General features: G+C 62.8%; 47 protein-coding genes (2 of these 47 cut by a window edge). 32 read left to right on the forward strand and 15 right to left on the reverse strand.

The features are described from left to right. The 11 genes from AC5O5R_RS06845 to AC5O5R_RS06895 all read left to right on the forward strand — a co-directional run. Positions 1-300, forward strand: partial view of an EpsG family protein gene (locus tag AC5O5R_RS06845; RefSeq protein WP_494515109.1) — the 3' end only. The gene continues 753 nt to the left of window position 1, outside the view; 300 of the gene's 1,053 nt are visible here — the last part of the coding sequence; its start codon lies off the left edge, out of view; it ends in the stop codon at positions 298-300. A gap of 35 nt (positions 301-335) precedes the next feature. Then, positions 336-1,271 carry an NAD-dependent epimerase/dehydratase family protein gene (locus AC5O5R_RS06850; RefSeq protein WP_494515110.1) on the forward strand — a complete coding sequence of 312 codons (936 nt, stop codon included), beginning with the start codon at positions 336-338 and terminating at the stop codon, positions 1,269-1,271. A 53-nt stretch (positions 1,272-1,324) separates the two neighbouring features. After that, positions 1,325-2,485 (forward strand): glycosyltransferase family 4 protein, encoded by a 1,161-nt coding sequence (locus AC5O5R_RS06855; protein ID WP_494515111.1) that lies wholly within the window; start codon positions 1,325-1,327, stop codon positions 2,483-2,485. Continuing rightward, a complete protein-coding gene (locus AC5O5R_RS06860; protein ID WP_494515112.1) occupies positions 2,482-3,468 on the forward strand; it encodes a UDP-glucose 4-epimerase family protein in 987 nt (328 codons plus the stop codon). The genes AC5O5R_RS06855 and AC5O5R_RS06860 overlap by 4 nt, the downstream gene beginning before the upstream one ends. Continuing rightward, positions 3,465-4,478, forward strand: coding sequence for an MraY family glycosyltransferase (locus tag AC5O5R_RS06865; protein WP_494515113.1), 1,014 nt, complete (start codon positions 3,465-3,467; stop codon positions 4,476-4,478). Before AC5O5R_RS06860 ends, AC5O5R_RS06865 begins: the two co-directional genes overlap by 4 nt. 6 nt (positions 4,479-4,484) lie before the next feature. Beyond that, the gene (locus tag AC5O5R_RS06870) at positions 4,485-6,497 is read left to right on the forward strand and encodes a polysaccharide biosynthesis protein (RefSeq protein WP_494515114.1); all 2,013 of its coding nucleotides are present in this window, start codon (positions 4,485-4,487) and stop codon (positions 6,495-6,497) included. A gap of 189 nt (positions 6,498-6,686) precedes the next feature. Beyond that, on the forward strand, positions 6,687-7,757 hold the full coding sequence (gene rfbB / locus AC5O5R_RS06875; RefSeq protein ID WP_172285911.1) for a dTDP-glucose 4,6-dehydratase: 1,071 nt from the start codon (positions 6,687-6,689) through the stop codon (positions 7,755-7,757). Further along, positions 7,754-8,659 (forward strand): dTDP-4-dehydrorhamnose reductase, encoded by a 906-nt coding sequence (rfbD, locus tag AC5O5R_RS06880; protein ID WP_494515115.1) that lies wholly within the window; start codon positions 7,754-7,756, stop codon positions 8,657-8,659. The genes rfbB and rfbD overlap by 4 nt, the downstream gene beginning before the upstream one ends. Further along, the gene (rfbA, locus tag AC5O5R_RS06885) at positions 8,656-9,537 is read left to right on the forward strand and encodes a glucose-1-phosphate thymidylyltransferase RfbA (RefSeq protein ID WP_494515116.1); all 882 of its coding nucleotides are present in this window, start codon (positions 8,656-8,658) and stop codon (positions 9,535-9,537) included. The genes rfbD and rfbA overlap by 4 nt, the downstream gene beginning before the upstream one ends. A 448-nt stretch (positions 9,538-9,985) precedes the next feature. Then, complete coding sequence (locus tag AC5O5R_RS06890) at positions 9,986-17,494, forward strand: type I polyketide synthase (protein ID WP_494515117.1); 7,509 nt, start codon at positions 9,986-9,988, stop codon at positions 17,492-17,494. Next, positions 17,495-18,847, forward strand: a complete 1,353-nt coding sequence (locus AC5O5R_RS06895; RefSeq protein WP_172226873.1) for an aminotransferase class I/II-fold pyridoxal phosphate-dependent enzyme — start codon at positions 17,495-17,497, stop codon at positions 18,845-18,847. It begins immediately after the preceding gene. A gap of 77 nt (positions 18,848-18,924) precedes the next feature. Here AC5O5R_RS06895 and AC5O5R_RS06900 read toward each other — a convergent pair whose 3' ends face one another. Beyond that, positions 18,925-19,785 (reverse strand): DUF6279 family lipoprotein, encoded by an 861-nt coding sequence (locus AC5O5R_RS06900; protein WP_494515118.1) that lies wholly within the window; start codon positions 19,783-19,785, stop codon positions 18,925-18,927. Positions 19,786-19,961: 176 nt separating this feature from the next. On the opposite strand from AC5O5R_RS06900, the gene AC5O5R_RS06905 reads away from it, so the two are divergent. Beyond that, complete coding sequence (locus AC5O5R_RS06905) at positions 19,962-20,798, forward strand: CvfB family protein (protein WP_172226879.1); 837 nt, start codon at positions 19,962-19,964, stop codon at positions 20,796-20,798. Here AC5O5R_RS06905 and AC5O5R_RS06910 read toward each other — a convergent pair whose 3' ends face one another. After that, positions 20,799-21,179 carry a hypothetical protein gene (locus tag AC5O5R_RS06910; RefSeq protein WP_172226882.1) on the reverse strand — a complete coding sequence of 127 codons (381 nt, stop codon included), beginning with the start codon at positions 21,177-21,179 and terminating at the stop codon, positions 20,799-20,801. A gap of 173 nt (positions 21,180-21,352) precedes the next feature. Continuing rightward, positions 21,353-22,822 carry a right-handed parallel beta-helix repeat-containing protein gene (locus tag AC5O5R_RS06915; RefSeq protein ID WP_494515119.1) on the reverse strand — a complete coding sequence of 490 codons (1,470 nt, stop codon included), beginning with the start codon at positions 22,820-22,822 and terminating at the stop codon, positions 21,353-21,355. A gap of 243 nt (positions 22,823-23,065) precedes the next feature. On the opposite strand from AC5O5R_RS06915, the gene AC5O5R_RS06920 reads away from it, so the two are divergent. From AC5O5R_RS06920 to def, 3 genes are all read left to right on the forward strand, one after another. Further along, entirely contained in the window at positions 23,066-23,245 is a 180-nt protein-coding gene (locus AC5O5R_RS06920) for a CsbD family protein (protein ID WP_172226888.1), read from the forward strand. 156 nt (positions 23,246-23,401) lie between these two features. After that, positions 23,402-24,361, forward strand: coding sequence for a YihY/virulence factor BrkB family protein (locus AC5O5R_RS06925; protein WP_494515120.1), 960 nt, complete (start codon positions 23,402-23,404; stop codon positions 24,359-24,361). Then, positions 24,358-24,894, forward strand: a complete 537-nt coding sequence (gene def / locus AC5O5R_RS06930; RefSeq protein WP_494515121.1) for a peptide deformylase — start codon at positions 24,358-24,360, stop codon at positions 24,892-24,894. The genes AC5O5R_RS06925 and def overlap by 4 nt, the downstream gene beginning before the upstream one ends. Here the strand turns inward: def and AC5O5R_RS06935 are convergent. Continuing rightward, the gene (locus AC5O5R_RS06935) at positions 24,849-25,217 is read right to left on the reverse strand and encodes a GNAT family N-acetyltransferase (RefSeq protein ID WP_494515122.1); all 369 of its coding nucleotides are present in this window, start codon (positions 25,215-25,217) and stop codon (positions 24,849-24,851) included. The genes def and AC5O5R_RS06935 overlap by 46 nt on opposite strands. A 354-nt stretch (positions 25,218-25,571) precedes the next feature. Here AC5O5R_RS06935 and AC5O5R_RS06940 point away from each other — a divergent pair, with 354 nt between their 5' ends. The 5 genes from AC5O5R_RS06940 to AC5O5R_RS06960 all read left to right on the forward strand — a co-directional run bounded on the left by AC5O5R_RS06940 (position 25,572) and on the right by AC5O5R_RS06960 (position 28,641). Further along, positions 25,572-25,829, forward strand: coding sequence for a DUF2790 domain-containing protein (locus AC5O5R_RS06940; RefSeq protein ID WP_172285903.1), 258 nt, complete (start codon positions 25,572-25,574; stop codon positions 25,827-25,829). Between the two features lie 252 nt (positions 25,830-26,081). Beyond that, positions 26,082-26,507, forward strand: coding sequence for a YybH family protein (locus AC5O5R_RS06945; RefSeq protein WP_172233187.1), 426 nt, complete (start codon positions 26,082-26,084; stop codon positions 26,505-26,507). A gap of 44 nt (positions 26,508-26,551) precedes the next feature. Continuing rightward, positions 26,552-26,896 carry a YciI family protein gene (locus AC5O5R_RS06950; RefSeq protein ID WP_172233190.1) on the forward strand — a complete coding sequence of 115 codons (345 nt, stop codon included), beginning with the start codon at positions 26,552-26,554 and terminating at the stop codon, positions 26,894-26,896. 21 nt (positions 26,897-26,917) lie between these two features. Further along, the gene (locus AC5O5R_RS06955) at positions 26,918-27,403 is read left to right on the forward strand and encodes an SRPBCC family protein (protein ID WP_172285901.1); all 486 of its coding nucleotides are present in this window, start codon (positions 26,918-26,920) and stop codon (positions 27,401-27,403) included. Then, on the forward strand, positions 27,403-28,641 hold the full coding sequence (locus AC5O5R_RS06960) for an RNA polymerase sigma factor (protein WP_172285900.1): 1,239 nt from the start codon (positions 27,403-27,405) through the stop codon (positions 28,639-28,641). The genes AC5O5R_RS06955 and AC5O5R_RS06960 overlap by 1 nt, the downstream gene beginning before the upstream one ends. A gap of 126 nt (positions 28,642-28,767) precedes the next feature. Here the strand turns inward: AC5O5R_RS06960 and AC5O5R_RS06965 are convergent, their stop codons facing one another. Both AC5O5R_RS06965 and AC5O5R_RS06970 read right to left on the reverse strand, forming a co-directional pair. Then, entirely contained in the window at positions 28,768-29,238 is a 471-nt protein-coding gene (locus AC5O5R_RS06965; RefSeq protein ID WP_012273633.1) for a MaoC family dehydratase, read from the reverse strand. A 34-nt stretch (positions 29,239-29,272) separates the two neighbouring features. Next, a complete protein-coding gene (locus AC5O5R_RS06970; RefSeq protein WP_172227804.1) occupies positions 29,273-30,217 on the reverse strand; it encodes an alpha/beta hydrolase in 945 nt (314 codons plus the stop codon). A gap of 218 nt (positions 30,218-30,435) precedes the next feature. Here AC5O5R_RS06970 and fadD2 point away from each other — a divergent pair, with 218 nt between their 5' ends. Beyond that, the gene (fadD2, locus tag AC5O5R_RS06975) at positions 30,436-32,124 is read left to right on the forward strand and encodes a long-chain-fatty-acid--CoA ligase FadD2 (protein WP_172227806.1); all 1,689 of its coding nucleotides are present in this window, start codon (positions 30,436-30,438) and stop codon (positions 32,122-32,124) included. A gap of 334 nt (positions 32,125-32,458) precedes the next feature. After that, entirely contained in the window at positions 32,459-34,156 is a 1,698-nt protein-coding gene (gene fadD1 / locus AC5O5R_RS06980) for a long-chain-fatty-acid--CoA ligase FadD1 (protein WP_172227808.1), read from the forward strand. 152 nt (positions 34,157-34,308) lie between these two features. Here fadD1 and AC5O5R_RS06985 read toward each other — a convergent pair whose 3' ends face one another. Next, entirely contained in the window at positions 34,309-35,616 is a 1,308-nt protein-coding gene (locus AC5O5R_RS06985; RefSeq protein WP_172227810.1) for an NAD(P)/FAD-dependent oxidoreductase, read from the reverse strand. Positions 35,617-35,640: 24 nt separating this feature from the next. Next, positions 35,641-37,005 carry a glutamine synthetase family protein gene (locus AC5O5R_RS06990; protein WP_172227812.1) on the reverse strand — a complete coding sequence of 455 codons (1,365 nt, stop codon included), beginning with the start codon at positions 37,003-37,005 and terminating at the stop codon, positions 35,641-35,643. Between the two features lie 458 nt (positions 37,006-37,463). Here AC5O5R_RS06990 and hrpA point away from each other — a divergent pair, with 458 nt between their 5' ends. Both hrpA and AC5O5R_RS07000 read left to right on the forward strand, forming a co-directional pair. Next, a complete protein-coding gene (hrpA, locus tag AC5O5R_RS06995) occupies positions 37,464-41,369 on the forward strand; it encodes an ATP-dependent RNA helicase HrpA (protein ID WP_172287032.1) in 3,906 nt (1,301 codons plus the stop codon). 179 nt (positions 41,370-41,548) lie between these two features. Then, positions 41,549-42,670, forward strand: a complete 1,122-nt coding sequence (locus AC5O5R_RS07000; RefSeq protein WP_172225425.1) for a beta-ketoacyl-ACP synthase III — start codon at positions 41,549-41,551, stop codon at positions 42,668-42,670. 119 nt (positions 42,671-42,789) lie between these two features. Here AC5O5R_RS07000 and AC5O5R_RS07005 read toward each other — a convergent pair whose 3' ends face one another. Next, positions 42,790-44,034 (reverse strand): putative porin, encoded by a 1,245-nt coding sequence (locus AC5O5R_RS07005; protein ID WP_494515123.1) that lies wholly within the window; start codon positions 44,032-44,034, stop codon positions 42,790-42,792. Positions 44,035-44,296: 262 nt separating this feature from the next. On the opposite strand from AC5O5R_RS07005, the gene AC5O5R_RS07010 reads away from it, so the two are divergent. Next, on the forward strand, positions 44,297-45,424 hold the full coding sequence (locus AC5O5R_RS07010) for a GNAT family N-acetyltransferase (RefSeq protein ID WP_172225429.1): 1,128 nt from the start codon (positions 44,297-44,299) through the stop codon (positions 45,422-45,424). A gap of 125 nt (positions 45,425-45,549) precedes the next feature. Here the strand turns inward: AC5O5R_RS07010 and AC5O5R_RS07015 are convergent, their stop codons facing one another. The 4 genes from AC5O5R_RS07015 to AC5O5R_RS07030 form a co-directional block, all read right to left on the reverse strand. Then, positions 45,550-47,382 carry an ABC transporter ATP-binding protein gene (locus AC5O5R_RS07015; RefSeq protein ID WP_494515124.1) on the reverse strand — a complete coding sequence of 611 codons (1,833 nt, stop codon included), beginning with the start codon at positions 47,380-47,382 and terminating at the stop codon, positions 45,550-45,552. A 63-nt stretch (positions 47,383-47,445) separates the two neighbouring features. Then, positions 47,446-48,003 carry a peptidylprolyl isomerase gene (locus AC5O5R_RS07020; protein WP_172225433.1) on the reverse strand — a complete coding sequence of 186 codons (558 nt, stop codon included), beginning with the start codon at positions 48,001-48,003 and terminating at the stop codon, positions 47,446-47,448. Beyond that, positions 47,997-48,809 (reverse strand): alpha/beta fold hydrolase, encoded by an 813-nt coding sequence (locus AC5O5R_RS07025; RefSeq protein ID WP_494515125.1) that lies wholly within the window; start codon positions 48,807-48,809, stop codon positions 47,997-47,999. Before AC5O5R_RS07025 ends, AC5O5R_RS07020 begins: the two co-directional genes overlap by 7 nt. A gap of 13 nt (positions 48,810-48,822) precedes the next feature. Continuing rightward, entirely contained in the window at positions 48,823-49,746 is a 924-nt protein-coding gene (locus AC5O5R_RS07030; protein WP_172225437.1) for a PA3225 family LysR-type transcriptional regulator, read from the reverse strand. Between the two features lie 48 nt (positions 49,747-49,794). On the opposite strand from AC5O5R_RS07030, the gene AC5O5R_RS07035 reads away from it, so the two are divergent. The 4 genes from AC5O5R_RS07035 (at position 49,795) to AC5O5R_RS07050 (ending at position 52,854) form a co-directional block, all read left to right on the forward strand. After that, entirely contained in the window at positions 49,795-50,109 is a 315-nt protein-coding gene (locus AC5O5R_RS07035) for a 3-phosphoglycerate kinase (protein WP_494515126.1), read from the forward strand. A 109-nt stretch (positions 50,110-50,218) separates the two neighbouring features. After that, complete coding sequence (locus AC5O5R_RS07040) at positions 50,219-50,818, forward strand: FMN-dependent NADH-azoreductase (protein WP_172225441.1); 600 nt, start codon at positions 50,219-50,221, stop codon at positions 50,816-50,818. A 223-nt stretch (positions 50,819-51,041) separates the two neighbouring features. After that, complete coding sequence (locus AC5O5R_RS07045) at positions 51,042-51,917, forward strand: carboxylate/amino acid/amine transporter (protein WP_172225443.1); 876 nt, start codon at positions 51,042-51,044, stop codon at positions 51,915-51,917. A gap of 1 nt (position 51,918) precedes the next feature. After that, on the forward strand, positions 51,919-52,854 hold the full coding sequence (locus tag AC5O5R_RS07050) for an AEC family transporter (RefSeq protein WP_172285765.1): 936 nt from the start codon (positions 51,919-51,921) through the stop codon (positions 52,852-52,854). A gap of 171 nt (positions 52,855-53,025) precedes the next feature. Here AC5O5R_RS07050 and AC5O5R_RS07055 read toward each other — a convergent pair whose 3' ends face one another. After that, positions 53,026-54,327, reverse strand: coding sequence for a mechanosensitive ion channel family protein (locus AC5O5R_RS07055; RefSeq protein ID WP_172225446.1), 1,302 nt, complete (start codon positions 54,325-54,327; stop codon positions 53,026-53,028). 103 nt (positions 54,328-54,430) lie between these two features. Between AC5O5R_RS07055 and AC5O5R_RS07060 the strand changes: the two genes are divergently transcribed. Continuing rightward, on the forward strand, positions 54,431-55,792 hold the full coding sequence (locus AC5O5R_RS07060; protein ID WP_172225448.1) for a DEAD/DEAH box helicase: 1,362 nt from the start codon (positions 54,431-54,433) through the stop codon (positions 55,790-55,792). 56 nt (positions 55,793-55,848) lie between these two features. On the opposite strand, the gene AC5O5R_RS07065 is transcribed toward AC5O5R_RS07060, so the two are convergent. Beyond that, positions 55,849-56,121, reverse strand: a complete 273-nt coding sequence (locus tag AC5O5R_RS07065; protein WP_172285764.1) for a hypothetical protein — start codon at positions 56,119-56,121, stop codon at positions 55,849-55,851. Between the two features lie 155 nt (positions 56,122-56,276). On the opposite strand from AC5O5R_RS07065, the gene AC5O5R_RS07070 reads away from it, so the two are divergent. Next, the gene (locus AC5O5R_RS07070) at positions 56,277-57,041 is read left to right on the forward strand and encodes an SDR family NAD(P)-dependent oxidoreductase (RefSeq protein ID WP_494512239.1); all 765 of its coding nucleotides are present in this window, start codon (positions 56,277-56,279) and stop codon (positions 57,039-57,041) included. A gap of 52 nt (positions 57,042-57,093) precedes the next feature. Next, positions 57,094-57,396: the 5' portion of a hypothetical protein gene (locus AC5O5R_RS07075; protein ID WP_494515127.1), read on the forward strand. Its footprint extends 231 nt past the window's final position; only the first 303 of its 534 coding nucleotides appear in the window; it begins with the start codon at positions 57,094-57,096; the stop codon falls past the right edge of the window.

Consider the following 57,396-nt stretch of genomic DNA (forward strand, 5'->3'; position numbering starts at 1 on the left):
CATGACAAGCTGAAAATCGTGCTGCTTACCTCAGTGTTAACAGTCGCATTTGTGGGCTTGGCCAGCATCAGTTATGCAGGGCTCCGCTTTCTTGATTTATTGTCTTTTTCGTTACCGTTGGCTGTTTTGGTAGCCTATAACGATAATGAACGCTCTTTCGACTGGGTCATCAAAGTAGGCTTGTCCGCTGTAGGGCTTCTGGCGATGATCGGTAGCTACAGGAACTACCTTCAGGAGTCAGGGCAAGGACCAAGCCCATTTCTGCCCTATCATCTGCTGGACGTACTCAGTGGCATGTAGGTTGATGCAGTAATTATCGTCAAAGGAGCGGGCGCTTGAAAATTCTTGTGTTGGGTGCGAATGGGTTCATTGGGTCTCGGGTAGTGAGAGTTCTGAGCGAGCAGGCGCACTCGATTCGTACCTTGACCCGCACCGCCGGTGCCAAGGCGGGAGAGCATCAAGAAATCGTTGTTGGCGACCTCACAAGCAACACCCTGGACGTTGACCTTCTCATAGAGGGCTGCCAGGTGATCATCAACTGTGCAGGTGAAATCAAGAATGAACAATTGATGTCCGCCCTGCACGTGGATTCCACGCGGCGGCTGATGGAAGCCATGGGCCGTAGAAAGGATCCCGTGCGTTGGGTTCAATTGAGCAGCGTTGGCGCATACGGACCGGCGCCAGCGCAAAGTCGAATAGTCAATGAGCAAACCCCGCCTAATCCGCAAGGAATGTACGAGGTCACCAAGACTGAGGCTGACGAACTGATCATGACGCACCCTGCGTTCCAAGGTGGCATGGCTGACTGGGTGATTCTCAGGCCGTCCAATGTCTTTGCCGGTGACATGCCAAATCAATCTATTCGGCAGTTGGCCAAGATCATTCGTAAAAAGCTCTTTTTTTACGTAGGCTATGAAGATGCCATTGCGACGTATATACATGCCGATGATGTAGCTTCCGCTCTTGTATGCTGCGCTACCGATTCACGGGCGGCGAAGCAGATTTACAATTTGTCTAATGATTGCCAGCTGCGGGAAGTGGTAGAAGCTCTCGCCGTTTGCCAAGGCGTACCTCCGCCTCGGATCAGGTTTCCTGAGACTCTCGTGAGGGCGGGAGTGTGGCTTGCGGGTAATATCTTGCGTTTACCACTGACGCAGAGTCGTGTCGATGCACTGACCAACCGGACTGCTTACCCGGCAGATAAAATTCGTCGTGATCTGGGTTTTGTTCCTCAGTACAGTGTTCCTTTGTGCATTGGTGAAGTGCTCTAAAAAATAAACTTGTTAAGCAAAATAATATTGAATAGCGTATTGGGAAGTAGGTCATGTCGATCAAGGGTTTACGGGTAGCACGGATTTCGACGGTTCCGTTTTTTGTAGTAACGCAGCTTAGCGCTCAGCTGCGAGCGCTGAATGAGGCCGGAGCAAAAGTCGATGTCGTCGCCAGTAACGACGATATGAGTGAGTTGTTGCGGTCCCAACAGAGTCTCCAGTTTATTCCCGTTGAAATCGCCCGTGAAATCAGCCCATTGAGAGATTTGCGCAGCCTGGTGCGGCTAGTCATTCTTTTTCGTAAGCAGCGCTACGATATCGTTCACTCTACTACCCCTAAAGCGGGTTTGCTGGCGGCGATTGCCGGGCGGATCGCTGGTGTGAAAGTGCGCCTGCACACCTTTACTGGTCAGCCTTGGGTAACAATGACGGGCGTAAAGAGGCATTTGCTCAAGTTCTGCGACAGACTGATTGCAAATTTAAACAGCCATAATTTTGCCGACAGTGCCAGCCAACGCGATTTTCTGATCCGTGAGGGTGTGGTCCCGGAACGGAAGCTCTCTGTAATTGGCGTCGGCTCCCTGGCTGGAGTGGATATCAATCGGTTCGACGCCCAGCGGTTTCCGCCTGCTTTGATTGCCCAGACTCGTACAGAACTCGCAATTCCTGATCAAGCCAAGGTCATTCTATTCGTTGGCAGGGTTACCCCTGACAAAGGCATCCGCGAGCTCATGGAGGCCTTTACCAGCGTCAGGGCTGCACACCCCGATCTCTACCTGCTGATGGTCGGCCCATACGAAGCTGATGGGCGGGAGGTAGTGGAGTCTCATTTAGCTGGGGGTAACGTTTCGCATGTAAAGGTGCTCGGCCTGCAGGCAGAACCCGAAAAATTCATGGCAGTTGCAGATCTGCTGTGTTTGCCAAGCTACCGTGAAGGCTTCGGTACGGTGGTGATTGAAGCAGCAGCAATGGGCGTGCCGACGGTCGGAACCGACGTCTATGGTCTCAGCGATGCCATCGTTGACGGCGAGACGGGGCTGCTGGTTCCCGTACGAGACAGCACCGCGCTGGCAGATGCGATTGGCGGATTGCTATCGGACCCCGACCGGCGGATCACCATGTCATCAAAAGCAAAAGAGCGGGCGAGAAGGGATTTTGATTCCGGGCACTGCTCAGCGCTACTCATCGAACAGTATGAAGGATTTTACAAGTGAGTTACTCAGCGCAGTCAGCCGGTGAACGCGTTTTGGTGACAGGCTCCACGGGGTTCGTAGGCGCCGCGCTGGTGAACGGCCTTGTGAATGCAGGGCGCTTTGATGTAATCGCCCAGTATCGCAGAAAGCCTGGCACATTCGTCGGCCTGACAGGTGGCATGAGCGTGCCATCGATCGATGGCGACACGGATTGGTCGGCGGCACTCGAAGGCGTAAATGTCGTGGTGCACTGCGCGGCGCGTGTACATGTGATGAACGAAACCACGAATGATCCCTTGGCTGCGTTCCGTCAGGTCAATGTAGACGGCACCCTCGCGCTCGCTCGACAGGCAGCGAAGGCGGGTGTACGGCGATTCATCTACTTGAGCTCCATCAAGGTCAATGGTGAGCGAACGAGTACTGTCCCGTTCACGGCGCAGGATAGCTGCTCACCGAGTGATCCATATGGAGTATCCAAGTGGGAGGCTGAACAGGGGCTGTTGAGATTGGCCTCCGAAACCAGCATGGATGTGGTCATCGTGCGACCGCCACTCATCTACGGGCCTGGAGTAAAGGCCAACTTTCTCAGGATGATCAGGTGGATGGATCGTGGTATCCCGCTGCCGTTGGCAAGCGTGAACAACAAACGAAGCCTGGTAGGCTTGGGGAACCTTGTCGCGTTCCTGATCCATTGCATTGATCACCCCAATGCGGCTAACAACGTGTTCTTGGTATCGGATGGCGAGGACCTGTCGACTCCGGCACTGTTGGAGAAAGTCGCTGGTGCGCTTGGCAAGCGACCGCACCTGCTTCCCTTTCCATTGAGCTTGCTGACGGGCCTGGCGGCGATGGCTGGGAAAAAAGCCGAAATTGATCGGCTTTGTGGCTCGCTGACTGTAGACATTGAAAAGAACAGGAAGCTGCTTGGGTGGCAGCCGCTGTTGTCGGTTTCAGAAGAGTTGAAGCGCACCGTTGAAGACTATCGTCAGCAGGAATCCGCATGAGCATTTGGTTGTTATTACCCGTGGCTGCAATCGCATCGTATTTTTTGACTGGCGCCCTGCGGCGGTATGCGCTGTCCGCAAGCATGATCGATGTGCCTAATGCCCGCAGTTCACACACAGTGCCCACTCCCCGCGGTGGTGGCGTTGCCATCGTGGTTTCGTTCCTTCTGGGTCTTCTGGTGCTCGGGTATTTCGGTGCGGTGTCCGGAGCATGGGTAGGTGGTCTTCTGGGCGCTGGCGTTATCGCTGCTCTGGTAGGATTTCTTGACGACCATGGTCACGTACCGGCGCGCTGGCGATTGCTTGGGCACTTCAGCGCTGCAGCCTGGGGGCTGGCCTGGTTGGGTGGTGCCCCCCCTCTTGAGCTGTTCGGAGTGATTTTCAACCTGGGGTGGGTAGGTCATGTGCTGGCTGCTGTTTACCTGGTGTGGTTGCTCAACCTGTACAACTTCATGGACGGTATCGATGGGTTGGCGAGCTGCCAGGCAGTGACGGTATGCACAGGCGGCGCCTTGCTCTGCCTGCTGGGGGGGGATACCTCTCAACTGTGGCTTTGCGGCTTGCTGCTTGCTGCCGTTGCAGGCTTTCTTGTGTGGAATTTCCCCCCCGCCAAAATCTTCATGGGAGATGCTGGCAGTGGCTTTTTGGGGATCATCATCGGGTTGCTTGCTCTTCACGCCACCTGGATCTCACCTACGTTTTTCTGGAGTTGGTTGATACTCTTGGGAGTGTTCATTGTCGATGCCACCTGGACCCTGCTCAGAAGGTTGCTGCGCGGCGAGAAGGTTCACGAAGCTCATCGAAGCCATGCCTATCAGTACGCTTCCAGGCAATACAAAAGCCATCGGGTAGTTACCATCAGCGTGCTGCTGATCAACATCCTCTGGCTGATGCCACTCGCGTTGCTGGTAGGCTCAGGGTTTCTGGACGGGCTTGTGGGCTTGCTGATCGCCTACCTGCCGTTGGCAGGTCTGGCGCTGAAGTTCAAAGCCGGCCAGCGGGAGGCCTGACTTCACATGACACAGAGAGGCAATAACAAGATGCGCAGTTGGCTTCTACAGCTCACGCGGCGCCAGAAACGGCTCCTGCAATTGACCACCGATGTTCTGTTGATCTGGGGAGCGCTCTGGCTCGCCTTCGTGGTTCGGCTCGGCATCGACGATCTGGCCAACCCGATCATCGATCACGCGTGGTTGTTTATTACTGCTCCGGTAGTATCGATCCCGCTGTTTATCCGCTTTGGTCTCTACCGCGCGGTAATGCGTTACTTTGGTAACGATGCATTGATCGCCATCATCAAAGCGGTCACGCTTTCAGCGCTGATTCTCGGGTTCATCATTTATTGGGTTGGCAACCACCAGAGCGTGGTGCCGCGTTCAATAACCTTCAATTACTGGTGGCTTAGCCTGATCCTGGTCGGGGGGATGCGCCTGGCCATGCGCCAATATTTCCTGGGGGATTGGTTCTCTGCTGCAGTTCAGCATGTGCCTTTTACAACCAGAGACGATGGCCTTCTTCGCGTCGCGATCTACGGTGCCGGCGCTGCGGGTAATCAACTGGTTACAGCGCTGAGGATGGACAAAACCATGCGCCCGGTGGCCTTCATTGACGATGACGCGAGCATTACCGACCGCGTGATTGCTGGCTTGCAGGTTTATCACCCTGACCAGTTGGAAAAGCTCATTGATGCGACTGGCGCGCAGGAAATATTACTGGCCATTCCGTCCTCCACGCGCACCCGTCGACGAGAAATTCTCAATTTCCTCGAAGCGTTCCCGCTGCATGTGCGAAGTGTGCCTGCGTTCGCAGACCTAGCCAGCGGCAAGGTCAAGGTAGATGACATCCAGGAAGTCGATATTGCTGACTTGCTGGGGCGTGATGCGGTGCCTGCGCAGAGTGACCTCCTCGAGCACTGTATTATCGATCAAAAAGTGTTGGTCACGGGCGCCGGTGGTTCGATTGGTTCTGAGCTCTGCCGCCAGATTCTGGGCCAATCGCCCAAGACATTGCTGCTATTCGATCACAGTGAATTCAACCTCTACAGCATCCTCTCGGAGCTGGAGCAGCGGGTTGCTCGCGAGTCTTTGTCAGTTAGCCTGATCCCGATTCTCGGTTCGGTACGCAACCAATCGCAGCTTTTCGACATCATGAAAACCTGGCACGTCGACACCGTCTACCACGCCGCTGCCTACAAACACGTGCCGATGGTGGAACACAACATTGCCGAAGGCCTGATGAACAACGTCATCGGCACCCTGCACACCGCCCAGGCGGCCTTGCAGGCCGGGGTTGCCAACTTCGTGCTGATTTCCACCGACAAGGCGGTGCGCCCGACCAATGTGATGGGCAGCACCAAGCGCCTGGCCGAAATGACCCTGCAGGCCCTCAGCCGCGAAGTGGCCCCTGTGCTGTTCGGCGACAGCGGCAACGTATCGCAGGTCAACAAGACCCGCTTCACCATGGTTCGCTTCGGCAATGTGCTGGGCTCTTCGGGCTCGGTCATCCCGCTGTTCCACAAGCAGATCAAGGCCGGTGGCCCGTTGACCGTCACCCACCCGAAGATCACCCGGTACTTCATGACCATTCCCGAGGCCGCGCAGCTGGTGATCCAGGCCGGGTCCATGGGCAAGGGCGGCGATGTGTTCGTGCTGGACATGGGCGAGCCGGTGAAAATTGTCGAGCTGGCCGAGAAGATGATTCACCTGACAGGGTTCAGCGTGCGCTCCGAGCGTAACCCGATGGGCGACATCGCCATCCAGTTCACTGGGCTGCGGCCGGGGGAGAAGCTGTATGAAGAGCTGCTGATCGGCGACAACGTGATCGCCACGCGCCACCCGATGATCATGAGTGCAAACGAAGACTTCCTGGCCTGGGACACGCTCAAGGAGTCGCTGCGGCAATTGATGGCGGCGGCAGCGGCGGATGATTTTGTGCGGGTGCGTCAGTTGCTGCGCGAGAGCGTGAGCGGCTACACCCCAGAAGGCGAGATCGTCGACTGGATCTACCAGCAGCGCCGCCTGGAGCCCTGATTACATCTGCAGCCTGACGCTCCCCCGGTGTAGGTGCGGGTTTACTCGCGAACACCGGGAAAGCCGGTGCCCAACCTGCTGGTTTCCAGCCAAGTATCACAATGACATCGCCTTCGCTCTCCAAGCATCCACCGACAGGCTAGAATCCTGAAAGTGGAAAAGCAGACCTGACAGCGGAAGCAGACAAACATGACCATTCTGGTAACCGGCGGTGCAGGCTTCATCGGGGCAAACTTCGTGCTGGACTGGCTGGCGGGCAGCGATGAGGCTGTGGTCAACCTGGACAAACTCACCTACGCAGGCAATCTGCAAACCTTGAGCAGCCTGCAAGGCAACGACCGGCATATCTTTGTGCATGGCGACATTGCTGACAGCGGGCTGGTCGCAGAACTGCTGAAAACCCACCAGCCCCGCGCGGTCGTCAATTTTGCCGCCGAGTCCCACGTCGACCGTTCGATTCACGGCCCGCAGGCCTTCATCGAGACCAACGTGGTCGGGACCTTCCAGCTGCTCGAAGCCGTACGCGCCTACTGGGGCGGCCTGGCTGAGCAGGCCCGGCAGGCGTTCCGGTTCCTGCATGTGTCTACCGACGAAGTGTACGGCTCGTTGGCCGCCGGCGAACCGGCCTTTACCGAAACCCATCAATACCAGCCCAATAGCCCGTACTCGGCGAGCAAGGCCGCCAGCGACCACCTGGTGCGCTCGTATCGTCACACCTATGGCCTGCCGGTGCTCACCACCAACTGCTCGAACAACTATGGCCCGTACCACTTCCCGGAAAAGCTCATCCCGCTGATGATCGTCAATGCCCTGGCCGGCAAGCCGTTGCCGGTGTACGGCGACGGCCAGCAGATTCGCGACTGGCTGTACGTCAAGGACCACTGCAGCGCCATCCGCCGCGTGCTGGACGCCGGCGTGCCTGGCGAGGTCTACAACGTGGGCGGCTGGAACGAAATGCCCAACCTGGAGATCGTCAGGCGCGTCTGTGCGCTGCTGGACGAACTGCGCCCCCGCGCCGATGGCAAGCCCTACGCGGCACAGATCAGCTACGTTACCGATCGCCCCGGGCATGACCGCCGCTACGCCATCGACGCCCGCAAGCTGGAGCGCGAGCTGGGCTGGAAACCCGCCGAAACGTTCGAGAGCGGGATCCGTAAAACCGTCGCTTGGTACCTCGACAACCCGCAGTGGGTGGAGGGCGTACAGTCTGGCAGCTACCGCGACTGGGTCGAGAAAAACTACGCAGGGCGTACTGCATGAAGGTACTGCTGCTGGGCAAGGACGGCCAGGTAGGCTGGGAGCTGCAACGCAGCCTGGCGCCGCTGGGCCAGCTGTTGGCGCTGAATGCCCGCAGCACGGTGCATTGTGGCGACCTGGGCAATCTGCCAGGCCTGGCCGAAACCGTACGTGGCTACGCCCCCGACGTCATCGTCAATGCTGCCGCCTACACCGCTGTGGACAGGGCTGAAAGCGAGCGCGAGCAAGCGTTCAGGATAAACGCCGATGCCGTCGGCGTGTTGGCGCGCGCCGCCGCCGAATGTGGCGCCTTGCTGGTGCATTATTCCAGCGACTATGTGTTCCCGGGGCAGGGCAGCCGGCCCTGGCGCGAAGACGATGCTGTCGGCCCGCTGAATGTTTACGGCGCCAGCAAGCTTGCCGGCGAGCAGGCCATCCAGGCCGCTGGCTGCCGGTACCTGATTTTCCGCACCTGCTGGGTGTATGCCGCCCGCGGCAACAACTTCGCCAGGACCATGCTGCGTCTGGCTGCGGAACGCGACAGCCTGGGCGTGATCGATGACCAGTATGGCGCCCCGACCGGTGCCGAGCTGATCGCCGACATCACCGCCCACGCCGTCATCGCAACCTGCCGCAACCCGGCCCTGGCAGGCCTGTATCATTTGGCCGCCGCCGGTGAAACCAGCTGGTGCGGCTACGCCCGCTATGTGCTGGAGCAGGCGACAGCCCTGGGCGTGCCATTGCAAGCCGGCGCCGGACAGGTCAACCCGTTGACCACCGATGCCTACCCCACACCGGCCAGGCGGCCGGGCAACTCCCGCCTTGATACCCATGAACTGCAGAAGGCCTTCGCCCTGACCCTGCCGGACTGGCGCCTGGGTGTGGCCCGCATGCTGACGGAAATCCACGAGAAAGGACGGCTATGAAGCGTAAAGGCATCATTCTGGCAGGCGGGTCAGGTACCCGCCTGCACCCCGCGACCCTGGCAATTTCCAAGCAACTGCTGCCGGTGTACGACAAACCGATGATCTATTACCCGCTGACCACGCTGATGCTGGCCGGCATCCGCGACATCCTGATCATCTCCACCCCGCAAGACACCCCGCGCTTCGAGCAGCTGCTGGGCGACGGCCACCGCTGGGGCCTCGACATCACTTACGCCGTGCAGCCCTCGCCGGACGGCCTGGCGCAGGCTTTTCTCATCGGCAGGGAATTCATCGGCAATGACCTGTCGGCGTTGGTGTTGGGCGACAATATCTATTACGGCCATGACTTCCAGCAGCTGTTGCGTCATGCGATGGACTGCCGAGAGGGTGCCAGTGTGTTCGCCTACCACGTGCAGGACCCCGAGCGTTATGGCGTAGTCGAGTTCGACGGGCAGGGCAGGGCGATCAGCCTGGAAGAGAAGCCGGTCAGGCCCAAGTCCAACTACGCTGTCACTGGCTTGTATTTCTATGACCAGGATGTTGTCGAGATTGCCAAGAGCATCAGGCCGTCGGCGCGGGGCGAGCTGGAAATTACCGATGTGAACCGCACCTACCTGGAGCAGAACCGTCTGTCGGTAGAAATCATGGGGCGTGGGTATGCATGGCTGGACACCGGCACCCATGACTCGCTGCTCGAGGCCAGCGGCTACATTGCCACCATCGAGCGGCGCCAAGGGTTGAAGGTAGCCTGTCCGGAGGAAGTGGCGTTCCGCCAGGGCTGGATCGATGCGGGGCAACTGGAAGCACTTGCTGCACCGCTGGCAAAGAACGGGTATGGCCAGTACCTGCAGCGGGTGGTTCGGGACACGGTTTTCTAGGGATTGACGTGCCATTAGCCTTTTCATCGTCTCTGAACTCCGAGCGCCGCCCGCGCGGCGCCTCGCGGGTAAATCGGATCGCCGCACCGTCGCTACATCTATCGGTGGGTGTCGTATGACCCAATCTCCCACCGAAAAACTCGATAGCATTAAGCCACCTCCTACAGCCCCAACCCTCGCATCACCCTGCCACTCAGCGACATTCAGCCTCTTCCCGCACCCAGGGTTTTCCCTGCCCCCAGAACCCGCGTATCATCCGCTCATACAAATCTGAATAATCCCACGCCAGCCTCGGACCAAAAGTCTTGCGCCCCAGCGTACTTAGCGGCTTCAGATACCCAGACAATCATCAGTGACATACAACGACCGGCCAATTTCATGGCCTGGCCAGGCATGCCGGCTGTCCGACGGATGGGACGGTGCCCGATGAGATTTGAAGGAATAGGTTTTGATCAAGCGTAGAAAGGTTGCAATCGTTGGCTGTGCTTACCGTTTTCCGGGTTCCTCCAATGCCGGCTTCTGGCAAAACCTGATGGCAGGGCGCGATCTGGTCACCCAGGTGGACCCATCGCGCTGGAAGCAGAACGAGTTCCTGCACCCCGACAAGGCCAGCCCGGCTACCAGCTACACCTTCGCATCCGGCACCCTGGGTGATATCAGCGCTTTCGACGCGGGCTTCTTCAGCATCTCGCCACGCGAAGCGGCGATGATGGACCCACAGCAGCGCATGCTCCTGGAAATGTGCTGGGAAACCTTCGAGAACGCCGGGGTCAAGCCTTCCAGCCTGCGCGGCAGCAACTGCGGCGTGTACCTGGGCATTGCCGGGGTCGAGCAGTCGTACCGGCTGGTCGAGGACCTGTCGTCGATCGATGGCGCCACCGCCACCGGCAACACCATGAGCATCGCCGCCAACCGGCTGTCGTTCTTCTACGACCTGCGCGGGCCGAGCATGGCTATCGACACGGCGTGTTCGTCGTCGCTGGTGGCCTTCCATCAGGCCTGCCAGGCCATTCTCAGCGGGGATGTCGACCAGGCCGTGACCGGCGGCATCAGCCTGCACATGCACCCGTTCGGCTTCATGATCTTCGCCAAGGCGACCATGCTTTCGCGCACCGGGCGCTGCCAGTCGTTCGATGAAAACGGCGACGGCTATGCCCGTTCCGAAGGTGGCGGGTTGTTCCTGCTCAAGGACTACGACCAGGCGCTGGCCGATGGCAACACCATTCTGGCGGTGGTCGCGGCCAGTGCGGTCAACACCGATGGGCGCAAGTCCAGCCTTACCCTGCCCAACGCCGAGGCGCAGGCAGCACTACTCACGCGCGCCTATGCCCAGGCCGGCATCGCCCCGGAGCAGCTGGACTACCTGGAAGCGCACGGCACCGGTACCGCCGTGGGTGACCCGATCGAAACCCGCGCCATCGGCGAGGCGCTGGGCCAGGCGCGTGGCGCCGGCAACCCGCTGCCGATCGGCTCGGTGAAAAGCAACATCGGCCACCTGGAGGCCGCCTCTGGCGTGGCCGGTCTGATGAAGGCACTGAACTGCCTGAGCGAGCGCACCGTGCCCGCCACCATCGGTGTGCAGGCGCTGAACCCGAATATCGCCTTTGCCGACCTCAACCTGCAGGTAGTCACCGAGCCCCTGCCGCTGAAGGCGGATGGCCAGCTGACGGTGGGTGTGAACTCGTTCGGCTTTGGCGGCGCCAACGCCCACGTCATTCTGCAAAGCCCGGAACCGCAAGCGCCAGCGCCCGTACAGCCCAGTGCACGCCGGGTGCCGTTGCTGCTCAGCGCAAAAAGCGAAGAAGGCCTGCGCGCCATGGCCGAACGGTTTGCCGCCTACCTGGCCGAGCATCCCCAGGCCGATTACTACGATGTCGCCTACCAGGCGATGTTCCGCCGCGATGCACACAGCCACCGCCTGCTGCTGATCAGCGACAACGCGGCCGAAGCCGCCCAGGCTCTGGATGACTATGCCCAGGACCCGACCCTCAGCGAGCTGAGCGCGGTGCTTGAGGCTGGCCAGGCGCTGGACGCCGCATCGGCTCCGGTGTTTGTCTATTCCGGTAACGGTTCGCAGTGGCAGGGCATGGGCCGGGCGATGCTCGACCAGCCGCTGTTCGCTGCCGCCGTGGCCGAAGTGGACGCGCTGTTCCAGCCCCTGGCAGGCTATTCGCTGCGCGCCGAGCTGCTGGGTGAAAACGGCGAAGGCCGTTATGCCCGCACCGAAATCGCCCAGCCGGCGCTGTTTGCCCTGCAAGTGGCGGTTACCCGGGTACTGGCCGCCGAAGGCATCACCCCGGTCGCGGTCATTGGCCATAGCGTCGGTGAAGTGGCGGCAGCCTGGGCCAGCGGGGCGCTGAGCCTGGAAGATGCCACCCAGGTCATCTTCCACCGCAGCCGCCTGCAAGGCCTGACCCGCGGCAGCGGGCAGATGACGGCCGTGGGCCTGTCGGGCGAGGCCAGCGCGCAGCTGATCAGCGAACTGAAACTGGACGGCCGCCTGGTCGTCGCCGGTGAAAACAGCGCCCGCGGCGCCACCGTGGCCGGTGAAGTCGAGGCTTTGACGCTGCTCGAAGAGGCCCTGACCGAGCGCCAGGTGTTTGCCCGCCGCCTGGACCTGGACTACGCCTTCCACTCGCCGGCGATGAACCCCATCGAGCAGGCGGTCATCGCCGACCTTGCCCACATTCGTCCGCGTGCCACCCGTATTCCGTTCTACTCCACCGTGGTCGGTGGCGAGCTGGCCGGCGAGCGCCTGGACAGCCACTACTGGTGGCAGAACATCCGCTTCCCGGTGCTGTTCCAGGGAGCGCTTGCGGCGCTGGTACGCAGCGGCCTGAACCTGTTTGTGGAGGTGGGTCCGCACGCCATTCTGCGCAGCTATGTCAGCGATGTGCTGGCCGAGTGCGAGCAGGCCGGCCAGTTGGTTGCCACCCTCAAGCGCAACGACCACAGCCCGCAGCTGCTCGAGCGCAGCGTGGCGCGGCTGCTGCTGGCCGCTGCCGAGCCGCAGTGGCAAACCCGCTTCCCGGTGGCGGGGCGCCAGCTGCGCTTGCCGAACTATGCCTGGCAGCGTGACCACTTCACCCTGCCGGTGAGCGCCGAATCCAACAGCCCGCTGGGCCGCGAGCGCGTGCACCCGTTGCTGGGCTACCCGGTAGCCGACCAGGCATTGACCTGGGAAAACCGCCTGGACACGCAGCAGTACCCAACCCTGGCCGACCACAAGGTGGGCGAGTCGGTGCTGTTCCCCGGTGCCGGCTTTACCGAGCTGGCCCTGGCTGTGGCGCAACTGCACCAGCCGGGCGAATTCGTCGACATCGAAGAGCTCGAGATCCACAACCCGCTGCTGCTCGGCAGCGAGGGCAGCAAGAAGCTGCGCGTGCAGGTCGAAGAGGCCGATGGCACGTTGCGCATCAGCTCGCGCACCCTGGCGCAGCGCGAAGACTGGGTGCAGCACGTGGTCGCCCGCCTGCCGGGTGAGGCCCGTGGCGTGCTGCTGGACGTTCGCGCGCCGGCGCTGCCAGCCCGCCCGGCGGACTTTACCGGCGAGCAGCACCTGGCGCTGACCTGCGCGGTCGGCCTGAACTACGGCCCTGCCTACCAGACCGTGGCTGCGGCCTGGGTCGAGGACGAACGCGTGCTGGCCCAGCTGGCCGTGCCGGCTGCCATCGAACACGAACTGGCAGGCCTGCACCTGCACCCGGCGTTGCTCGACGGTGCCTTCCAGCTGATTACCGAGCTGCTTGCCAGCCGCCGCGGCCACAACGATGGCCTGGCGTTCATCCCGGTCAAGCTGGGGCGCATTGCCTTCACCAATGCCGGCGGCGTGCCGGTGCTGGCCGAGGTGCGTCAGCGCAAGCGCACTGCGCATTCGCTGCTGGTCGACTTCACCCTGTTCGATGCCAGCGGCGCTGCCGTGCTGGCGATCAAGGCCGCGCGCATGCGGGCCGTGCGCCTGCAGTACGACCGCAGTGGCGAGATCAAGCGCATGGGCCATGTGGGCCTGGCGGCCCCAGGCAAGGTGGTGCCACTGCAGCGCCATGCCGTGGCCCGCACGCCGTTGGCTGACGCCTTGCAGCGCCTGGCCGACGAGCCGGCACAGGTGCGCTACCTTAACGAAGTGGAGCCATTGCTGGACGTACTGTGCACCAGCTTCGTGGTGGATGCCGTCGAGCAGGCCGGTGGGCGCTTGAGCGCCGAGCAGGTCGCCGTGTGGTCGCAGGCCCAGGGCGACTTCCTGGCGGCCTTGCTCGGTCACGCTGAGCAAGACGGCAGCTTGCTGCGCAGCGCCGATGGCGGCTGGCAGCTGGCCGATCTGGGCGAGCGCCCGGCCTCGGAGGCGATCTGGCAGGAGCTGTTCCAGAGCTACCCCGAGTACTTCCAGATCATCCATTCGGTGGGCCGTATCGGCCGCCACCTGCCGGCGTTGCTCGATGGCAGCCAAGCGTTCGAAACCCTGCAACCGCGGGAAACCAGCGGCGCCAGTCTGACGCGCCTGGTGCTGGGCGCGGCAGGGCAGCAGCACCTGCTGAGCGGCATCGGCCAGACCCTGGCCGCGCGCCTGGCGCAACTGCCCGCGGGGCAGCGCCTGCGCGTGCTGGAAATCGGCTTTGGCGGCGCTTCGTTCGCCGAGCTGCTGTACGCCGGCCTGGATTTCGACCGCATCGATTATGCGTACTGCGTTGCCGAGCCTGAGCTGGAGCAACGTCTGCGTGACGATTGCCCGGCGCTGAATGTGCTGGGCATGGAACAACTGGCCGAAGCCGGCAGCTTTGATTGGGTGCTGGTGCCCAGCGACCTTGGCGCGCTTGGCGCGGTGGGCGATGCCCTGCGCCTGGCCAGTGCCCAGCTCAACCCACACGGCCAGCTGGCGCTGCTGGGGCAGTACCCGGCGCGTTGGGCCGATTTCGTCTTCGGCGCCCAGCCAGAGTGGTGGCTGGCCGGCCCGCAACAGGCGTTGTCGCGCCAGCAAGGCCCGGCGTTCTGGAGCCACGAGCTGCAGCGCCACGGCCTGACTGGCCTGCGCACGTTGGATGCCTTGCCGGGCAACGCCTGTGGCAGCTACCTGTTGCTGGCTGACAAGCCGGCGGGTGCTGACGCTGACGAACCCTTGGCGGTGCAGCGCTGGGCCGTGCTGGCCGAAGCCGGGCAGGCTGCAGCCCTGAGCCTGGCCGAGCAGCTGCGCGCCCACGGCCAGCAGGTCGACCTGCTGCAGCCGGGCGATGCGCAGGCGCTGGCGGCGCAGCTTGGCGCCCTGGCCCAGGCCCCGGAGCATGTGCTGCACCTGGCCGGGTTCGACAGCGCTGCCGGCCTGGATGGCCAGGCCGAGCGCTGCCTGCAGGCTGCCGCGCTGGTGCAGGCCTGTGAGTCGCTGGCCATCGCCCCGCAGTGCTGGCTGTTCAGCCGCGGCGCTGCCGAGCACCTGTACAGCGCCGATACCGCCACCGATGTTGCGGCGATCGCCGACGCCGCGTTGTGGGGCTTTGGCCGCACCCTGGCCAACGAGTCGCCCAGCTGCTGCATTCGCCAGCTCGACCTGGGCCACTTGGCGCCGGTCGAACTGGCCGTGCCAGCGCTGCTGCACGCCGACAGCGAAACCGAACTGGCCCTGGATGCCCAAGGCCGTCGTTACGTGCCGCGCCTGCGGGTGCTGGCCGGTCAACCGCGCAACACGGGCAGCGACGCGCAGTGGGTATGCCTGGGCTTCGACCTGCCCGGCCAGTTGCGCAACCTGCGCTGGGAAGTGCGCGAGCCGCGCCAGCCGGCGGCGGACGAGCTGGACATCGCCGTGCGCGCGACCGGCCTCAACTTTCGTGACGTGATGTTTGCCTTGGGACTGCTGTCGGACGAAGCCATCGAAAACGGCTTCTCCGGCCCCACCCTGGGCTTCGAGTTTGCCGGTGTGGTGCAGGGCAAAGGCGCCGAGGTAGTCGGTGATTTCGCCCCGGGCGATCGCGTGGTGGGCTTTGGCCCGTGCAGCTTCGCCAACCGCCTGGTGACCAACGCCAACGCCGTGGCCCGTATCCCCGAGGGGATGTCGTTCGAAGCAGCGGCGACCATTCCGAGCACCTTCTTCACCGTGTACTACGCGCTGCATCACCTGGCGCGCCTGGAACCCGGCGAAAAGGTATTGATCCATGGCGCTGCGGGGGGTGTCGGCATTGCTGCCATCCAGATCGCCAAGTGGCTGGGTGCGGAAATCCATGCCACTGCCGGCAGCGACGAGAAGCGCGACTTCCTGCGCCTGCTGGGTGTCGAGCACGTGTACGACTCGCGTTCGCTGGCCTATGCCGACCAGGTGCTGGCGGCCACTGGCGGGCGTGGTGTGGACGTGGTGCTCAACTCGCTGGCCGGTGAGGCCATCAACCGCAACTTCCAGGTGCTGAAGCCGTTTGGCCGCTTCCTCGAACTGGGCAAGCGCGATTTCTACCAGAACACCCGGATCGGCCTGCGGCCGTTCCGCAACAACATCAGCTACTTCGGTATCGATGCCGACCAGTTGATGAGCGAGCGCCCGGCACTCACCCGTCGGCTGTTCGCAGAAATGATGGGCCTGTTCGCGCAAGGCATCCTGCACCCGTTGCCGTTCCGCGAGTTCGACGCCAACCAGGTGGTTGAAGCCTACCGCTACATGCAGCAGGCACGGCAGATCGGCAAGGTGGTGGTGACCTACGCCAACCCGATCCAGCAGACCGTCGACACCCGTGCCCAGCCTGCGCAGGCGCTGCAGCTTGGCGCCGATGCCAGCTACCTGGTTACCGGTGGGCTGGGCGGCTTTGGCTTGCGCACCGCGCAATGGCTGATCGACAAAGGTGCCCGCCATCTGGTGCTGCTCGGCCGTCGTGGCCCTGCCAGTGCCGAAGCCCAGCCGCAGCTGGCACTGTGGCAGGCCCAGGGTATCGATGTGCAGGCCGTGGCGTGCGACATCACCGACCGCGAGCAACTGCGCGGGGTGTTCCAGCGCATCGCTGCCAGCCCATGGCCACTGCGTGGCCTGGTGCATGCCGCGACGGTGATCGACGACAGCCTGATCCGCAACCTGGGGGCAGACCAGCTACGCCGCGTGCTGGAGCCCAAGGCCAAAGGTGCGCAGTACCTGCACGAACTGGCCCAGGGCCTGGCGCTGGACTTCTTCGTGATGTTCTCGTCGGCCACTACCCTGTTCGGCAACCCCGGCCAGGCAAACTACGTGGCGGCCAACCACTGGCTGGAAGCCTTGGCGCGGCACCGTCGCGCTCAGGGCTTGGCGGCCACGGCGGTGTTGTGGGGGGCGATCGACGATGTCGGCTTCCTGGCCCGCAACAGCCAGATCAAGGACGCCCTGCAAAGCCGCATGGGTGGCGCGGCGCTGCGGGCCGAGGCGGCCCTGGCGCAGCTCGAGGCCATGTTGCTGGACGGCGACAACGGCCACGGCGTGCTGGAGCTGGACTTCAAGGCGCTGTCGCGCTTCCTCCCAAGCGCCACTACGCCGCGCTTTGTCGAACTGGCGCGTGCCTATGGCGGTGACCAGGAGGACGAGGGCAGCGGCGAGGACATCCAGCGCATGCTGGCAGAGCTGGACGACGCCGAGCTGCTGGAGCGCTTCGCCGACATGCTCAAGCACGAGGTGTGCGAGATTCTGCGCCTGCCGCCGGCGCGCCTGGATGCCCAGCGCCCGCTGCAGGAGCTGGGGCTCGACTCGTTGATGAGCGTCGAGCTGGTGGTGGCGCTGGAGGAGCGGTTCGGCATTCGCCTGCCAGTGATGGAGCTGAGCGACAGTTCCAGCATCGACAAGCTGGCCGCCCGGCTGCTGGAGCTGCTGCGCGGCGAGGCGGGCAGCAGCGAAGAGCAGCTGGCGCAGAATGTGCTTGCCCGCCATGGCAGTGAGCACAGCGCCGAAGAGTTGGCGCAGATGAGCGCAGCGCTGGCCGACACCAGCGCGGCCCCCAACCGACTGATTGATCAAGAGCGTTGAATGACAGCCAAAACCCCGACCGGCCTTGCTGGTGATGCCAAGCAACGCCTGATCCAGCAAGCCCTCGAACGCCGCCGCCATTCGGCTGGCGCGGGCGAGCAAGGCGCCACCCTGGAGCAGGTGCAGCAGGCTGCCCTGAAGGTGCCCGAGGCGCACTATCGCTTCGACCAGCACCCGGGGTACCAGCAGCTGCGGGTGATCCAGCAGAGCGGCCTGCGCCTGGGCCTGAGCAACCCGTTCTTCCGCCTGCACCAGGGTACTGCGGGTGCGCAAACGCAGATTGGCGAGCGCGAATACCTCAACTTTGCCAGCTACAACTACCTGGGTTATTCCGGCCACCCGCGCGTGGCCGAAGCGTCCAAGGCCGCCATCGACCGCTATGGCACTTCGGTGTCGGCCAGCCGCCCGGTTTCGGGTGACCGCCCGCTGCACCGCGCGCTTGAGCGCGAACTGGCCAGCCTGTACGAGGTCGACGATGCGGTGGTGATGGTCAGTGGCCACGCCACCAACGTCACCACCATCGGCTACCTGTTCGGGCCGCGCGACCTGGTGGTGCATGACGAGCTGATCCACAATAGCGTGTTGCAGGGTATCCAGCTGTCGGGTGCCCGCCGTTTGAGTTTTGCCCATAACGACTGGCAGGCGCTGGACCGTTTGCTGGGTGAGCAGCGCCAGCATTTCGAGCGGGTGCTGGTGGTGGTGGAAGGCATCTATAGCATGGATGGCGACTACCCCGAGCTACCCCGGTTCGTCGAGCTCAAGCACAAGCACAAAGTGTTTCTGATGGTGGATGAAGCGCATTCGCTGGGGGTGATGGGCGCTACCGGCAAAGGCATTCGCGAGCACTTCGGGCTGGCGGGTAATGACGTCGACATCTGGATGGGCACACTGAGCAAGACCCTGGCCAGTTGCGGCGGCTACATTGCGGGCAGCACAGCGCTGATCGAGCACCTGAAGTTTCTGGCACCGGGCTTTTTGTACAGCGTCGGCATGCCCCCGGCGGTGACGGCTGCTGCATTGGCGGCGTTGCAACTGCTTGCCGATGATGCGGCGGGCGTGGCCAAGGTGCAGGCACGGGGTGAGCTGTTCCTGCGGCTGGCGCGTGAAGCCGGACTGGACACGGCGACCAGTACCGGCTTGGCGGTGATTCCGGTGATTACCGGCAGTTCGTTCAAGGCGGGGCGGTTGTCCAGCGCTTTGTTCGAGCGCGGGATCAATGCCCAGCCGATCCTGTACCCGGCGGTGCCGGAGCATTCGGCCCGGGTGCGGTTCTTTGTGTCTTGTGAGCATACGGAAGAGCAGATTCGGCATACGGTCGCGGTGGTGGCGGAGGAGATGGCGCGGTTGGGGTGAGATTGCTGCCAGGCTTGGTGAGGTAGCTGTGGGCGCTGGTTTGCCGGCGATAGGGCCGGGGCTGGCGACCCATTTCTTCAACCCTGCAAACACTTCAACTCACTGAAATTCGTACGCACCTTGCTCAACCGCTCCTGCAACACCCGCCGTTGCTGCGCTGTGCTCTGCTGCACCAGGTCTACCAGCAGGCTGCGCGCCTGCTGCTCGGTATTCTGAAACGCCTTGCGGTACTCCGGCGTCCACAAGCTTTCCTTGCGCTGCAACAAGGTCGCCAGGCGCGGCTCGAAGCTGGCGTCGTTGCGCTGGTTCATCGCCAGCAGCAGCTGCTGCTGCCAGTGGGCGCGGTTGGCGATCCATTCGCGGTTCTGGTCGCCCAAAGCCTGCGACCAGGCTTGAACGCGTTGCTTCTGCGCAGGCGTCAGCTCGCCAAACCACGGGGTCAGGCGTTTTTCCATGCGTTCGGTGCGGCGGGCGATCTGTTTGTCCAGCGGGGTGTCCACATACTTCTTCTGCCGCTCGCTGATGTCGTCGCGAAAGGCATCGCGCATCTCCGCCACCTGGGCGTCGCTCATGCCGCGCAGCAACTCGGTGGCCGACGGGGTGATTTCCTCGGCCACCCGGCCTATCGCTTCGCGGGCTTCACGGGTGCGCTGCTGCAGGGCCTGGTCGGTCACCTGGCCATCGGCGACCATGTCGCGCACCCGGTCCAGCCAGTCCAGGTACCCGGGGAGTTGAGTCTTGCAATGCCAGGCCAGGTGCTCTTTCAGGCGGTCGTCGAGCATCGCTTTCTGCTCACGGTTCATGTCCAGGTAGTCGCCCAGCGACCACGGCACCAGCCGGTCGAGGTTGCGGTAGGCCAGGTCGATACGGCTGCAACTGACCAGCGCCAGGGCGAAGCCGAAGGCGATGAGCAGGGCTTTGGACAGGCGTACAGGCATATGCTGATCCTTGCAGTGGCGGCCAATCGGTAGACGTAAGGGTAGCCGTACGGTTCCACTGCAGTGCTGCAATGGCGGTTCCTTCCATCACCGATCAGGGGGCAACCGTCCGGAAGCTTTGACACCACCCCGTGTCTATCCGGAGAATACCCCCCTTGTCTTGAGGATCATCAGAAATGGCTCTGCTTGGGCGTTACAACAGCTTGCAAATCGTGAAGCACGTGGACTTCGGCCTGTACCTGGACGGCGGCGCCGATGGCGAGATCCTGCTGCCGGGGCGCTACATCCCGAAAAACGCCGAGACCGAAGTCGATGACTGGCTGAACGTGTTCATCTACCTGGACAGCGAAGACCAGCTGATCGCCACCACCGAAAAGCCCAAGGTGCAGGTGGGCGAGTTCGCCAGCCTCAAGGTCAAGGACATCAACGGTGCCGGCATCTTCCTCGACTGGGGCCTGTCCAAGGACCTGCTGATGCCCTACTCGGAAGAGGCGCGGCAGCTGAAGATCGGCGATTACTGCGTGGTGCATGTCTACCTCGACAAGCGCACCCGCCGTATCACCGCCACCTCTCGCCTGGACCGCTACCTCGATGTCACTCCGGCCGACTACAAGGTTGGCCAGCCCGTCGAGCTGCTGGTGGCCGGCGAAACGCCGATGGGCTTCAAGGCCATCATCAACAACCGCCATTGGGGCCTGATTCACAAGAACGAGGTGTTCAAGTTCCTGCGCTCGGGCATGCACGAAAAGGGCTTCATCAAGGAAGTGCGCCACGACGGCAAGATCGCCCTGAGCCTGCAACCGGTCGGCGCTGCCCTGGCCGACAGCCTGCAGGAGCAGATCATGGCGCGCCTGGAAGCCGAAGGTGGGGTGCTGGCGGTGTGCGACAAGAGCGACCCGGCGCTGATCAGCAAGCTGTTCAACGTCAGCAAGGGCAACTTCAAGAAAGCCATTGGCGCACTGTTCAAGCAGGGCCTGATCGTCATCCATGACGATCGCATCGAAAAGGCCTGATCAGGCCTGGACGAAGTTGCGGAAGTCCAGCTGCTCGCCACCCGGGCGGGTGTCGCGCAGCAGCGAGTCGCGGTCGGCGCTGAGGGCCAGGCTGATGGTGGAGCGGCGCTTGCCCGGCTTGCGCACTTCCATCTGCTCCAGGTGAGCCTTGAGGAAGTTGGTGGGCACCTTCAGGTGCTGCAGTTCGTCGCTTTCCGGCGTGTGCAGCAGCAGGTTGACCCAGTCGGCCTGGCCCTTGCCCAGGAGCGCCACCGGCACTTCGAACCACCACAGGTTGCGTTTGTTGTCCAGGATGGCGAACAGGGTGTTGCTGCTGTTCAGCACCGGGCGGGCCAGTGCTTCGTTACGCCGGGCGATGGCGGCGGGTTTGTCGAGTTTCATGCAGGTTCCTGCGGGTTGACGCTATGAAGGCCTGCATTGTGAGGGGTGTCGGGTAGTGGGGCAAGGTCTGATGGCCCCATCGCCGGCAAGCCAGCTCCCACAGGTACCCCACATTTTTCAAGGCCTTCGGTGATCCTGTGGGAGCTGGCTTGCCGGCGATAGGGCCAGTTGCCTTAGCGACGAACCGGCAGGCTCAACTCGGAAGTAGCCCCATCAGCAGTAGTCACAGTCGCCGTAAAGCTGCGCAACTCACCCATGTTCTCCAGCACCTGGGCAAACCGCGCCTGCCCCCGGGTGTCGCTGTTCACCAGCACCTCGCCAAGATACTGCTCGGCCTCGGTGCCATCCGCCTCGGCATTGCCAAAGAACTCCACCCGCAACAGGCTCGACGCCGGCCCGTGCACCTCGCCGCGCAGCAGCTCGCCTTCGAGCCCAATCAGCCGTGGCGCCTGCTGGTCATGGTTGGGTAGCGGCTGGCACGGTTTGGGCTCACCTTTGCCGTCACAGATGATCGCCTGTTCCTGCTTCGGCAAATCGGCCCCGACCCCACGCGACCCTACATACAGCGCATGCGCCTGGGCCGGTACGCCAAACACGATGGCACCGGTGCGTTGGTCGGGTACACAGGAACCACCTGCCTCGCAGCGGCGAATGTCCTGGCTGTTCCCCCAGATGCGGTTGCCACTCAGGCGCGTGGCGGTTACTTCCGGCTCCGGGCGCAGGGCTACGCCAATGCGGTTGCCGTGGATCAGGTTGCCGTCGAGGATATTGCCCTCGCCGGTGACGCTGACGCCGATCGAGTTGCCGCTGAAGGTGTTGGCCGCCAGGTAGTTGCGCTTGCCCCAGTTGATCTGCAGGCCGTCGGAGTAGTTCTCGAAGCGGTTACGGACCACGCTGTTGTCGTTGCCCAGCAGGATCTCGATGCCCTGCGATGGCTCGGGGTTGGCAGCCGTGGAGCGGAACAGGTTGTCGGCCACCAGGTTGAACGCCGCGCCGCGGGTCAGCTCCAGGCCGTCGCCGTTGTCGATCAGCTGGTTGCGCAGCACCTTGTTGTTATTGGTGGTGGCGGTGGGATTACCGGCACCGTCATCGCCGGTCAGCATGATGCCCGCACCGCCTTTGTTGGCGACGATGCGGTTGTCTTCGATGACGTTGCCGCTGGCGCGGTTGACCAGGATGCCGATGCAGAAATTGCGCACCTCCAGGCCGCTCAGGTGCACGCCCTGGGTATCGCGCAGCACCAGGCCGGGGTTGGTGGTGGTGCGCACGTTGGTACCGAACTGGCCCGGCAGGGCGCCAGGGCAGGTACGTACGCCCTGGTCCTTGATGTACGCCGAACCGTCGATGGCGATGTACTGACCATCGCGCGCCCAGGGCAGGCCGGTGATGCGCACCGGGCCTTTGATTTCCGGCAGCGCGCGGCTGGGGCTGATTACGTAGGGCGGCTTGCCGACGGCGGCGATGTCGATGCGGTAGTGGCCGGGGTTCTGGTTGCTGGTTTCGATCGCCCAGCGCAGCGACCCGGGTTGGCCGTCGTCGGCGTAATGGTCGACGATTAAGGTTTCGGGGCTGGTCGGTGTAGCGGCAATGGTGGGCAGGGGCAGCAGTGGCAGCACGGCCACCAGCAAAGGCATCAGACGCATGGGTGCGGGTATCCGGAAAGCATTGTTTTTATCGAGGGTCAGCCTGCATCGGGCGGACGTTTGCGGGGATTCTAGGGCAGCGGCGGCGGCAGCGTAGTGGCATGGCGGTGATTTGGTGCGATATTCGCCCGAAGTTTTACCGCTCGGCTTCTCGGTGGAAAATTCGTTGAAACTCCTGGCGCAGGCGTTGGGTCCACCTTCTGTCGACACGGTTCACGTGTCTCCATTTGCAGGAGTTTTGCCATGAGCGGTACTAAAGACAAAGCGAAGGGCTTGGCCAACGAAGCAATCGGCAACGTGAAACAGGGTGTTGGCAAGGTGACTGGCAGCGACAAGCTGCAGGCCGAGGGCAAGGCGCAGGAAATCAAAGGTGAAGGGCAGCAGATCAAGGGTGATATCAAGGATGCGGTGAAGAAACCTTGATTTGAGGTGGCCTGAACCGGCCTCTTCGCGGGCGTGCCCGCGGACAGGCCGGGATTGGCGTAGGCAATTTCTTCAATCATGGACGGGAGCAGCACAGCAAAGGCGCGGTCTATTAGACTTGTCCGTTGAATCGATCGAGCGGCGAAAGGAGACGCTATGATTTTTCCCGCCCTGCAGGGCCTGCCCTTGCACCGCGTGCTGGTGCGCACCGTCAAGGAATTCCTTGACGACGAGATGTCCACCTACGCCTCTGCGCTGGCGTACCAGGCATTGTTCTCGCTATTTCCCTTCCTGCTGTTTCTGATTGCCCTGATTGGTTTCCTGCACCTGCCGGACTTCTTCTCCTGGCTGCGCCTGCAATCCGAACTGGTGCTGCCGCCGCAGGCACTGGAGCAGGTAAACCCGGTGATCGATCAACTGCAACAATCCAAAGGCGGGCTGCTGTCGGTGGGTATCGTGATTGCGTTGTGGACTGCCTCCGCAGGTGTGCGCCTGATGATGAGCGCGATGAACGCTGCCTACGACGTACCCGAAGGCCGCCCGGTATGGAAGCGCATCCCACTGTCGATTTTCTACACCATAGGCCTGGCCGGCATGCTGCTGGCCGCCGCCGCGCTGATGGTGCTGGGGCCGCAGGTGATGGAGTGGATCGCCTCGCAGATCGGCATGCAGGAGTTCATCGTCACGCTGTGGACCATTCTGCGTTGGCCGGTGATCGTCATCCTGCTGATGGTGGCGGTGGCGCTGATCTATTACGTGATGCCCGACGTGAAACAGAAGTTTCGCTTCATCACGCCAGGCTCGGTGCTGGCGGTGGTGGTGTGGATCGTGGCTTCGCTGGGCTTTGCCTATTACGTGAAGACCTTTGCCGACTACAACGCCATGTACGGCAGCATTGGTGCAATCATCGTGCTGTTGCTGTATTTCTATATCTCCGCTGCCGTGCTGCTGCTCGGCGCCGAAATGAATGCTGTGATCGAGCACATGTCCGCCGAGGGCAAGAACCCTGGCGAGAAGGATTTCAGCGGTGCAAAAGCCGAGGAAACCCTGACGGTACTGGGCCACGAGCACCCGAAACCCAGCGAACCGCAAACCGCCGAGCCGACCCCCCGATGATTCGTGAAATTCTCAAGATGGGCGATGAGCGCCTGCTGCGCATCGCCCCGCCTGTGCCCGAGCACATGCTCGGCAGCGCCGAATTGCTGCAATTGATCGATGACATGTTCGAAACCATGCGCCACGTCGGCGGCGTCGGGTTGGCTGCGCCGCAGATCGGTATCGACCTGCAGCTGGTGATTTTCGGCTTCGAGCGCAGCGAGCGTTACCCCGATGCCGAGACGGTACCGCAGACCATCCTGTTGAACCCGGTAATCACGCCGTCCTCCACCGAGGTCGAGGACGGCTGGGAAGGTTGCCTGTCGGTGCCTGGCTTGCGTGGCGTGGTGCCACGCTTCAAGCACATCTGCTACGAAGGCATAGACCCTCAGGGCAACCCCATCAACCGCTTTGCCGACGGCTTCCATGCACGGGTGGTGCAGCACGAGTGCGATCATCTGATCGGGCGCCTGTACCCTTCGCGCATCCAGGACTTTGCCAAGTTCGGCTACACCGACGTGCTGTTCCCCGGGCTCGACGTCAGCGACGACTGACCCCGCTGCAGTGCGACCAGGCGTTTGCTGCGCTGGTAGCGCTGCAGGCGGCCAGCCAGCGCTTCCGGCAACTGCCCGGCCAGCTCGAAGCCCAGCCGCTGATAGAACGGTGCCAGGTCGGGGTGGCAGAATAGCCAGGTGGGCCCATCAGCCTGCACCAGTGCGGCCTCGACCAACTGCCCGGCGACCCCATGGCTGCGCCGCTGCGGGTCGACGAACAGGCCGATCAGCCAGTAACCGTTGCCCACCGGGCTAAGGCTCAGTCCGGCAATGATGCCCGGGGGCCGGGCCACCCACAGTTCAGCGTCGCTTGCAGCACGCATGCGCGAGCCGTGCTGCCGGTAGAAGTGGTCCAGCAGCCGGCGTTCTGTGTCCGTGAGTTTCGAACAGTGGATATTCTCTGAAATGATGGTTCCTGCCCTGAAACGTGACGAGAGGCTCTGGCTTGATGATTTGCGACCATTTTGTCGCAGATTGTTGCAAAACTGGCAAGGGTGAATATCCGACTGCAGGGTTCAACTATTGCCGGCCGGGAGTAGAATTTGATTCATCCCCCCTTGCAGTACTAAGCGGGATCGGTACTTCGTGCCATCTTCACCGTAGATGGCAACTTCTCCGCGCCAATGACGGCATCAGAAGTCAATCGATCAGCTTGAATGCTCAAAAGGCAGACCCACATGAAACCATTACTGATTCTTGCATTGGTCGGTATGTCCTCGTTCGCCCTTGCCGATGAGGCCAAACCCGTCTCCAGCCAGCCTGTGGCTCAGCAGTACGACTATTCGATGAACCTGGACATCAAGCGGGTGATCAACCTGTCGACCATCCCCAATGTCTGCGAAGTAGTGCCTGCGACCATGACCTATGAAGACCACCAGGGCCAGGTGCACACCATTCAGTACCGTGCCATGGGTGAGGGTTGCCAGCAGGGTTGATCAGCCTGTCGGCTGGTGTCGGTGGCCCATCCGCCGTCTGAAGGCGGGAGGGCCAGCGGCTGTACTGCAGTGGGCTAATGAAGTTTTCAAGCAGGCGGCAATGGCCTCAACCCGCTTGGTTTCGAGTTGTTCCTCACAGGTGTTGCCACCCTCCCGCAAGAAATTCCCACGCCCTGTCGATTCCTCCGATCACCGTTCGACCATAGGTGAAGGCACACCGTGCCACCCATGACCTGTCGGAGGAACCCCCCGATGAGCACCGCAGCCGAAACCGAGATCCGCCAACTGATCGAGCGCTGGATGCAGGCCGTGCGCGACCGCGACATCCCCAGCATCACCGCCCCTTATGCCGATGACATCGTCGCGTTCGATGCCATCCAGGCCTTGCAGTTCAAAGGCAAGGCCGCCTACACCGCGCACTGGGAAATGTGCATGGGCATGTGCAGCGGCCCCATGGTGTTCGAGCTCGCCGAGCTTTGCGTACAGGCTGACGGCGACCTGGCGCTAGCCCACTGGCTGAACCGCTGCGGCCCGGGCGATGACGAGAGCCAGTGCGGCTTCATGCGCGCCACGGTGGGCTATCGTCGGGTTGATGGCCAGTGGCAAGTGATCCATGAGCACTGGTCCGCACCTTTCGACATGGAAACCCAGAAAGCCCTGTTCGATCTCAAGCCCTGAGTACTTATCGCCAAACGCACTGTGCCCACCCCCTGGAGGCGACCATGAAATACCTGTGCCTGGTCTATTGTGACGAAGGGCTGCTGCACAGCTTGCCCGACAGCCCGGAAGACGCCGAATGCATGGCCTATGCCGAAGCCATCCACGGCTCCGGGCGAATGCTCGCGGCCGAGGCGCTGAAGCCGGTGCAGACAGCCACCACGGTGCGCATGCGCAACGGGCACATGAGCCTGACCGATGGCCCGTTTGCCGAAACCAAGGAACAGCTGGCCGGCTTTTATCTGGTGGAGGCCCGCGACCTGAATGAAGCCCTCAACATCGCCAAGGGCATCCCCGCCGCACGGGTAGGCAGCGTCGAAGTGCGACCGGTGCGTGAACTGCAACCCTGACAGCCACGGAGAACAACCAGCATGAGCCTTGCACAGCCTGCGCAAGCGCAACACGAGTTGTCCATCAGCCGCCTGATCGATGCGCCACCGGCCAAGGTGTTCCGCGCCTGGACCGAACCCCAGTGGCTGATGCAGTGGTGGGGACCGCACGGCATGACCACCCCGGAATGCGAGATGCAGTTGTGGGCCGGCGGCCTGTTCCGCACGCTGATGCGGGCACCGGACGGCAGCGAGTACCCCAACCAGGGCGTGTTCCTGGAAATTGCCGCGCCGCGGCGGCTGGTGTTCACCGATGCATTTGGCCCAGGCTGGGTGCCGTCGGACAAGGCCTTCATGACTGCAGTGATCAGTTTTGACGAGGAGCAGGGCAAAACCCGCTACACCGCCCGGGCCTGGCACTGGAATGCCGCCGACTGCCGGGCTCACGAGGAGATGGGCTTCCACCAGGGCTGGGGAGAAAGCCTGGACCGCCTGGTGGAGGTGGTGACCCAGCGGATGCCTGACTGATGGCGGCACTGGCGCAGGTGCGCGCCGAGGTCGAGGCGGTCTATCGCGGGGAGTCGCGGCGCATACTGGCCACCCTGATCCGCCTGCTGGGTGATTTCGACCTGGCCGAGGAGGCCATGCATGATGCTTTTTTCATCGCTGTGGAGCGCTGGCAGCGCGATGGCATACCCGCCAACCCGCGCGCGTGGCTGGTCTCTACCGGGCGCTTCAAAGCCATCGATGCATTGCGTCGGCGCGCGCGTTTCGCTCGTTCCCAGGCGGACTTGGGCATGCTGCTTGAAGGCCAGGCGCAAGACCCCAGCGATGAAGAGCTGCTGGCGGACGACCGCCTGCGGCTGATATTCACCTGCTGCCACCCCGCGCTGTCGGCCGATGCCCAGGTGCCGCTGACCCTGCGCGAAGTCTGTGACCTGACCACCGAGCAGATCGCCCGCGCCTTCCTGCAAAGCCCGGCGGCCATTGCCCAGCGTATCGTGCGCGCCAAGGCCAAGATTCGCGAAGCCGGCATCCCTTACCAGGTACCGGAACTGAACGAACTGCCCGAGCGCCTGGAGAGTGTGTTACGGGTGATCTACCTGGTGTTCAACGAAGGTTATTCAGCCTCATCGGGTGAGTCACTGCTGCAGCAGGAACTGAGCGATGAAGCCATTCGCCTGGCACGTATGCTGGTGCAATTGTTGCCGGATGCTGAGGCGGTCGGTTTGCTGGCGTTGATGCTGCTGCAGGCGTCCCGGCAGCAGGCGCGAACCGATGCCCAGGGCAACCTGGTGGTGCTGGAGCAGCAAGACCGCGGTCTGTGGGACCGGCAGCGGATTGACGAGGGCTGCGAGTTGGTCCGCCAGGCCCTGCAAAGCCGGGCGTTTGGTGCCTATACCGTGCAGGCGGCGATAGCCGCGGTGCACGCTGAAGCGGCAACGGCAGAAGAGACTGACTGGGCGGAGATTGTCGGGCTGTATGACGTATTGCAGCGGCACTGGCCATCAGCCGTGGTTGAGTTGAACCGTGCGGTGGCGTTGGCGAAGCGGGATGGGCCGCAGGTTGGCCTGCAGGAAGTCGAAGGGATTCTGGCGCGCGGTGAACTGCTGGATTATCACTTGGCGTATGTGGCGCGGGCCGAGCTGCACTATCAGCTGGGGCAGGTGGAAGAGGCGCGTGCAGCCTGGCGGCAGGCACTGGCACTGACCCGGCAGGCGCCGGAGCGGCGGCATATCGAGCGGCGGCTACGGGCTCTTGAATGATGTAGCCAGCACCGCCCCTAACGCCGGCAAGCCAGCTCCCACAGGATCATTACAAAGTCTGAGCCTGTGGTGATCCTGTGGGAGCTGGCTTGCCGGCGTTAGGGGCGGTGCTGGCTAAATCAAACTTCAGCTGGCCACAAAATTCGGCGGCGACACCAGCTCGACGGTCTGCTGCTTGCGCGGCGCCAGGATCTCGGCCTCACCCTGTACCACCAGCTCATCGTTCTGGTTGTACACATTGGTGGCGATGCGCACCTTGAACTTGGGCAGCTTCTCGAGAATTTCCAGGCGAACGGTCAGGGTGTCGCCGATCTTTACCGGTTTCTGGAAGCTCATCTGCTGGCCTAGGTAAATGGTGCCTGGCCCAGGCAGGGTGCAGGCCACTGCGGCACTGATCAGCGCGCCGCTGAACATGCCGTGGGCAATCCGCTCGCGGAACATGCTCTTGGCCGCGAACTCTGCGTCCAGATGCACCGGGTTGTGGTCACCGGACATGGCGGCAAACAGCTGGATGTCGCGCTCTTCGACAGACTTCTTGTATTCCGCCTTCTGGCCGACTTCGAGGGCTTCGTAAGGCGTGTTGGTGACCTGGGACATCGTGGCTTCCTTAAGCGGTAGGCGAGGGCGGCTATCATTCACTGCGCACAGGGCGGCCAAGGGCCAGCGCCTGTTCGAGCCAGCCGAGGATATCGGCGGTAACCTCGTCACGGTTGGTTTCGTTGAGTACTTCATGCCGCGCCTCTGGATAGACGCGCAGCTGCACATGTCGATTGCCGGTCGCGCGCAGGGCGTCGGCCAGATGGGTGAGACGCTTGCCGGCACTGACCGGATCACATTCACCACCGATTATCAGCACAGGCAGGTTCGGATCGATCTGCGCGAGGTTACTTGGCTGGCTGATCTGCGCCAAGCCTTGCAGCAGGTCGAGCCACAACTGGTTGCTGCACCGAAAGCCGCACAACGGGTCGTTGACGTACAGGTCGACCTCGGCAGGGTCGCGGCTGAGCCAGTCGAACGCCGTACGGTTGGGCTTGAAGGCCTTGTTGAAGGACCCGAACGACAGCCACTCGATCAGTGCGCTCTTGCCCAGCGGCCCCTGGCGCCACGCCTCCAGCCGGGCGATCAGCCGCGCCACGCGGTACAGCGCCGCCGGCTGGTAGTTGGAGCCGCTGAGAATCGCCCCGTGCAGGCTGCCACTGTGGTGCAGCAGGTAGGCCTGGGCAATGTAGCTGCCCATGCTGTGGCCAAGCAGGAACAGCGGCGTACACGGGTACTGCTGGCCGATGTGCTGGGCCAGCAGACCCAGGTCGTCGACCACGGCATTCCAGCCATGATGGCGGGCGAACAGGCCGAGGTTGCCCAGTTCGGCGGTGCGCCCGTGGCCGCGCTGGTCCGCGGCGAACAGGGCAAAGCCGGCCGCGCTCAGGGCATGCCCCAGGCGTTTGTAGCGCCCGGCATGCTCGGCCATGCCATGGGCCAGTAGCACCACGGCTTTTACCGGCGTGTCCGGCAGCCATTGGTGCACATGCAGGCTGCAATGCTCGCTGGCGGGCAGCCAGAAGGCGTCGTGGAGCATGGTGGATCCTTGTGCGCACGGGTACCCGGACAGTGTATGCACAACCGGCCGGATTGCAGGAAGGGCACAAATAAGATTCACAATGTTAATGGCGGCACTTGGCGTGTATGCCGCCTTGGGCTTACCTGCTAACGTCGGAGCAACGCCTTTTTGCCCTCGGGCGATCAGGTAAAGGACTAAAGGACGCAGTGCAGGTCCAGGCAGAGGAACAATAATAAATGCAAGCCGACTTCTGGAATGACAAGCGCCCGGCGGGCGTGCCTTCCACCATCGACATCAATGCCTACGCCTCGGTCGTCGAGGTGTTCGAGCGCTCCTGCAAGCGCTTCGCCGATCGCCCGGCCTTCAGCAACCTGGGCGTTACCCTGACCTACGCGGAGCTGGAGCGCCATTCGGCAGCCTTTACTGCCTGGTTGCAGCAGCACACAGACCTCAAACCGGGTGACCGCATCGCGGTGCAGATGCCCAACGTGCTGCAGTACCCGATCGCCGTGTTCGGGGCCATGCGCGCCGGCCTGATCGTGGTCAACACCAACCCGCTGTACACCGAGCGCGAGATGCGCCACCAGTTCAAGGACAGCGGTGCACGTGCGCTGGTGTTCCTGAACATGTTCGGCAAGCGGGTGCAGGAGGTGCTGCCCGATACCGGCATCGAGTACCTGATCGAGGCGAAGATGGGCGACATGCTGCCCACCGCCAAGGGCTGGCTGGTGAACACCGTGGTCGACAAGCTGAAAAAGATGGTGCCAGCCTATCAGCTGCCCCAGGCCACATCGTTCAAGCAGGTGCTGCGCCAGGGGCGCGAACTGGCCCCCAAGCCGGTCTCGCAGAACCTCGACGACATCGCCGTACTGCAATACACCGGCGGCACAACCGGCCTGGCCAAGGGCGCGATGCTCACCCACGGCAACCTGGTGGCCAACATGCTGCAGGTGCTGGCCTGCTTCTCGCAGCATGGCCCCGACGGGCAGAAACTGCTCAAGGACGGCCAGGAGGTGATGATTGCGCCGCTGCCGCTTTATCACATCTATGCCTTTACCGCGAACTGCATGTGCATGATGGTCACCGGCAACCACAACGTGCTGATCACCACCCCACGGGATATTTCCGGCTTCATCAAGGAGCTGGGCAAATGGCGCTTTTCCGCGTTGCTGGGGCTTAACACCCTGTTTGTCGCGCTGATGGATCACCCAGGCTTCCGCCAGCTTGATTTCTCGGCGCTCAAGGTCACCAACTCGGGCGGCACGGCGCTGGTCAAGGCCACTGCCGAGCGCTGGGAAGCGCTCACCGGTTGCCGCATTGTCGAAGGCTACGGCCTGACCGAAACCTCGCCGGTGGCCAGCACCAACCCCTACGGCCAGCTGGCGCGCCTGGGCACGGTGGGCATCCCGGTGCCAGGCACGGCGTTCAAGGTGATCGATGACGAGGGTAACGAACTGCCGCTGGGCGAGCGGGGCGAGCTGTGTATCCAGGGGCCGCAGGTAATGAAAGGTTACTGGCAGCAGCCCGAAGCCACTGCCCAGGCCATGGATGCCGACGGCTGGTTCAAGACCGGCGACATCGCCATCATCGACCCGGACGGTTTTACCCGCATTGTCGACCGCAAGAAGGACATGATCATCGTCTCGGGTTTCAACGTGTACCCCAACGAGATCGAGGACGTGGTGATGGGCCACCCCAAGGTCGCCAACTGCGCAGCCATCGGCGTGCCGGACGAGCGTTCCGGCGAGGCGGTGAAGCTGTTCGTGGTGCCGCGCGAGGGTGGGTTGAGCGTGGATGAGCTCAAGGCTTATTGCAAAGCCAACTTCACCGGCTACAAAGTGCCCAAGCACATCGTGTTGCGCGAGTCGCTGCCGATGACCCCGGTGGGCAAGATCCTGCGGCGGGAACTACGTGATATAGCCTGAGTCTTGTGTCGGCTTCTTCGCGGGTGAACCCGCTCCTACAGTTAGTGCACAACAAGGAGCGGGTTCATCCGCGGATGCCCAAGACGCTCTAACAAGCGGATCACAGCCGAATCTGCGACATTTTGGATAATTACTCTAAAAATGACCTGTATCGTCCATTGAGTCATTTTTGTGACCGTAAGGCCTGTTTTGGCCTCTAGGCGACCCCCGGCAAAGCTGTTACTCTCGGCCCGCTTTCAGATGATCCGGTTTGCAACGAACCGTCATCTCATATCAATAATAAGCGCATAGACGCGTAAACCGAACTTCGCTGTTGCTGAAGGAGTGGGCTTCCATGATCGAAAATTTTTGGAAGGATAAATACCCAGCCGGGATTACGGCGGAAATCAATCCTGACGAATTCCCCAATATCCAGGCGGTACTCAAGCAATCCTGCCAACGCTTTGCCGACAAACCGGCCTTTAGCAACCTGGGCAAGACTATCACCTATGGCGAGTTGTATGCGCTGTCCGGGGCGTTTGCCGCCTGGCTGCAGCAGCATACCGACCTCAAGCCGGGTGACCGCATTGCCGTGCAACTGCCCAATGTCCTGCAATACCCGGTCGCGGTATTCGGTGCCATGCGCGCCGGGCTGATCGTGGTCAACACCAACCCGCTGTACACCGCGCGGGAGATGGAACACCAGTTCAACGACTCCGGCGCCAAGGCCCTGGTGTGCCTGGCCAACATGGCCCACCTGGCCGAAAAGGTGGTGCCCAAGACCCAGGTCAGGCACGTCATCGTCACCGAAGTGGCCGACCTGCTGCCGCCGCTCAAGCGCCTGCTGATCAACAGTGTGATCAAGTACGTGAAGAAGATGGTGCCGGCCTACAACCTGCCGCGTGCCGTGCGCTTCAACGACGCCCTGGCACTGGGCAAGGGCCAGCCGGTGACCGAGGCCAACCCGCAGGCCAACGACGTGGCAGTGCTGCAGTACACCGGCGGTACCACCGGGGTGGCCAAGGGCGCGATGCTGACCCACCGCAACCTGGTGGCCAACATGCTGCAGTGTCGGGCACTGATGGGCGCGAACCTGCACGAAGGCTGCGAAATCCTCATCACCCCGCTGCCGCTGTACCACATCTATGCCTTTACCTTCCATTGCATGGCCATGATGCTGATCGGCAACCACAACGTGCTGATCAGCAATCCGCGTGACTTGCCGGCCATGGTCAAGGAACTGGGCAAGTGGAAGTTCAGCGGCTTCGTCGGCCTCAATACCCTGTTCGTTGCGCTGTGCAACAACGACGCCTTCCGCGCCCTGGACTTCTCGGCGCTGAAAATCACCCTGTCCGGGGGCATGGCCCTGCAGCTGAGCGTGGCCGAGCGCTGGAAGGCCGTGACCGGCTGCGCCATCTGTGAAGGCTACGGCATGACCGAGACCAGCCCGGTGGCGGCGGTCAACCCGGCCGAAGCCAACCAGGTGGGCACGATCGGCATTCCGGTGCCTTCGACCCTGTGCAAGATCATCGACGATGCCGGCATCGAGCTGCCACTGGGCGAAGTCGGCGAGCTGTGCGTCAAGGGCCCGCAGGTGATGAAGGGCTATTGGCAGCGCGAGGACGCCACTGCCGAGATCCTCGACAGCGAAGGTTGGCTGAAGACGGGCGACATCGCCCTGATCCAGGCCGATGGCTATATGCGTATCGTCGACCGCAAGAAGGACATGATCCTGGTCTCGGGCTTCAACGTGTACCCCAACGAGCTGGAAGACGTGCTGGCAGCATTGCCGGGTGTGCTGCAGTGCGCGGCCATCGGAGTGCCGGATGAAAAGTCCGGTGAAGTGATCAAGGTGTTCATCGTGGTCAAGCCGGGTATGACCGTGACCAAGGAGCAGGTGATGGAGCACATGCGTGCCAACGTCACCGGCTACAAGGTACCGCGCCAGATCGAGTTCCGCGATGTGCTGCCGACCACCAACGTGGGCAAGATCCTGCGCCGTGAACTGCGCGATGAAGAGCTGAAAAAGCAAGGTTTGAAGAAAATCGCCTGAGGCCCCCCGGCCCTTGTAGGAGCGGCCTTGCGTCGCGAAAGGGCCGCGAAGCGGCCCCGGCATTTTCAGCGTCACGGCTGAGAACCTGGGGCCGCTTCGCGGCCCTTTCGCGACGCAAGGCCGCTCCTACAGGGGTTGCGCGGGCATCACGCTCAGCGCAGTTTCTCAAGCATCTGGTAGTACCACATCCCCGCCGCCAGCAGCGGGTTGCCCAGCAAATCCCCCATCGGCACGCGCACGTGCTTGCACTGCGCAAAGGTGTCGAACTGCTGCAAGGTGCCGGTCAATGCCTCGGCCATGATCTCGCCCATGATGTGGCTGGTGGCAATACCGTGCCCTGAATAGCCCTGGCAATACCACACGTTGTCCGACAGCTTGCCCAGTTGCGGGATACGGTTGACCACGATGCCCATGGCGCAACTCCACTGGAACTCGATCGGCACTCCTTTCAACGCGGGGAACGTACGCTCGATACACGGGCGCAGTTCGCCTTCGATATCGCGTGAGTCACGCCCGGAATAGTTGGCGCCACCGCCAAACAGCAATCGCTTGTCGGCGGTCAGGCGGTAATAGTCGAGCACGAAGCGGCAGTCGTATACCGCCAGGTCCTGCGGGTTGATCTGCTCGGCCAGTTCACCCAGCGGCGCGGTGGTGACAATGCCGCCCATGGCCGGGAAGATCTTGCCCTTCAGCTGGCGGTTTTCCAGTTTGTGATACACATCGCCGGCCAGCATCACCTGGCGTGCCTCGACCCGGCCATGGGCTGTGACCACCGCCGGGCGGGGGCCGTGGACGATGTCCAGCACCTCGGAGTTCTCGAAGATCAATGCACCCAGGCTGTGCGCGGCGCGGGCTTCGCCCAGGCACAGGTTGAGCGGGTGCAGGTGCAGGTTGCGCAGGTTCTTCAGCGCACCCAGGTACAGCGGACTTTGCAGGTGCGCGGCCATGCCATCGCGGTCCAGCAGCTGCACCTGCTCGCCCATGCCCCGGCGCCGGGCCTCGGCCTCGAAGGCACGCAGCTCGTTCATGTGCGAAGGCTTCATCGCCGCATGCAGGTGGCCGCGCTTGAGGTCGCAGTCGATGCCATAGCGCGCTACGCGCTGCTCGATGACCTCATGCCCGCGCCAGCGCAGGTGCCAGATGAAATCGTCGACTTCGGCGCCCAGCCGGTTGCGCATCTGCGCGCGCATGGCCTTGTCCCCCGACAGGCTGCCGGTGACCTGGCCGCCATTGCGCCCGCTGGCGCCCCAGCCAATGCGGTTGGTCTCGACAATGGCCACCTTCAGGCCCCGTTCGGCCAGTTCCACTGCCGTGGCCACGCCGGTGAAGCCGCCACCGATGATGGCCACATCCACCTGTACCGTGCCCTTGAGTTGCGGGTACTCGGTGTGGTCGTTGAGGGTGGCGCTGTAGTAGGACGGCGCGCGCTGCGCCGGCCCTTTGTTCAATGCTGCGTTCATGGGTGTTCCTTGTTGTATTGGGGCTCACGCCTGGTGCAGGTACCAGCGCCAGTCCTGTTCGCTGACCTCGGCCATGAACTGACGGTACTCGGCGCGCTTGACCTTCAGGTAGACGCCCAGAAAGTCCTCGCCCAGGGCTTCGCGGGCCCAGCTGGACTGCTGCAGCGCGTCGAGGGCGGTTAGCCAGTCGGTGGGCAGGTGCTCGGTGGCCTGGGCATAACCGTTGCCTTCCACTGGTGCGCCTGGGTCAAGCTGCTGGCGGATGCCCCAGTGGCTGGCGGCGAGGATCGCTGCGGCGGCCAGGTACGGGTTGGCGTCGGCGCCGCAGATGCGATGCTCGACATGCCGGCTGTTGGCCGGGCCGCCCGGCACGCGCAGGCTCACGGTACGGTTGTCGACGCCCCAGGTTGGCGCCAGTGGTGCGTAGCTGTTGGCCTGGAAGCGGCGGAACGAGTTGGCGTTGGGGCAGAACAGCAGCAGCGAGTCGCGCAGGTGGCGCAGCATGCCGGCCACGGCATGGCGCAGCAGCGGGGTGCCGGCCTTGTCTTCGCTGGCGAACAGGTTGTTGCCGGCGCTGTCGGCCAGGCTCAGGTGCATGTGCATGCCGGTGCCGGCCAGTTGCGCGAACGGCTTGGCCATGAAGCAGGCCTGCATGCCATGGGCATGGGCTACACCTTTGACCAGGCGCTTGTAGCGCACGGCCTGGTCCATCGCCTGCAGCGCATCGCCGTGCTCGAGGGTGATCTCCACCTGGCCCGGGGCGTACTCCGAAATTGCCGTTCGCGCCGGGATGCCCTGGGCTTTGCAAGCGGCGTACAGGTCGGCGAGGAACGGCTCGATCTGCTCCAGTTCGCGCAGGCCATACACTTGGGTGGATCGGGGGCGGCCGCCATCGTTGTCCAGTGCCGGCTGCGGGCGGCCATGGGCGTCGCGCTGCTGGTCGAGCAGGAAGAACTCCAGCTCACAGGCCATCACCGGGTGGTAGCCGTCGGCTTTCAGCGCATCGATGGTGCGTACCAGGACATGGCGCGGATCGGCGATGCTGGCGGGCAGGCCCTCGCTCGGGTGCATGCTCACCTGCACCGCAGCGGTCGGCACCCGGCGCCAGGGCAAACGCACCAGGCTGCCTTCAAGCGGGTAGGCACGGCAGTCGATGTCGCCCACGTCCCACACCAGGCCGGAGTTTTCCACGTCGTCGCCGTTCAGGGTCAGGCCGAGGATGGTGCTGGGCAGTGGCCGGCCGGTCTGGTACACGGCCAGCAGTTCGTCACGGTGCAGCAGTTTGCCGCGCGGCACGCCGTTGGCGTCGAGGATGAACAGTTCGAACAGCTCGATATCGGGGTTGTCGGCCAGGAAACGGCTGGCCTGCTCTACAGGTGCAAAGGGCATGATGGATTCGCTCACGGGCGCACAGGCCACCGCGCAAACGGGCGGCCCAGCTGAGTCAAACGGCCAGAAGGCGGCCGGGTTTGGTCACGATGGCGTGTGCGAAGTATCCGGTGGGCGTGCGTGGCGGCAGTGCCACAAGGCCCAGAAGGCGAGGATGATGTGCACCAGCGGATTTTCCCCGGCACGGCTCCGGGCCTTCGGTAGCGAAGGGCGGGAAGACGGTGGGGCGATGGCTGGGGCGGGAGTCATGCCTTTGATACTCACATGCGGCGTAAGGTTGATTAAAGCAGTGAATGGCAACCTTTACATCGAGCCTGACTAAACATTCTGCCGCTGTGCGAACCCTGTAGGAGCAGGTCCAGCCTGCACAGCAAAGTAGGGCCAAATCTGCGACAATCGCGCATCCTTCGAATGCCGATCATGAAAAAGCAGGCTCACCTGCGTCACTAAAAAGCCCCATGACTGACCACGCCATCGACAAACTGCTGCAAAACCTCGACCACGCCATGATCGCCGACCGCCATCGCCTGCGCCGGCAAATGCATGAACTGCGCAAGCGCCCCGACGAGGCGAAGCTGGCCCAATGGGTGGAAAAGGTCCAGGCCTCTTGCGCCCAGGTCACTGCACGCCAGCAGAGCGTGCCCACCGTGCGCTACGACGACAGCCTGCCGATCGCCGCCAAGCGTGACGAAATCAAGAAGGCCCTGGCCGAACACCAGGTGCTGGTGATCGCCGGCGAAACCGGGTCGGGCAAGACCACCCAGCTGCCGAAGATCTGCCTGGAACTGGGCCGTGGCAGCCATGGCCTGATCGCCCACACCCAGCCGCGCCGGATCGCCGCACGCAGCGTGGCAGCGCGGGTCGCCGAAGAGCTGGGCACGCCCCTGGGCGGGCTGGTTGGCTACCAGGTGCGTTTCGAAGACCAGAGTGACTCCAATACCCTGGTCAAGCTGATGACCGACGGTATCCTGCTGGCCGAAACCCAGCACGACCGCCTTCTGGAGCGTTACGACACCATCATTGTCGACGAAGCCCACGAACGCAGCCTGAACATCGACTTCCTGCTCGGCTATCTGAAAACCCTGTTGCACCGCCGCCCGGACCTGAAGCTGATCATCACTTCGGCGACCATCGACCTGGAGCGCTTCTCCAGGCACTTCGACGGCGCGCCGATCATCGAGGTGTCGGGGCGCACCTTCCCGGTAGAAACCTGGTACCGACCGCTCACCAGCGAGCAGGACGAAGAAGGCAACCAGATCGAGGACGACCTGACCGTCGACCAGGCCATCCTCGCCACGCTGGACGAGCTTGCGCACCACGAGCGCAGCGAGGGCAAGGGCCCAGGCGATGTGCTGATCTTTCTGCCGGGCGAGCGGGAAATCCGCGATGCCGCCGAAATCCTGCGCAAGGCGCAACTGCGTCACACCGAAATCCTGCCGCTGTATGCGCGCCTTTCGCCCGCCGAGCAGCAGCGCATTTTCCAGTCGCATACCGGGCGCCGGGTGATTCTGGCCACCAACGTCGCCGAGACCTCGCTGACCGTGCCCGGCATCCGCTACGTGATCGACACCGGCACCGCGCGCATCAGCCGCTACAGCTACCGCGCCAAGGTCCAGCGCCTGCCCATCGAAGCGGTGTCGCAGGCCAGTGCCAACCAGCGTAAAGGCCGCTGTGGGCGGGTCGAGCCGGGTATCTGCGTGCGCCTGTACAGCGAAGAGGATTTCAACGGCCGGCCTGCGTTTACCGACCCGGAGATCCTGCGCACCAACCTGGCCGCGGTGATCCTGCAGATGCTGCACCTGCGCCTGGGTGCCATCGATGCCTTCCCGTTCATCGAACCGCCAGATGGCAAGGCCATCAGCGACGGTTTCAACCTGCTGCAGGAGCTGTCGGCGGTCAACCGCGAGAACCAGCTGACGCCGCTCGGCCGCCAGTTGGCGCGCCTGCCGATCGACCCGCGACTGGGCCGCATGTTGCTGGAGGGCGCCCGCCAGGGCAGCCTGCAGGAAGTGCTGATCGTTACCAGTGCGCTGTCGGTGCAGGACCCGCGCGAGCGCCCGCCAGAGCGCCAGCAGGCGGCCGACCAGGCGCACGCACAATGGAAGGACGTGGATTCCGACTTCGCCGCGCTGGTCAACCTGTGGCGCGGCTTCGAAGAGCAACGCCAGGCGCTGACGGCCAGCCCGCTGCGCAACTGGTGCCGGAAGAACTTCCTCAACTACTTGCGCCTGCGCGAGTGGCGCGACGCCCATCGCCAACTGGCGCTGATCTGCCGCGACCTGCAGTTGACGGTGAACAAGGAACCGTCCGACTACCAGAAAATGCACAAGGCCATTCTCAGTGGCCTGCTCAGCCAGATCGGCCAGAAGACCGAAGAGGGCGACTACCAGGGCGCCCGCCAGCGGCGCTTCTGGGTACACCCGTCGTCGGGCCTGGGGCGCAAGCGCCCACAGTGGATGATGGCTGCCGAACTGGTCGAGACCACCAAGCTGTATGCACGCATGGTGGCCAAGATCGAGCCGGACTGGATCGAACCGCTGGCCGGGCACCTGGTCAAGAAAAACCACTTCGAACCGCACTGGGAGAAGAAGCGCGGGCAAGTGGTGGCCTATGAGCAGATCACCCTGTACGGCCTGATCCTGGTCGGCCGCCGTCCGGTGCACTTCGGCCCGATCGACCCGGTCACCTCGCGCGAGCTGTTCATCCGCGAAGCCCTGGTGGGTGGCGAAATCCAGTCGCGGGCCAAGTGCCTGGCGGCCAACAAGCGCCTGCTCGAAGAACTCGATGAACTGGAGGCCAAGGCCCGCCGGCGCGACATTCTGGCTGACGAAGAAACGCTGTACGCCTTCTACGAAGCACGCCTGCCGGCGGAGATCCACCAGACCGCGACCTTTGACAGCTGGTACCGCATGGGCAGCCAGAAGGATGCCAGCCTGCTGATCATGCGCGAGGAAGACGTGCTGGCCCGCGAGGCCAGCGAAGTGACTGCCGCGCAGTACCCCGACAGCCTGCAGGTGGGCGAACTGCGCTTGCCGCTGAGCTACCACTTCGAGCCTGGCCACCCCCGTGATGGTGTGACCGTGCGGGTGCCGGCGCCGCTGCTGCCGAGCCTGCCGGGCGAGCGTCTCGAATGGCTGGTGCCAGGCCTGCTGGAAGCCAAGTGCGTGGCACTGGTGCGCAACCTGCCCAAGGCTCTGCGCAAGAACTTCGTGCCGGTGCCGGACTTCGTCAAGGCTTCACTGGCGCGCATGACCTTTGGCCAAGGGGCATTGCCGCAGGCGTTGGGCCAGGAGCTGCTGCGCATGACCGGTGCGCGTGTCTCTGATGAGGCGTGGGAGGAGTCGGTCAAGCTGGTCGAAGGCCACCTGCGCATGAACATCGAAGTGGTCGATGGCCAGGGCAAGTTCCTCGGTGAAGGCCGCGATCTCGCCGAGCTGACTGCACGCTTTGCCGCGGCCAGCCAGGCGGCGCTGGCCGTGCCGCGTGATGCCAATAACGAACAACCGGTGCAGGCCAAGGCCTTCAGCGAAGTGAAGCAGACCGCCCAGCAGAAGATCGCCGGGCTATCGATGACCGTGTACCCGGCGCTGGTGGAAGACAACGGTACGGTGCGTGAAGGGCGCTTCTCGACCCAGGCCGAAGCCGAGTTCCAGCACCGCCGCGCCTTGCAGCGCCTGCTGCTGCAGCAGTTGGCCGAGCCGGCCAAGTTCCTGCGCGGCAAGTTGCCGGGGCTTACCGAACTGGGGCTGCTGTACCGTGACATGGGCCGGGTCGATGCGCTGGTCGAGGACATCCTGCTGGCCAGCCTGGACAGTTGCATTCTCGAAGGCGAGCAGCCTTTGCCCCGTGATGGCGCGGCACTGGCCGGGCTGGCAGAGCGCAAGCGTGGCGCATGGGCCGAGCACGCCGAGCGCCTGGCTCGGCTTACCCTGGAGGTATTGAAGCTGTGGCATGGGCTGCAGAAGCGCTTCAAGGGCAAGATCGACCTGAGCCAGGCAGTGGCGCTGAACGACATCAAGCAGCAGTTGGGCAACCTGGTGTACCCGGGCTTCGTACGCGAGACGCCTGGTATCTGGTTCAAGGAGCTGCCGCGTTACCTGAAGGCGGTGGAGCTGCGCCTTGAAAAGCTGGGGTCGCAGGTGCAGAAGGACCGGGTGTGGAGTGGTGAGCTGGCCAACTTGTGGGCGCAGTACAAGGCTCGTGCCGACAAGCATGCCCAGGAGGGCAAGCGTGACGAGCAGCTGGCTTTGTATCGCTGGTGGCTGGAGGAATACCGAGTGTCGCTGTTTGCCCAGCAACTGGGTACCAAAGTGCCCATTTCGGATAAAAGATTGAGCAAGCAGTGGAGCCAGGTGGAGGGCTAAACTTCCACAGTTGTGGCAGTATTGATGCAATTTGGGGCCGGTGCACGGCCCCTGTGGGAGCGGGTTCACCCGCGAACGAGGGCACCGCCCTCGCTGTCTAGTTGGTACTAAAGTGCCATTAACCTGTCATATTCCCAGCCAGCGCCCTGTGGCGATGGCCTTTGACCAGAGGAACGACCGTGCATAACGTCGTGATCAGCGGCACCGGCCTGTATACCCCGGCCCAAAGCATTTCCAACGAAGAACTGGTGGCTTCCTTCAATGCCTGGTCGCAGCAGTTCAACCTGGACAACGCCGACGCCATCGCGCGCGGTGAAGTCGAAGCGGCGCCAGTGTCCGATGCTGCGTTCATCGAAAAGGCCTCGGGCATCAAGAGCCGCTTCGTCATGGACAAGGCGGGTATCCTCGACCCGCAACGCATGAAACCACGCCTGCCAGAGCGCTCCAACGACGAACAGTCGATCCTCTGTGAAATGGGCGTTGCCGCCGCACGCCAGGCACTGGAACGCGCCGGCCGCACCCCTGCCGATGTCGACGGGGTGATCGTCGCCTGCTCCAACCTGCAGCGCCCTTACCCGGCCATCGCCATCGAAGTGCAGCAGGCGCTGGGCATCCAGGGCTTTGCCTTCGACATGAACGTGGCTTGCTCGTCGGCCACCTTCGGCATCCAGACTGCCGCCAACAGCGTGCAGCTGGGCCAGGCCCGGGCACTGCTGGTGGTCAGCCCGGAGATCTGCACCGGGCACCTGAACTTCCGTGACCGCGACAGCCACTTCATCTTCGGCGACGCTGCCACTGCCGTGCTGGTCGAGCGTGCCGACCTGGCAACCTCGGCGCACCAGTTCGACATCGTCGGTACCAAGCTGCAAACCGCGTTTTCCAACAACATCCGTAACAACTTCGGCTTCCTCAACCGCGCGGCGGAAGAGGGTATCGACACCCGCGACAAACTGTTCGTGCAGGAAGGCCGCAAGGTGTTCAAGGAAGTCTGCCCGATGGTCGCCGAGCTGATCGGCAAGCATCTGGGCGAGAACGACCTGCAGCCGTCGGACGTCAAGCGCTTCTGGCTGCACCAGGCGAACCTCAGCATGAATCACCTGATCGTCAAGAAGCTGCTGGGGCGTGAAGTGGCCGAGGAGGATGCACCGGTGATTCTCGACCGCTACGCGAATACCAGTTCGGCGGGGTCGGTGATTGCCTTCCACTTGTACCAGGATGACTTGGCCAAGGGCTCGCTGGGGGTGTTGAGCTCGTTTGGTGCGGGGTATTCGATTGGTAGCGTGATTCTGCGCAAGCGCTGATTGCTTCGGAATGTCGGGGCTGCAAAGCAGCCCCCTACAATCTCACAGGCAAAAAAAGCGGGAAATGCCGGATGGGGTCGGCATTTCCCGCTTCAGTGTGAAGCAGAGCAGGGTTTCGTTTAGAACTTGGCTTCCAGGTCTACCTGCAGGGTGTCTACGTCGGCATTGCTGTTAGGCAGCTGCGAAAGGTCGGTCTTGGCCATCAGGTAGGCCGCGCCCAGCGAGAAGTTCTTGTCGATCTCGTAGCCGACCTTGAACTTGTGACCGCGCGAGCCGGTGAAGCCGTTGCCAAAGTCGGAGTCCGTGAACAGGCTGACCACGGCATTACGCTGCACGTCGCGGTAGTTGTAGTCCAGGCTCCAGGCGCCGACTTTGGTCTTCAGGCCAGCCAGCCAGGCTTGGTCTTCGCCATCGGTGCTCTCGGTGTTCTTCACGTACTGGCCGTAAGCCGACAGCGGGATGGCAAAGCCGGTGAAGTCAACCTGGCCGAAGCCCTCGACCAGATTGAATTCATTGGTGGTGTTGCCGAACGACTGCAGAATGGCTGCTTCCTTGTCGTTGTCGTAACCATAGATGCTGGCGCCCACGGTGAGCTTGAGCACATCAGCTGGGGCGAACTTGGCGCCCAACTGGCCATGGTAGACCTGCGCGTCGTGCTTGTACTGAACACCGTCGCCATCGACGTTGTCTTTCAACGTGTACTGACCGGCGCTGGCAAAGACTTCCGCGCCGCCCAGATCCGCTTTGTAGGTGGCGGCCACGCCTTCAGGGTTGGTGTCGCTGTCCCAGATGATGTCGCCCATGCTCACCCACGGCTGGGGCATCTTGCCGCCGATCAGGTGCAAGTTCGGGACAGCGGTCGGGTGCCAGTCGAGGTAGGCAAGGTCGACCCACAGCGACTTCTTGTCGAAGTAGTTGTCGAAGCTCTGGTTGGTCGAACGACGGTCGGCGCTGCTGCCTGTGGCGATCCGCACGCCAGCATCGACCTGCGGGTTGATCTCGCTGTAGAACCCGACGCGAGCGCGTACGCGCTGACGGTCCTGGTTGCCACTGCTGCTGTTCGGGTCATCGACGTTGACGTCTTCGTAACGCAGGCGTACATCACCCTTGATCTGGGTCTTGGCGGCCCATGCCACTTTTTGTTCGAAGGAGCTCATACGTTCGGACTGAGCTTTCTGGTCGGCCTTTTCCTTGGTTTCTTTCGCCAGGTCGCCCTGCAGTTCGGTGTACTGCGCCTGGTTGATCGAGCCGTTGGCGCGGAGCATTTCGAGCAGCTTGGCGTCGACAGCTGCACTGGCCGGGGCACTCAGAGCCAGCATCATGCCGGTGAGGCTCACTCCGGTAAGTGTAGAAACAAGACGCATAAGGTTCTCCCTACTAAAAAAAATGGGGGAGGCTCAAGCGCCTGCCCCTGCGTTGGCATGTCTTCGGAAAGGGCCTGAATAGACAGGTTCTGGGGTTCCGGAAAACAGGCGCAAGTATTGCGGGGGCCAATGACAGATTAATGTCTAATTAGTGGCACTGTTGTTAAGTAATTGAGAATAAAAGGATCAGTGCCGCGTTCGCCATTTGAGTGACGGGCCTTCCTTGGGGATACTGGGTGCCTTGAGACAGCGAGCCAGAACCGTGACCAGCCTCTACAGCCTTGCCCATTTGCGTGATCTTCCGGCGGCCACCTGGGATGCCCTGGTGCCGGCCGGCCAACCCTTCCTGCGCCATGCTTTTCTTAGTGCCATGGAAGACAGCGGCAGCGTCGCCCGCAACACCGGCTGGGCCGCCGAGCACCTGGTGCTGGAGCGTGACGGGCAGGTGCGGGCGCTGTTGCCGGCGTATCGCAAGTGGCACTCGTTTGGCGAATATGTGTTCGATCATGGTTGGGCCGATGCCTGTGAACGGGCCGGCATCGCCTATTACCCCAAACTGCTTGGCGCCGTGCCGTTCAGCCCGGTGAACGGCCCGCGGCTGCTCAGCGCCGACCCTGGCGATGGCCAGCTGTTGCTGCAGGCGCTGCCGGAGTATCTGGGCAAGGGCGGGCTTTCCGGTGCGCACATCAATTTCACCGACCCGGTCCTGGACCAGCAACTGGCTGGCCTGCCGGGGTGGATGGAGCGCCTGGGTTGCCAGTTCCACTGGCATAACCGCGGCTATCGCGACTTCCAGGATTTTCTCGACACCTTGAGCTCGCGCAAGCGCAAGCAGATGCGCAAGGAGCGTGAGCAGGTGGCCGGGCAGGGCATCGAATTCCGCTGGTACCGCGGGGGGGAGCTGGACCAGGCACAGTGGGATTTTGTCTATCGCTGCTACGCCAACACTTACGCCGTGCGTCGCCGTGCGCCTTATCTGACCCGCGAGTTTTTCAGCCTTATAGCCGAGCGCATGCCCGAGGCGCTGCGCGTGGTGATGGCCAGACAAGGCGGGCGTGATGTGGCGATGGCCCTGAGCCTGGTGGGTGGCGACAGCCTGTTCGGCCGATACTGGGGGTGCCTGGACGAGTTCGACCGGCTGCATTTCGAGACGTGCTTCTATCAGGGTATGGACTTTGCCATTGCCGAGGGTTACCAGCGTTTCGATGCCGGAGCGCAGGGGGAGCACAAGCTGATACGCGGGTTCGAGCCGGTGCTGACGCGGTCGTGGCATTACCTGCTGCATGCGGGGTTGCGGCGTGCGGTGGAGGATTTTTTGCTGCAGGAGCGGGAAGGGGTCAGGGCTTATGCAGAAGAGGCGCGGGGGATGCTGCCTTATCGCCGGGACTAAGCGTCTTGTGCTGCTTGTAATGGCCCTATCGCCGGCAAGCCAGCTCCCACAGGATCACCACAGGCCTTGAAATCTGTGGTGGATCTGTGGGAGCTGGCGTGCCGGCGATAGGGCCGGTACAGGAGTCAGTCGACCCCGACAAAGCCCCCGGTCTGGTGATGCCACAAGCGGGCATACAGCCCCTGCTGCTCAAGCAGCTCACTGTGGCTGCCACTCTCGACAATGCGCCCCTTGTCCAGCACCACCAGGCGGTCCATCCGCGCGATGGTCGACAGCCGGTGGGCGATGGCGATCACGGTCTTGCCCTGCATCAGTGTCTCCAGGCTTTCCTGGATCGCCGCTTCCACCTCCGAGTCCAGCGCCGACGTGGCTTCGTCCATGATCAGGATCGGCGCGTTCTTCAGCAGCACCCGGGCAATCGCGATGCGCTGGCGCTGGCCACCCGACAGTTTCACCCCACGCTCACCCACATGGGCATCGAACCCGGTGCGGCCCTGGGCATCCGACAACTGCGGGATGAACTCATCGGCGCGGGCGCGGCGTACGGCTTCGTGCAACGCTGCCTCGCTGGCCTCGGGGCGACCATACAGCAGGTTGTCGCGGATCGAGCGGTGCAGCAACGAGGTGTCCTGGGTGATCATGCCAATCTGCGCACGCAGGCTGGCCTGGCTGACTTCGGCGATGTTCTGGCCGTCAATGAGGATGCGTCCGCCCTGCACGTCGTACAGCCGCAGCAGCAGGTTGACCAGGGTCGATTTGCCTGCCCCGGAGGGCCCGATCAAACCGATTTTCTCACCCGGGCGGATGTCCAGGTTCAGCCCCTCGATCACGTTGGCAGCCTTGCCGTAGTGGAAGTCCACGTCATCGAAGCGTACCGCCCCTCGGCTGACCTTGAGCGCTGGCGCGTTGGGCTTGTCGGTGACAGTAACCGGCTGGGCGATGGTCTGCAGGCCGTCCTGGACCATGCCGATGTTCTCGAAAATGCCGTTGACCACCCACATGATCCAGCCCGACATGTTGACGATGCGAATCACCAGGCCAGTGGTCAGGGCAATGGCGCCGACGGTGATCAGCGACTGGCTCCACAGCCACAGCGCAAGGCCGGTGGTGCCGACCACCAGCAAGCCGTTGAGGGTGGTGATGACCAGGTCCATGCTGGTGATCACCCGCGAGGCCAGCTGGGTTTTCTCGGTTTGCTCGCTGATTGCCTCGCGGGCGTATTGCTGCTCGTAGTCGGTGTGGGCAAACAGCTTCAGGGTAGCGATGTTGGTATAGCCGTCGACGATGCGCCCCATCAGCTTGGAGCGGGCATCGGACGAGATCACCGAGCGCTCCTTTACCCGCGGCACGAAGTAGAAAAGCGCGGCGATGTAGCAGATGATCCACGCCAGCAACGGCAGCATCAGGCGCCAGTCGGCCTCGGCGAACAACACCAGCGAAGTAATGGCGTAGATCAGTACGTGCCACAGCGCGTCCACTGCTTGCACCGCCGAGTCGCGCAGTGAGTTGCCGGTTTGCATGATGCGCTGGGCGATACGCCCGGCAAAGTCGCTCTGGAAGAAGTTCAGGCTCTGCTTGAGCACGTAGCTGTGGTTTTGCCAGCGAATCAGGCTGGTCATGCCCGGGTTGATGGTCTGGTGCACCAACAGGTCGTGCAGGCCGAAGAACACGGGGCGCAGCAGCAGTATCACCACCAGCATCCAGATCAGTTCACCGCTGTGCTCACTGAAGAAGTTGGCATTTGGCGTGCCCTGGGCCAGGTCGATGATGCGGCTGAGGTAGCTGAACATCGCCACCTCGATCAGCGAGGCGAACAGGCCGACTACCAGCAGGGCGAGAAAACTGGGCCACACCTGGCGCAGGTAGTACAGGTAGAACGGCCACACGGTGGTGGGCGGCGACTCGCTGGGCGCCTCGCGGAAAATATCGATCAGCTGTTCGAAACGGCGGTAAAGCATGGGGTGCGACACTCCTGTTCCATCCGGCCCTCAGGCGGTTTCACGTCCCTGTGAAGCCTGCGGTCAGTCGATGCGTTTGGCCGACTTGATGTAGACCGGGTCGGCCGGTACATCGCGCATGCCTTTCTTGACGGTGGTCGGCGAGTTGACGATCTGGTCGACCACTTCCATGCCCTTGGTCACCTTGCCGAACACTGCATAGCCACGGTCACGCCCGGGGTTGAGGAAGTCGTTGTCGGCCACGTTGATGAAGAACTGGCTGGTGGCCGAGTTCGGGTCCGAGGTGCGTGCCATCGACAGCGTGCCACGGGTGTTCAGCAGGCCGTTGCTGGCTTCGTTCCTGATCGGGTCCTGGGTGTTTTTCTGCACCATCTGGTCGGTGAAGCCACCGCCTTGCACCATGAAGCCGGGGATCACACGGTGGAAGATGGTGTTGTTGTAGAAACCGCTGTCGACGTATTCGAGGAAGTTCTTGGTACTGATCGGCGCCTTCTCGGCATTCAGCTCGATTTCGACCTGGCCGAAGCTGGTGTCCAGCATGACGTGCGGGGTCTTGTCGGAGGCCATGACGCTGGTGGCGAAGGCAACCGAGCAGGCGGTGAGCAGGAGTTTTTTCAGCATGGGCTCAAAGATCCTTGAGAGGTGGAAGCGGCCGCGAGGAACTGCAGCAGGGTCTGGTTGAAGACCTCGGGTTGATCGAGGGGTGTAGCGTGCCGCGAATCGTCGACGACGACCAGCCTGGCGTTGGGCATGAGGGCGACATAGCGCTCTTTCAGGTGTATCGGGGTGTAATCGTGGTCGGCAGCAATTACCAGGGTAGGACAGTGGATCTGGCCGATGCGTTCCTGCACGCCCCAGTCGACGATGGCGTCGAAGCTCTTGAGGTAGGCCCGCTTGTCGTTGCGTGCCCAGCGTTCGGCCATCTTTTGCCGCAAGTCGGCCTGCCCGGGTTTGGGGAACAGGCGTTCGGCCAGGCCTTTGCCGACGGTTTCGACACTGAGGATGCGCGCCAGGCCCCAGCGCTTGAGCCACCAGACCCAGTCACTGCGGGTGCGGCGCTTGACCTCCGGGGCGCTGTTGACGATGCACAGGCTGCGCAGCCACTGCGGGTGGTCGACGGCAAACTGGAAACCGACCATGCCGCCCATGGATAAACCGACGAGGTGCACCGGACCGGTGTGCAGGTGTTCGAGCAGGGCCAGCAGGTCGGCGCTGAAGGTGGCGATCTGGTAACCGTCACGGGGCTTGTCGGAGCGGCCGTGGCCGCGAATGTCCATGAGGATGACCCGGTAGTGGCGGCTTAGCGCCGGCACCTGCAACTCCCAGTCCTGGCAGCTGGAACCCAGGCCGTGCAGCAGTACCAGCGGTTCGCCCTGGCCATATTCCCGGTAATGCAGTGCGCATCCTTCATGTTCGAAATAGGCCACGGGCGCGGTCCTCTCAGGCTTGTGGGGGGGCTGCGAAGGGCACGTCCAGTGGCGCAGTGTCGAAGTTGCGCAGCAGGTCGATGAGAATCTGCGTGGCCGGGCCCAAGGTCTTCTCTTTGCTCGAATAAAGGTAGAACAGTGGATGGCGGCTGCCACCCTGATCCAGCGGCAAAGGCTTGAGCACGCCATCGCGCAGCTCGCGCTCGATCATGTGCCGGGGCAGCCAGGCAAAGCCCAGGCCACTGCCGACGAAGGTGGCGGCGGTGCCCAGGCTGCCCACGGTCCAGCGCTGTTCGGCGCCCAGCCAGCCGACGTCGCGCGGTTGCGCGCGGCCAGAGTCGCGGATCACCACCTGCAGCTGGCTTTCCAGGTCCTGGAAGGTGAGCTCGCGGCCAAGGCGGTGCAGGCTGTGTTCGGGGTGGGCGACGGCGACGAACTCCACTGCGCTCAGTTCGGCGCCCAGGTAGCCGCCGATGCTGTAGCTGCTGATGGCCAGGTCGGCGATGCCTTCGTGCATCACTTCCTCGACGCCAGACAGCACCTCCTCACGCAGGCGCACCCGGCAGCCACGGCTTTGCGGCATGAACGCGGCCAGGGCGCGTACCAGGCGGGCGCTGGGGTAGGCTGCATCGACTACCAGACGCACCTCGGCTTCCCAGCCCTGCTCCATGTGGTGGGCCAGGTCTTCGAGCTGGCTGGCCTGCTTGACCAGATGCCGCGACCGGCGCAGCAGAACGTTACCGGCCTCGGTGAGCACCGCCTTGCGGCCATCGATGCGCAGCAGCGGCACACCCAGTTGCTCCTGCATGCGCGCCACGGTGTAGCTGACCGATGACTGTGAGCGGTGCAGAGCCTCGGCGGCCTGGGCAAACCCGCCGTGATCGACCACTGCTTGCAGGGTCCGCCACTGGTCAAGGGTTACGCGCGGCGCTTTCATGTTTCGCTCCTGTTGTCCTAAGCTGCGCTCTTTCAAGGAGAGCGGCCCATGAAGAAATGTTGTGCGGCAATACTGATGTGCCTGCCCCTCGGGGCCATGGCTTACCCCATCGATGTAGAGAAGCAGCTGACCGGGGTCAAGCTTGACTACACCGCGTATGACACGGCCTACGACATTGGCGCCATTACCCTGAACAACTATGGGCAGGTTCCGGCAGCGTGCAAGGTGACCTTCCGCAATGGCCCGGAGGCCCCGCGGGTGCGCCGGGTAAACGTGCCAGCGGGTAAAAGTGTCGACGTCACTGCCAAATTCAACCGGCAGATCATCAAGCTGCGCATCGCGTTGAGCTGCGCGGCGGAATAAACCGATAAATCGATAGATTGAACCCACTTTTTACGCTTTTTTATCGATAGGTCAAGCCTTAATCTCACCTCCATCGAATCGCACCCTTTTTTGCCGATGGAGGCACCTCATGTCCCGCGTACTGATCATCGAAAGCAGCGCCCGCCAGCAGGATTCCGTTTCTCGTCAGCTGACCCGTGACTTCATCCAGCAATGGCAGGCCGCCCACCCGGCCGATCAGATCACCGTACGCGACCTGGCGGTAAGCCCGGTGCCACACCTGGATGCCAACCTGCTCGGCGGCTGGATGAAGCCGGAAGAACAGCGCAGCGCTGCCGAGCTGGAGGCCCTGGCCCGTTCCAACGAATTGACCGATGAATTGCTTGCCGCCGATGTGCTGGTGATGGCTGCACCGATGTACAACTTCACCATCCCCAGCACCCTCAAGGCCTGGCTGGACCATGTGCTGCGTGCCGGCATCACCTTCAAGTACACCCCTACCGGCCCGCAGGGCCTGCTGACCGGCAAGCGCGCCATCGTGCTGACTGCCCGCGGCGGTATCCACGCCGGCGCCACCAGCGACCACCAGGAACCGTACCTGCGCCAGGTAATGGCTTTCATCGGCATTCACGATGTCGATTTCATCCATGCCGAAGGCCTGAACATGAGCGGCGAGTTCCATGAGAAGGGCCTGAACCAGGCCAAGGCCAAGTTGGCGGCGGTGGCCTGAGGCTTAACGAATTCCCAACCCTGACACCTGTTTTTGCTCCTTTGGGTGTACCTGCCCGGTCCTTTTGGCCGGGCTTTTTTATGCCTGGGATTTGGTGGCGGCCTGTGCCGGCCTCTTCGCGGGCAAGCCCGCGAAGAGGCCGGCACAGCCCCCACATTCCTCATGGTTGAACACAAAGCCCGCAACCCGCTAAGGTCGCGGCCTTGATCCACGAGAGGCAACCATGGGCTACCTGATAATCGTCGCGCTGATCCAGGCGTTTTCCTTCAGCCTGATCGGCGAGTACCTGGCCGGGCACGTCGACAGCTATTTCGCCGTGCTCGCACGGGTGCTGCTGGCCGGCCTGGTGTTTCTGCCGTTGACCCGCTGGCGCCAGGTGGAACCGCGCTTCATGCGCTCGATGCTGCTGATCGGCGCGTTGCAGTACGGCATCACCTATGTCTGCCTGTACCTGAGCTTTCGCGTGCTCACCGTGCCCGAGGTACTGCTGTTCACCATCCTCACGCCGCTGCACGTGACGCTGATAGAGGACGCCATGAACCGGCGCTTCAACCCGTGGGCGCTGGTGGCGGCGCTGGTGGCCGTGGCCGGCGCGGCGGTGATCCGTTTCGACAGCATCAGCGGCGAGTTCTTCATCGGCTTCCTGCTGCTGCAACTGGCCAACTTCACCTACGCTGCCGGCCAGGTGCTGTACCGTCACCTGGTCGCCCGCAACCCCAGCGACCTGCCGCACTACGCGCGTTTTGGCTACTTCTACCTCGGCGCCTTGCTGGTGGTGCTGCCGGCGTTCCTGCTGTTCGGCAATGCGCAGCACCTGCCGAGTACCGACGTGCAATGGCTGGTGCTGCTGTTCCTGGGTTTGTGCCCGACGGCGCTGGGCCTGTACTGGTGGAACAAGGGTGCGTGCATGGTTTCTGGCGGCACGCTGGCGGTGATGAACAACTTGCATGTACCGGTGGGGCTGCTGCTGAACCTGCTGATCTGGAACCAGCACGAACCGCTGGGGCGGTTGTTCATCGGCGGCGCGATCATTCTGGCGTCGGTGTGGTTGAGCCGCTTGGGTGCTCGCGGGCAAGCGCCATTGGCCGGCAAGGCCTGACATGCACACTGTCTTCGTCATCGTCGCGCCGATCTTCGCCCTGATCCTGGTCGGCTACCTGTGCCGCAAGACCAACAAGCTGGGCAACAAGGCCGCCGCCGAAATCAACAAGATGGTGGTCTGGCTGTGCCTGCCGGCGTTGCTGTTCAAGGTAACCGCCACAGCCACCTGGAGCGAGATCTGGCACCCGGGGTTCATCGTCGCCTTTGGCGGGGGCGCCCTGGCCATGTTCGTGGTGACCCTGCTGTGGCGCTTGCACAGCGGCCACGGCCTGGTCGCGGCGAGCATCGACGGGCTGAGTGCCGGGTATGCCAACACCGGCTACATCGGCATTCCGTTGTGCTTGTTGCTGTTTGGCCAGGCAGGCCTGCAGCCGGCGCTGATCTCGTCGTTGCTCGTGGTGTGCCTGGTGTTTGCCATTTCGCTGACCCTGATCGAAGTCGGGCTGCAGGAGGAGCGGCAGATTGGCCGGGCGATCCTGCTGGTGAGCAAGGCGCTGGCGAAGAACCCGCTGGTGTTCTCGCCGCTGGCGGGGGCGGGGTGGGCCATGGCTGGATTGGGCCTGGCCGAGCCGGTGATGCACTTTCTCGACATGCTGGCGTTGGCCACCACGCCTTGCGCGTTGATCTCGCTGGGCGCGTTTCTGGCAGAAAAACGCCCGGGTGCGCAGGCCAACCCATGGCCGTTGGTGGGCTTGAAGCTGGTGGGGCAGCCGGCGTTGACCTGGGTACTGGCGTTCAAGGTGTTCAGCCTGCCGACCATGTGGGCGGCTTCGGCGGTGCTGCTGGCGGCACTGCCGACCGGGACCGGGCCGTTCATGCTGGCGGAGTATTACAACCGTGAGGCGGGGTTGATATCGCGCACGATCCTGTTGTCGACCGTGGCTTCGCTGCTGACCTTGACCGGGTTGTTGTACCTGCTGGGTTATGCGGGGTAGCCGAAGGCCCTGTCGCCGCGGTTAGTCGCCACGACAAGCCAGCTCCCAGTAACTGTGGGGGTGGTGGGCTGCAAAGCAGCTCCAAACGGGAACACCACCGTCTTGCGGAACTGCGCGGTACCTGTGGGAGCTGGCTTGCCGGCGATGGGCTGCAAAGCAGCCCCGGCAATCTCAAGCCTCGCTCATCTCTTCCAGGCGACGCGGCATCGGCTCGGCCGCCATACGCCCGGCCAACCCCACCCGCATGTCATTGCCACTCGGCTGCTGATAGAGGCTCAAGCCAAACTCCGGCAGCACCGCCAGCAGGTAGTCGAAGATATCCCCCTGAATCCGCTCATAGTCCGCCCACACCGTGGTGGTGGTGAAGCAGTAGATCTCCAGCGGCACGCCTTCGGCGGTGGTCTGCATCTGCCGTACCATGCAGGTCATGTTCGGGTGAATGTTGGGGTGGTTCTTCAGGTAGGCCAGGGCGAACGCGCGGAAGGTGCCGATATTGGTCAGCTTGCGGCGGTTGGCCGACAGCTCGGCCACCGGCCCCAGCGCCTCGTTCCAGTTCTGCAGCTCCTGGCGCTTGCCGGCCAGGTAGTCGCCAAGCAGCTGTATCTGGCTCAGGCGCTGTTCCTCTTCGCGGGTAAGGAAGCGCACGCCGGCGGCATCGATGAACAGGCTGCGCTTGATCCGCCGGCCGCCGGACTGCTGCATGCCGCGGTAGTTGCGGAACGACTCGCTCATCAGGCGCCAGGTGGGGATGGAGACGATGGTCTTGTCGAAGTTCTGCACCTTCACCGTGTGCAAGGTGATATCCACCACATCGCCATCGGCACCCACCTGCGGCATTTCGATCCAGTCACCCACATGCAGCATGTCGTTGCTGGTCAACTGCACGCTGGCGACGAACGACAGCAGCGTGTCCTTGTACACCAACAGCAGTACCGCCGACATGGCGCCCAGGCCAGACAGCAGCAACAGCGGCGAACGGTCGATCAGGGTGGCGACGATGACGATGGAGGCGAAGATCCACAGCATCATCTTGGCCAGCTGCACGTAGCCCTTGATGGAGCGGGTGCGGGCATGTTCGGTGCGGGCATAGATGTCGAGCAGGGCATCCAGCAGGCACGACAGCGCCATGGTCATGAACAGCAGGGTAAAGGCCAGGGCGACATTGCCGAGGAAGTGCTGAGCGGTGTCGGACAGCTCCGGCACCAGCTTCAGGCCAAATTGCAGCACCAGCGACGGTGTGGTCTGGGCCAAGCGGTGGAAGACCTTGTTGTGGCGCAGGTCGTCCAGCCACTTCAACGCCTGTTGGCGGGCCAGCAAGCGGGCGCCGTGCAGCATCAGGAAGCGTGCCAGGCGGCCGATGACAAGGGAAATCAGCAGCAGCACCGCCAGACCGATGGCAGCGTGCAGCATGGGATGTTGGTCGAGGGTGCCCCACAGGTCGAGGGAGTCACGCCAGATTCTTTGGATATCCATGGGTTTGCGTACAGTCTTGTTGCGAAACGAAGCGCCATTAGAGCGCGGATGGCGACAAAGTTGCCAAAAGAAATTCGGCTAAGGCTGCAGAAAACGTTACCCTATGCAACTGAATTTCCCGCACTTGCCTGAGGTTACCTCCGTGTTCTCCCAATTCGCCCTGCATGAACGCCTGCTTAAAGCCGTGGCCGAGCTTAAATTCGTCGAGCCTACCCCGGTGCAGGCCGCGGCCATCCCCTTGGCCCTGCAAGGGCGTGACCTGCGCGTGACCGCACAGACCGGCAGCGGCAAGACCGCGGCCTTCGTGCTGCCCATGCTCAACCGCCTGGTCGACCTCAGCGGCCCTCGCGTCGAGATCCGTGCGCTGATCCTGCTGCCGACCCGTGAGCTGGCCCAGCAGACCCTCAAGCAAGTGCAGCTGTTCTCGCAGTTCACCTACATCAAGTCGGGCCTGGTGACCGGCGGCGAAGACTTCAAGGAACAGGCCGCCATGCTGCGCAAGGTGCCGGACGTGCTGATCGGCACCCCGGGCCGCCTGCTCGAGCAGCTCAATGCCGGCAACCTCGACCTGTCCCATGTGAAGGTGCTGATCCTCGACGAAGCCGACCGCATGCTCGACATGGGCTTTGCCGAAGACATGGAGCGCCTGTGCAAGGAGTGCGAGAACCGCGAGCAAACCCTGCTGTTCTCGGCCACCACCGGTGGCGCGGCCCTGCGCGACATCATCGGCAAGGTGCTGAAAGACCCTGAACACCTGATGCTCAACAGCGTTTCGCAGCTGGCCGAAGGTACCCGCCAGCAGGTCATCACCGCTGACCACGACCAGCACAAAGAGCAGATCGTTCAATGGTTGCTGGCCAACGAGACGTTCGACAAGGCCATCATCTTCACCAACACCCGCGTCATGGCTGACCGTATCTACGGCCACCTGGTCGCCAAGGACGTGAAAGCGTTCGTGCTGCATGGCGAAAAGGACCAGAAAGACCGCAAGCTGGCCATCGAGCGCTTCAAGCAGGGCGGCTCCAAGGTACTGGTGGCCACCGATGTGGCGGCCCGTGGCCTGGACATCGATGGCCTGGACCTGGTCATCAACTTCGACATGCCGCGCAGCGGTGACGAGTACGTACACCGCATTGGCCGTACCGGCCGGGCCGGTGGCGAAGGCCTGGCGATCTCGCTGATCACCCACAACGACTGGAACCTGATGTCCAGCATCGAACGCTACCTCAAGCAGCAGTTCGAGCGCCGGGTGATCAAGGAAGTGAAGGGCACCTACAGCGGGCCGAAGAAGGTCAAGGCATCGGGCAAGGCTGTCGGTAGCAAGAAGAAAAAGGTCGACAAGAAGTCGGGTGACAAGAAGGCTGCTGCCAAGCGCAAGCCTACCGCCAAGCCGAAGGCCAACGCCCCGCTGGCGAGTGCGGATGGCCTGGCGCCGTTGAAGAAGCGCAGGACTGCCGCCGAGTAATCGGCCGGTACTAGCCCTGTGGCCGGCTTGCCGGCGACAGGGCTGTCAACAAACCTTCAATCAGCCTTTTTCTCCGCCTCTTTCAGTTCCTTGACCCGCTGGTCGATCAGCTGGCACTTGTCGGGCAAGTCCTTGCTCGCCGTCCCCAACTCCATTCCCTGAAGCTCGTCATTGATCTCCTTGGCCTTTTGCGGGTTCTGCTCGGTCAACCGAGAAACCAAGCCGGCCAGCTCTTCACGTTTTTGCGTTGCCTCCTCCGGTGTACAGGCCCAGGCGGGCAGGGCGCTGAACAGTAGAGTGGCGCAGGCGATAGGCAGCAGCGGTTTCATCCTTATACCTCCGGCGGGGGTGATGAGCGGTGGAAACGCGCCTACGGCATTTGGTTCAGTGCCTTCGACCGGCGGCTATACCCCTGGGTATATTTACCGCAGTCATCCTCGGCTCTAGTTTGAAGCCACAAACATGACAACCGAGGAACAGACCCATGGATCGATTGAAAGGCAAAGTGGCGCTGATAACCGGCGGCGCAGGCGGGTGCGGCCTGGCCGCTTCGCAGCTGTTCGCCGCCGAGGGCGCCAAGGTGGTGATCCTCGACTTGCCGACCAGCCAGGGTGAAACGGTGGCGGCAGGTATCAATGCCGACGGCGGTCAGGCGCTGTTCGTCGCTGCCGATGTGTCCCAGGCCGACCAGGTGCACCGAGCGGTAAGCCAGGCCCAGGCACACTTTGGCCCGATCACCGTGCTGATGAACCACGCAGGCATCATCGCGGCCGGCCCGTTCCTGGAAACCAGCGAAGCCGACTGGGACCGGTTGATGAGCGTCAACGTGAAAAGCATGTTCCTGGTCACCAAGGCCGTATTGCCAGGCATGCTCGCCGCCGGCGGCGGCAGCGTCATTTGCACTTCGTCGATTTCGGCAGTGGTCGGCACCCCGATGGAAGTGCTGTATTGCACCACCAAAGGTGCCTGCCACATGTTCGCCCGCGCCTTGGCCGTGGAGTACCGCGACCAGAACATCCGCAGCAATGCCATCTGCCCAGGCTTTATCGGCACCGCCCATGGCCGCCGCGAACTCGACCTGCTGCGCGGTTATGGTGTCGACGCCTCTGACGAGGCGATCAAGACCATGCAGGGGCGCCTGTGCGATCCGAGCGAAGTGGCCAACGCCGCCTTGTTTCTGGCCAGCGACGAGTCCAGTTTCGTCAGCGGCTCGCACCTGTTCGTCGACAACGCCTACACCGCCATGTGATGCCCGGCCGGCACTGTGCTGCCGGTTTTCAACAAGAGGCCCGGCCCTCGACATGGCGCTCAAGAGCGGGGTCGATTTCGACATGAGCTGCGCCTACCTGTTTCGCTTCAACCAGCCCGCATTGCTGGTTCATGACGGCTACCACAAGCGCGTGGCCGAACGGACGCTCAAGGCTTACCTGCGTGGCGGTTACCTGCTGGACCCGTTCTACGTCGCCTGCACCAACAACCACCCGGCCGGTTTGTGGCGCATGAGCGAGCTGGCCCCGGACAGCTTCTTTGCCTCGGGCTTTTCCATTTCTCACGACATCCATCCCTGCGTCTCCTCGCACCATGGCAGCCTGATCGAGGAGATC

The sequence above is a fragment of the Pseudomonas sp. 8_5_2 genome (assembly GCF_059295255.1).

Bases quoted from the DNA above. Each gene is read 5' to 3' on its own strand.
- AC5O5R_RS06855 (WP_494515111.1), top strand. From the start codon at position 1,325: ATGTCGATCAAGGGTTTACGGGTAGCACGGATTTCGACGGTTCCGTTT.
- AC5O5R_RS06865 (WP_494515113.1), top strand. From the start codon at position 3,465: ATGAGCATTTGGTTGTTATTACCCGTGGCTGCAATCGCATCGTATTTT.
- AC5O5R_RS06870 (WP_494515114.1), top strand. From the start codon at position 4,485: ATGACACAGAGAGGCAATAACAAGATGCGCAGTTGGCTTCTACAGCTC.
- rfbB (WP_172285911.1), top strand. From the start codon at position 6,687: ATGACCATTCTGGTAACCGGCGGTGCAGGCTTCATCGGGGCAAACTTC.
- rfbD (WP_494515115.1), top strand. From the start codon at position 7,754: ATGAAGGTACTGCTGCTGGGCAAGGACGGCCAGGTAGGCTGGGAGCTG.
- rfbA (WP_494515116.1), top strand. From the start codon at position 8,656: ATGAAGCGTAAAGGCATCATTCTGGCAGGCGGGTCAGGTACCCGCCTG.
- AC5O5R_RS06895 (WP_172226873.1), top strand. From the start codon at position 17,495: ATGACAGCCAAAACCCCGACCGGCCTTGCTGGTGATGCCAAGCAACGC.
- AC5O5R_RS06900 (WP_494515118.1), bottom strand. From the start codon at position 19,785: ATGCCTGTACGCCTGTCCAAAGCCCTGCTCATCGCCTTCGGCTTCGCC.
- AC5O5R_RS06905 (WP_172226879.1), top strand. From the start codon at position 19,962: ATGGCTCTGCTTGGGCGTTACAACAGCTTGCAAATCGTGAAGCACGTG.
- AC5O5R_RS06910 (WP_172226882.1), bottom strand. From the start codon at position 21,179: ATGAAACTCGACAAACCCGCCGCCATCGCCCGGCGTAACGAAGCACTG.
- AC5O5R_RS06915 (WP_494515119.1), bottom strand. From the start codon at position 22,822: ATGCGTCTGATGCCTTTGCTGGTGGCCGTGCTGCCACTGCTGCCCCTG.
- AC5O5R_RS06920 (WP_172226888.1), top strand. From the start codon at position 23,066: ATGAGCGGTACTAAAGACAAAGCGAAGGGCTTGGCCAACGAAGCAATC.
- AC5O5R_RS06925 (WP_494515120.1), top strand. From the start codon at position 23,402: ATGATTTTTCCCGCCCTGCAGGGCCTGCCCTTGCACCGCGTGCTGGTG.
- def (WP_494515121.1), top strand. From the start codon at position 24,358: ATGATTCGTGAAATTCTCAAGATGGGCGATGAGCGCCTGCTGCGCATC.
- AC5O5R_RS06935 (WP_494515122.1), bottom strand. From the start codon at position 25,217: ATGCGTGCTGCAAGCGACGCTGAACTGTGGGTGGCCCGGCCCCCGGGC.
- AC5O5R_RS06940 (WP_172285903.1), top strand. From the start codon at position 25,572: ATGAAACCATTACTGATTCTTGCATTGGTCGGTATGTCCTCGTTCGCC.
- AC5O5R_RS06945 (WP_172233187.1), top strand. From the start codon at position 26,082: ATGAGCACCGCAGCCGAAACCGAGATCCGCCAACTGATCGAGCGCTGG.
- AC5O5R_RS06950 (WP_172233190.1), top strand. From the start codon at position 26,552: ATGAAATACCTGTGCCTGGTCTATTGTGACGAAGGGCTGCTGCACAGC.
- AC5O5R_RS06955 (WP_172285901.1), top strand. From the start codon at position 26,918: ATGAGCCTTGCACAGCCTGCGCAAGCGCAACACGAGTTGTCCATCAGC.
- AC5O5R_RS06960 (WP_172285900.1), top strand. From the start codon at position 27,403: ATGGCGGCACTGGCGCAGGTGCGCGCCGAGGTCGAGGCGGTCTATCGC.
- AC5O5R_RS06965 (WP_012273633.1), bottom strand. From the start codon at position 29,238: ATGTCCCAGGTCACCAACACGCCTTACGAAGCCCTCGAAGTCGGCCAG.
- AC5O5R_RS06970 (WP_172227804.1), bottom strand. From the start codon at position 30,217: ATGCTCCACGACGCCTTCTGGCTGCCCGCCAGCGAGCATTGCAGCCTG.
- fadD2 (WP_172227806.1), top strand. From the start codon at position 30,436: ATGCAAGCCGACTTCTGGAATGACAAGCGCCCGGCGGGCGTGCCTTCC.
- fadD1 (WP_172227808.1), top strand. From the start codon at position 32,459: ATGATCGAAAATTTTTGGAAGGATAAATACCCAGCCGGGATTACGGCG.
- AC5O5R_RS06985 (WP_172227810.1), bottom strand. From the start codon at position 35,616: ATGAACGCAGCATTGAACAAAGGGCCGGCGCAGCGCGCGCCGTCCTAC.
- AC5O5R_RS06990 (WP_172227812.1), bottom strand. From the start codon at position 37,005: ATGCCCTTTGCACCTGTAGAGCAGGCCAGCCGTTTCCTGGCCGACAAC.
- hrpA (WP_172287032.1), top strand. From the start codon at position 37,464: ATGACTGACCACGCCATCGACAAACTGCTGCAAAACCTCGACCACGCC.
- AC5O5R_RS07005 (WP_494515123.1), bottom strand. From the start codon at position 44,034: ATGCGTCTTGTTTCTACACTTACCGGAGTGAGCCTCACCGGCATGATG.
- AC5O5R_RS07015 (WP_494515124.1), bottom strand. From the start codon at position 47,382: ATGCTTTACCGCCGTTTCGAACAGCTGATCGATATTTTCCGCGAGGCG.
- AC5O5R_RS07020 (WP_172225433.1), bottom strand. From the start codon at position 48,003: ATGCTGAAAAAACTCCTGCTCACCGCCTGCTCGGTTGCCTTCGCCACC.
- AC5O5R_RS07030 (WP_172225437.1), bottom strand. From the start codon at position 49,746: ATGAAAGCGCCGCGCGTAACCCTTGACCAGTGGCGGACCCTGCAAGCA.
- AC5O5R_RS07035 (WP_494515126.1), top strand. From the start codon at position 49,795: ATGAAGAAATGTTGTGCGGCAATACTGATGTGCCTGCCCCTCGGGGCC.
- AC5O5R_RS07040 (WP_172225441.1), top strand. From the start codon at position 50,219: ATGTCCCGCGTACTGATCATCGAAAGCAGCGCCCGCCAGCAGGATTCC.
- AC5O5R_RS07045 (WP_172225443.1), top strand. From the start codon at position 51,042: ATGGGCTACCTGATAATCGTCGCGCTGATCCAGGCGTTTTCCTTCAGC.
- AC5O5R_RS07050 (WP_172285765.1), top strand. From the start codon at position 51,919: ATGCACACTGTCTTCGTCATCGTCGCGCCGATCTTCGCCCTGATCCTG.
- AC5O5R_RS07055 (WP_172225446.1), bottom strand. From the start codon at position 54,327: ATGGATATCCAAAGAATCTGGCGTGACTCCCTCGACCTGTGGGGCACC.
- AC5O5R_RS07060 (WP_172225448.1), top strand. From the start codon at position 54,431: ATGCAACTGAATTTCCCGCACTTGCCTGAGGTTACCTCCGTGTTCTCC.
- AC5O5R_RS07065 (WP_172285764.1), bottom strand. From the start codon at position 56,121: ATGAAACCGCTGCTGCCTATCGCCTGCGCCACTCTACTGTTCAGCGCC.
- AC5O5R_RS07070 (WP_494512239.1), top strand. From the start codon at position 56,277: ATGGATCGATTGAAAGGCAAAGTGGCGCTGATAACCGGCGGCGCAGGC.